This is a genomic window from Salinicoccus sp. CNSTN-B1 (assembly GCF_054792835.1).
In genome coordinates this window covers 2,017,128-2,074,798 of the sequence record NZ_JBTWMN010000004.1, presented here as the reverse complement: position 1 = coordinate 2,074,798, position 57,671 = coordinate 2,017,128, and the positions used below count along the sequence as shown (strand labels likewise).

Below are 57,671 nucleotides of genomic sequence, written 5' to 3'. Positions count from 1 at the left end.
GGACGACCCAAATATGGGAAATTGAAATCACCGATGAAGTAGATGAAATTGTCTGCCTATCAAGGTGTACGATGGCAGTCAAAAAGAAAAGATAAAAAAACGATGGATAATTTATCCATCGTTTTTTTATTGTGCGGATTCATCCTCCCGCATTTCATCTCGCTTCAATTCATTCAATACAGTCGATTCGGCAGGTTCCACATCCGCATGGAATGCGCTTCGGGAGAGCATATGCGCCGAAACCGGGCCAGTTATGAAGACGAACAATACTGCCAGGAACAGCTTGCTGTCCACGTGGCCTTCTATATACCAGAAGTACAGGAAAGTACCGGTCATCATCATCATCACTCCAAGAGTGGAATTCTTCGAGGCTGCGTGCAGCCTCGAGTACACATCAGGTAGGCGGATGACCCCAAGGGCGCTGACTGCTGCAAAGAAGGCGCCCCCTAGGATGAAGAAGGCGATGATGCTAGTCATTATCATGTCTATCATTTTCGAAGATCACGCCTTTCTCCAGATATTTCGCAAACGCGATTGTTGCAATGTAGGCGAGAATGCCGATCAGCAGTATGACAACGAGCAGATAAGTGGTGCGCAGCGTCATCGCCATCAGTGCAATCATCGCCATCAGCAAAATGCCAAGCGCATCGAGCGCCACCACTTTATCATGCAGCGATGGGCCTTTGACCATACGGTAGATCATACCGAGCATGGCGAAAGCCAGGATGATGATGCTGATAATTATGATGATGTCCAAAAAAGTTGTCATGCTTTCCTCACCTCTTCTATCGAATGCTCGAAGCTCTCTTTGATGGATTTGATCTCGGACTCGGTATCCTCAATGTCCAGGGCATGGATATAGAGGATGGAACGATCATCTGAAATTGCAACCACTAATGTACCCGGCGTCAAAGTGATGAGAGCCGTTAGCAGACTGACTGCCCACTCATCTTTTAAATCGCATGGATAGGCAAAAAATGCAGGCTTCACATCGATTTTTGGGCGCAGTACGATTTTAACGACTTCAATGTTCGACTTGATCAACTCGATGATGAAGATGAAGGTGAGACGGATTATCGCATATACCCGCTTCAGATAGAACGAACCCGGAAGGAATCCCCTCAGTATATAGACTGACAATAGACCAAGCAGATAGCCGGTCGTAAAGGCAGGGATGGTGAAATTCGAACCGATGAACATCCATAGGAAAGCAAGTACCAGGTTTATGAGTATCTGTAGAGCCATCTATTCCACCTCCGTCAAGTAGTTGGAGTAAGAGGCCGGATCATAGAAAGATTGCGCAGCCATATCAAAGAGTGGATAGAGGGCATCAGCAGCAAGTCCAAATACAACCGACAGTATGACCATTGCGAAGGATGCAAATAATATCTTATCGCTTTTAATCGGGCGCAGCTTCGAGAAATCCATGTCGCTCCCCAGAATACCCCGATGAAAATCTTGATTACAGAGTACAGTACGGCAAGACTCGAGAGGAGTACAATGATTCCAGAAATGTAATGGTCATTTTCAAAGGTCGACTGGACGATGAAAAGCTTGCCATAAAATCCGGATAACGGTGGGACCCCGGTAAGCCCCATCGCAGCGATGAAGAACATCCATCCAGTCCATGGATGCAGCTTGATCAGACCGCCAAGTTTCTGGATGCCGGTCTCACCCGTGCGGTAGATCAGATAACCCACCAGCATAAAGAGTGCCGCTTTTATGAGCATATCGTGGATGAGGTAGTAGAAGGCCCCGACAAGACCGGTCTGATCCATCATTGCCACGCCCACAAGGATGACGCCGACGGCAATAAGTATGTTATAGATGATGATGCGTTTCATATCAGTGTAGCTGAGGGCACCGATCGACCCCATTACAACCGTCGCCAAAGCAATTAGCAACAGTATCTGGTTTGTGAAATCTACATTGTCGATGAAGAATAGGCTGTATGTCCGTGCAATGGCATATACACCAACCTTGGTCAAAAGTGCCCCGAAAAGGACCAGGATTGGCATAGGTGGCGCATAATAGGAGCCAGGCAACCAGAAGTAGAGCGGAAATACACCGGCTTTTGTCGCAAATACGAAGATGAACAGGACGGCGACAAGCGTCATGATACTGTAGTTCCCTTCAAAAGCTGATAATTTATTATATATATCCGCCATATTCAATGAGCCGGTTACAGAATAGAGATACGCCAATCCAAGAACGAAGAAGTTCGAAGAAATCAGGTTGACCAGGATATATTTGAAGCCTTCCTGAAGTTGAATCTTCGTGCCGCCGAGAGTGATGAGTACATAAGATGCAAGAAGGAACACTTCAAAGAAGACGAACATGTTGAAGATGTCCCCGGTGGAAAATGCACCGTTCACTCCCGTGATCATGAACATTACCATGACATAATAATAGTACTTCTCCCGTTCAATGCCGATCGACTGGAATGAGTAGATGACAGTGAACATGGTGATGATAGCCGTCGTTAACAACAGCAGGGCGGCAGCCATATCGATGACGACGCTGATGCCGAACGGGGCGACCCAGCTGCCGAGGTAGGTGACGATCGTGCCGCTCTGGTAAACATGGATGGTAAGCCAGATGGTGGCGATGAGGGCAAGCAGGCTGCCTACTGCCGCCATTACTCTGTGTGCCAAAGGACGTCTGCCTGTAAACAGCATCACTATCCCGGTGAAGAAGGGAATGATGATGGGCAGCAATGGCAATATGTTAGTCGTCATGTGGAACTCCTTTCATTTCTTCAACATCATCTGTCCCCAACTCTCCGTAGGCTCTTAGGGCAAGGACCAGGAATGAATGCAGTCAGCGCGAAGGCGATGACTATCGCGGTCAATATAAGCGCCTGCGGCAGGGGATCGGTATAGTTTCCGACTGCCTCATCAAGCACAGGCACGTTGCCGCGCTTGAGTTTACCCATCGTCAACAGCATGAGGTGCACGCCGTGGCTCAACAAAGCTGTGCCGATGATGATGCGGATGACACTTCTTGATAGCATGAGGTAGACGGCAGAACCGATCAGTATGCCACTCAGTAGAATTGTTATCAGTTCCATCAGTTTTCCGCCTCCCCGACAAGTACTATGATCAAGAGCGCAGTCGCAGCCACTGTCAGGAACACCCCAAGGTCGAACAGGACGGCGGAGTGGAGGGCCACATCACCGAATACGGGTATTTCTATGTGAGTGTGCTGGTGCGTGAAAAACGGCGTGCCGAAAAGGAATGATAGCGTAGGCAAGCCGACTGCAAACGTCAGTCCGGATGTGATGATCAACCTGAAGTCGATCGGAACCATCCTTTGCAGTGTCTTTTTATCATATGCGATCAACAGCAATATCAATGCTGCAGCAGCAAGCAATCCTCCTACAAAACCGCCGCCTGGTGTATAGTGGCCGGCAAAGAAAAGGTTGAATGAGAACATGATGACGATGAGGAATACCAGTTTCGCAGTGAACTGCAAAAAGACGTCGTTCATCTGTCTATCCGCTTTATCATGCCCGGTTTTCTTCAGGGTCTGCTTCATCTGTCTCATCCTTTCTGTTTAGTCTTAGTTTCATCAGAGCATAGATGCCGATTCCGGCGATGCCGAATACCAATGTTTCAAATAAGGTATCGAAGCCACGGAAATCGACGAGTATGACGTTTACCATGTTGCCGCCGGCACCGAGTTCTTTAACATTATCGATATGGAACTGGCTGATGCGGTCGAACAGTTGATTGGAGTATGCAATCAGGCCGATCATGATGACGATGATGCCGACTCCGAGGGACACAAGGAAATTGGTGAACTTGAAGCGCATGCGTTCCGGATGCTTGCTTCTTGCCGGAAGATGGTAGAAGCATACGAGGAACAACGCCGTCGTTACCGTTTCGATGGCCAGCTGCGTCAGAGCAAGGTCAGGTGCCCTGAAGAACACGAAGAACAGGGCCATTACGAAACCGATTGCGCTGAGCATGATGATTGAAACGATACGGGATTTGGTGACGAGTATGACCGTAATCGATATCAGGACAATCATCACAAGAATCATTTCCTGAATGCCGACAGGTGCCATATCCGAAAAGTTGAGCTTTATACCCGTGTTCCACAGGGAGATGGCGCCCAACACGACGAAAAACATGAAGATATAGGCCAGGTAGGAACGGATGAAGCCTGTCATGTAGCTGTCGGTCACTTTCCTTGAAGCGAACCTGCTGTGCATGAGCCCTTGGTCATAGACATAGTTCAAGGTAAAGCGCTCTTTATGGTAATCATATATGAACATCCACTTGTCCCGGAAATAGAACAACAATGAACCGATGATGACGATGGCAATCGTCGCCCACAGAGCAGGATTCGCAAACCCGTGCCACATGGAGATGTGGGTGCCGAGCGGCGCATCAGTTGCCATTATGCTCATGGCGGCCGGATCGATTATTGAACTTGACAATACGTTCGGGAACAATCCGAATGTAATGACGAGCACAGCAAGTATCGCCGGGGATATCCACATCAGGGCAGGCGCTTCGTGGGGTTCCTTCGGTGTATCATGGGTACGTTTGCCGAAGAAGACGCCATAGATGATCTGTATGGAATAGATGAAAGTGAATATACTTCCGACTATTGCAAGCAGAGGGAATATGAAAGCGATATTCGCTAGTGAAGCGAAATCAGCCTCCGTCACATGGATCATCGCCTCAAGGAAAAGTTCCTTCGACAGGAACCCGTTGAATGGCGGCAGTCCTGCCATTGATAACGCTGTAATGAAAGTCAACGTAAACGAGATCGGCATAAGGGTCAAAAGGCCGCCAAGGCGCTTCAGACTTCTTGTGCCCGTCTCATGGTCGAGTATTCCAGTGACCATGAAGAGTGCACCTTTGAAGGTCGCATGGTTGATGAGGTGGAATACCGCCGCCACAACGGCAATCGAGAAATATGCCTCGCCGGCACCGGTGACCACGCTCAATGCACCAAGACCAAGCAGCGACATGATCATGCCGAGCTGGGAGACGGTGGAAAAGGCCAGTACTGCTTTCAGATCGTCTTTACGCACTGCATTGAAGGATGCCCAGGCAAGTGTAATCAACCCGCCGAGCAGAATGACCCATACCCATAATTCGGAGAATGCAAATAATGGCGTCAGGCGTGCAACGAGATATATGCCGGCTTTGACCATCGTGGCTGAGTGCAGATAGGCACTGACGGGCGTCGGTGCTTCCATGGCATCAGGCAGCCAGATGTAGAACGGGAATTGTGCGGACTTGGTGAAAGCACCGAGCAGGATGAGTACAATGGCGATCGGTGCCACCGGACTTTCCTGGATGAGCGTAACCTGTGCCAGCATCTCACGGATGCTGTAGGTGCCCGTAATCGTATGAAGTGCCAGGAACCCCCAAGCAGCATGAAGCCTCCGAACATAGTTATCAGCATGGATTTCTGGGCGCCATATAGTGAACGTTCCTTCATGAACCAGAAGGCGATCAGAAGAAAGCTTGAAATGGAAGTCAGTTCCCAGAACAGGTAGAGCATCAGAACATTATCATTCAGGACGACGCCGAGCATCGCACTCATGAACATGAGCAGGTAGACATAGAAATTGCCCAGATCTTCCCGGTGGGACAGATAGCCGATCGAATAGAGTACAACCAGCGCACCTATCCCGGATATGAGTATGGCGAACAGGAGGCCGAGGCCGTCTATGTAGACATCGAAATTCATCCCTATGCGGGGCATCACCTGCATAGTTTCAAGTATCGGACCGCTGCTCACCTTCGGGATGAATGTTGCCAGGTAGATGGCAATTATGACAGGGACCGGCAATACGAACCAGCCCAGATGAATGCGTTTATAATATTTATAGATGATGCCGATCGCCACAGCAGCGACCAGGGGCAGTAATATCGCCATATGTATCAGCGTCAAAGTATATCCTCCTTCATTTTTACAATATATATTGCAATTATACAGCAATGCGACACCTAAATAAATGTATAGGGTTTGAAAAAATATAGAATGTCTGTATAGTGTTAAATAGGAAAAAAGGCAATATTTTTCATAGAAAATTCATTTTATATTTTCATAATTTCAATGTTAAAATTGCAATAAATGAAATCAGGAGGCATATTATTCATGGCATTTACACAATTGACGACAGAGGTAGGCAATAACGAAACATCCGCAATCATCCGCACCAATCATGGGGACGTCAAAGTCAAGCTGTTCGGCGACATCGCCCCGAAGACGGTCGAGAATTTCACGACACATGCAAAGAACGGCTATTATGATGGTCAAATCTTCCACCGTGTAATCAAGGACTTCATGGTGCAGGGCGGAGACCCGACCGGCACAGGCATGGGTGGGGAGAGCATATTCGGCGGAACGTTCGAAGACGAGTTTTCAACAGAGGCATTCAACCTCTACGGCGCCCTATCCATGGCGAACGCAGGCCCTGGTACGAACGGCAGCCAGTTCTTCATTGTGCAGGCATCTGAAGTGCCGGCGCAGATGATCAACCAGCTTGAAGGTGCAGGGTATCCGGCCGAGATCATTGAAGCATATAAGGAAAAAGGCGGTACACCTTGGCTCGATCAGCGCCACACGGTTTTCGGCCATGTCATTGAAGGCATGGATGTAGTGGAGAAGATTGCAGATGTCGAGACAGGTGCACAAGATCGGCCGAAAGAAGATGTCAAGATAGAAACAATCGAAGTGGCAGACTAGGCTTAGGTTCCCATGAAGACGTTTATTATAAACGCTCACAAAATAGTCACTAAAAGGGTCTCGATTCATAATAGACCTTTGTTATACTGTATGGAGCAAAGGTGAGTGAATATTTATGATGCCATTTTTATATTTCCCTGAAGATAAAAGTGAATATATACCCGCCTTCATCACTTTGGCGATCTGCATGCTTCTGGCCTATCTGGCTTATCGCCTGATCAAGCGGTATTCCGAGAAACAGGAACAGAAGATGAAGGAGTTCGAAGAACAGGTGATGAAGCGGATGGAGCAGGAGAGCGATGAGCCCGGAAGCAGGTATTGAACTCTACAGACTTATTTCAGACTGGAACCCGCTTCAACTGGAAGCGGGTTTTGATTATGACCCGGAAATATATGACGCCATATCCGCCATATATGAAAGTGATGATGTACACGTTGTGAGCCGGGCGATCCAGGAAATCTTCAACCAGTCGTTCGAAACCGTGATACCCTTGGCGGAAATTGATCCGATAACTGAACGGGCCCTAGTGCTCAAACGACTCTATAATGATGCATGACCGCAGGTTCGATCCTGTGGTTTTTTCTTTGGGCAGTGTTTGATTCGATAAACACGGTTGCTTGTGATAAAATGGTTCATGCGTATGATAACTGAAAAGTTAGTGGGGTAATCCAATTGGCAAAGAAATATCGGAAAGGCCAGTTCATCAAAGTCAAAGTAACTGGTATCCAGCCATATGGTGCTTTTGTCAAAACCCCTGATAATCAAGAAGGACTCATCCATATTTCAGAAGTGATGAATGATTATGTGCACGATGTGAACCAATTTTTATCCAAGGGCCAGATCGTCAGGGCCAAAGTGCTCAGCGTGGACAAGAATGGGAAACTGAACCTTACATTGAAGGAAAATGAATACTTCAAAAACGAGGAGCGGAAACGGGATAGACGTTCCGTCCTGGATCAGATCAAGGACACGGAAGAATATGGCTTCGAGTCCATTAGACAAAAGATGCCGGAATGGATAGATACGGCGAAAAGACATTTGAAGGACAAATGATGGGCCTAGAAGAAGCATGTCCGGGCCACTGCAGCAGAAGTTGCAGTGGCCCGGACATTTTTTATGGAAACCTACATTTTAACCTGTATAATCTTTACATCCATATTTTGCTTGGACCAACAGCATCAAGCTATACTGGACCTTATCCGAGTATTTTTATACGTGGTGGTGAATACGTTTGCAGGCTATGTGTAAGCGCTTTTAAAATAGGCTCTAAAAGGGTTGAAAAAGTCCTGCTTTAAGTCCATTATTATGATAGGCATTTAATATTAAAGGAGGCATCTTTAGATGATACCGTACAAGCATGAACCTTTTATGGATTACTCGAAAGAAGAAAACCGTAAAAAACTGGAAGAAGGTCTGGCTACAGTCAAGGACTATCTCGGTCAGGATTATCCATTGATCATCGGCGGGGAACGCATCACTACCGAAGACAAGAAAGAATCTTACAACCCTGCTGATAAAGCGGAGACGATCGGCTATATGTACCAGGCCAATCAAGAGCATGCACAAAAAGCGATGGACACCGCATTGGAGACGTTCGAATCATGGAGGAAATATTCGTTCGAGTTCCGTTCCGACGTCCTGTTCAAAGCAGCGGCGATCGTCCGCAGGCGCAAGTATGAATTTACAGCCCTGCTTATAAAAGAAGCAGGAAAACCTTGGAAGGAAGCGGATGCGGATGTAGCGGAAGCCATCGACTTCCTGGAATACTACGGACGCAATCATCTTAAGATAAAAGATGGCGAACATGTGGAATCACGCCCTGGTGAGTACAACCAATTCCATTATATTCCGCTTGGTGTCGGCCTTGTCATCTCTCCTTGGAACTTCGCCTTCGCAATCATGGCGGGCACGACAGCTGCTGCGCTGGTGACAGGCAACACAGTGCTCCTCAAGCCATCTTCAAGAACGCCGATAGTGGCATACAAGTTCATTGAAGTGCTGGAAGAAGCAGGCATGCCTGAAGGCGTCGTGAACTTCATCCCAGGATCATCGAAGGATATCGGGGACTACCTTGTCGAACATAAGGATACGCGTTTCATCTCCTTCACGGGTTCCCGTGATGTAGGCACGAAAATCTACGAAAAGGCAGGCGTCGTCCAAAAGGGCCAAGACCCACTTGAAGCGCGTCATTGCAGAAATGGGCGGTAAGGATACGATAGTCGTCGATTCCGGCGTGGACCTTGAAGAGGCAGCAGAGGCAATCGTCTACTCTGCATTCGGTTTCAGCGGGCAGAAATGTTCCGCCTGCTCCCGTGTGGTTGCTCTTGAAGATATACATGATGAACTCCTTGAGAAGGTCGTAGCCAAAACGAAGGATCTGAAAGTGGGTAATCCGGAAGCAGATGTCAATGTCGGACCAGTCATCGATGATGCCTCCCTTGAAAAGATTTCGAACTACATCGAGATCGGTAAGAAAGAAGGGCAGTTGGAGATCGGCGGCAAAACTGAAAATGAAACGGGGCATTTCGTCCATCCAACGGTCTTCTCAAACCTTAAGCATGATGCGGTCATCATGCAGGAAGAAATATTCGGTCCAGTGGTCGGATTCACAAAAGCCAAGGATTTCGATCAAGCCATCGAATATGCCAATGCAACAGACTACGGCCTGACAGGAGCGGTATTCACAACGGACCGCCACCACATCGAACAGGCGCGTGAAGATTTCCATGTAGGGAACCTGTACTTCAACCGCGGATGTACTGCAGCCATCGTCGGCTACCAGCCTTTTGGTGGGTTCAAAATGTCTGGTACGGATTCCAAAGCGGGCGGTCCGGACTACCTGACGCTCCATATGCAAGGCAAAACGACTTCTGAAATGTTATAATGCAATTTGACAGCATGATCATAAAAATTACAAAAAGCGAGCGGGGCACTTACCCGCCTTTTAAGAAAGGGAGATAGAATGACAAGATCACAGGAAATCATCGAGCAGACACAACAATACGGAGCACCAAACTACAATCCTCTACCGATCGTACTCTCAGAAGCTGAAGGCGTATGGGTGAAGGACCCTGAAGGCAATGAATATCTGGACATGCTGAGTGCATACTCCGCAGTCAACCAGGGGCATAGGCACCCTAAGATAATCAAGGCCCTAAAAGATCAGGCGGATAAGTTGACGCTCACTTCCCGTGCGTTCCACTCAGATCGCCTCGGACCTTGGTATGAAAAAGTATGTAAGCTCGCTGACAAGGAAATGGCTTTGCCGATGAACACGGGTGCCGAAGCTGTGGAAACAGCAATCAAAGCAGTACGCCGCTGGGCATATGATGTAAAAGGTGTGGAAGATGATAAAGCGGAAATCATCGCCATGAAACAGAACTTCCATGGCCGTACATTGGCAGCAGTATCGCTTTCCTCTGAGCCGGAGTACCGTCGCGGTTACGGTCCGTTGCTTGACGGCATCAAACTCGTTGACTTCGGTGATATCGACCAGATCAAGGAAGCGGTCACTGAAAACACGGCAGCAATCCTGTTGGAGCCGATTCAAGGTGAAGCAGGCATCAACATACCACCTGAAGGCTTCCTGAAGGCAGTACGCGAAGTCTGCGATGAAAACAACATACTTTTTGTGGCAGATGAAATCCAGGCAGGCCTTGGCCGTTCCGGTAAACTTTTTGCAACACATTGGGACAATGTGGATGCGGATGTATATATCCTGGGGAAAGCACTCGGTGGCGGCGTCTTCCCGATTTCCTGCGTATTGGCTGACGAAGAAGTGCTTGGTGTGTTCAACCCAGGTTCCCACGGCTCCACATTCGGAGGAAACCCGCTTGCTTGTGCGGTATCGGAAGCGGCGCTTGATGTCATGAATGATGAAAACCTCGTTGAAAGATCACGTGAACTCGGAGAATATTTCAAAGCAGAACTAGAAAAGATCGATAACCCTGTAATCAAGGAAGTGCGCGGTCGCGGACTCTTCATCGGTGTCGAGCTGACTGAAGCAGCAAGACCATATTGTGAAGAACTGAAAGAACTCGGTCTGCTCTGCAAAGAAACTCACGAAACAGTCATCCGCTTTGCGCCTCCACTGATCATCTCCCAGGAAGATCTCGACTGGGCCATCGTTCAAATCAAAAAAGTGCTTGCAAAATAGTACTTGGAAATAACGCTTTTAAATAGTAACGAATATGATACAATGATTATGAAAACAGTTCCAAAAAAAGAGGCGGATAAAAATGTCAGAGAAATCAAATCTTATCACTTCCACACAGGCGATCATCCATGAAGCTTTGGATAGACTCGGTTTTGATGAGGGTATGTATGAACTGATCAAAGAGCCGATGCGTCTTTTGACAGTGCGCATCCCGGTGCGCATGGATGATGGTTCAGTTAAAGTATTTACCGGCTACCGTGCCCAGCACAACGATGCTGTTGGACCGACTAAGGGCGGAATACGCTTCCACCCGGATGTTAATGAAGAGGAAGTCGTGGCACTTTCAATGTGGATGACCTTGAAATCAGGCATCGTCGATCTACCTTATGGTGGCGGTAAAGGCGGAATTGTGTGTGATCCGCGTGAGATGAGCATCCAGGAAGTAGAGCGTTTAAGCCGTGGCTACGTCCGTGCAATCTCTCAGATTGTCGGGCCGACAAAAGACATTCCGGCACCTGATGTATTCACGAACTCGCAGATCATGGCGTGGATGATGGATGAATACAGCATGATTGACGAATTCAACTCTCCTGGTTTCATCACCGGTAAGCCAATCGTCCTCGGTGGTTCCCAAGGGCGTGACCGTGCGACTGCTATGGGGGTCATCATCTGTCTGGAACAGGCTTTGGAGAAACGCGACATGAAGATGAAAGATCTCCGCGTAGTCATCCAAGGCTTCGGTAATGCCGGAAGTTTCCTTTCAAAAATCCTGTTTGACAGGGGCGCTAAAATCGTCGGCATTTCGGATGCCAATGGTGCGCTGCACGATCCGGAGGGCCTTGACATCGATTATCTGCTCGACAGGCGCGACAGCTTTGGCCTAGTGACGAATCTGTTCGATGATGCATTGCCTGGTAAAGATCTCTTCAAAATCGATTGTGATGTCATCATACCTGCTGCAATCGCAAACCAGATCACAGAAGACAATGCAGACGATATCAAAGCGGAGATCATCTGTGAGGCGGCCAATGGCCCGACCACTAAAGAAGCGACGAAAATCTTGACTGATAACGGTAAGCTCATCGTGCCTGATGTATTGGCTTCAGCCGGTGGTGTTACGGTTTCCTACTTCGAGTGGGTCCAAAACAACCAAGGCTACTATTGGGATGAAGATGAAGTCAATGAAAAGCTTGAAATCAAGCTTAAAAAAGCATTCAATGATATCTATGACCTGCATGAAAACCGCCATATCGATATGAGACTTGCAGCTTATATCATAGGTCTGAAACGAACAGCCGAGGCTGCGCGCTACAGAGGTTGGGCATAGAATAGACACTAACAAAGGAGAGGCTGGACAGATAATCTGTCCGGCCTCTTTTGTATGGATATTCATAAACATGTTGATTTATTTAATTTTTTGTATTATTATGAATGTTCGAATATTCACCTGAAATATGTGTGTGCTGAGGGTCTAACCCAATTTGCCATAAAATAGGGTGGAAGAGAAAAAGGAGAACTGATCATGACAGAAACCTCGAATTTGATTACATCAACACAATCAGTCATCCATAAGGCATTGGATAATCTTGGATACGATGAAGGAATGTACGAATTGATTAAAGCACCACTCAGGATGCTCAAAGTGCGCATACCTGTAAAAATGGATGACGGTTCTGTAAAAGTGTTCACCGGATACCGTGCCCAACATAATGACGCCGCGGGCCCAACTAAAGGGGGCGTCCGTTTCCATCCTGATGTCACGGAAGAAGAAGTCATTGCCCTTGCGATGTGGATGACACTAAAAGCAGGAATTGTCGATATACCATACGGTGGTGGTAAAGGTGGGGTAGTCTGCGATCCGAGGAGTATGAGCAGTAGGGAAAAGAAGAAATCTCGCGTGGGTATGTCAGGGCAATCTCTCAGATTGCAGGGCCGACAAAGGACATTCCAGCTCCTGATGTCTATACCGATGCGCAGACGATGGCGTGGATGATGGATGAGTACAGTGTGAAGCACTCTGATGATCCATTCGAATTCATCACAGGTAAACCACTTGCAGTCGGAGGGTCGAAAGGACGCGAAACGGCGACCGCGATGGGAGCGGTGATGTGTGTCGAGCAGGCCATGGAGAAAGTGGGTATATCCATGAAGGGTGCACGCATCGTCATACAGGGATTTGGTAATGCGGGAGGTTACATATCAAAGATGTTGCATGATAAGGGTGCAAAGATCATCGGTATATCAAGATCTTCAGGCGCCCTCTATAATCCTGAAGGAATAGACATCGATTATGTACTGAGAAACCGGGGAAAGTTAATCTGGCGGAAAAACTACCTGCAGAATCCATTACAAATGAAGCACTGCTCGAAGTGGACTGCGATGTCCTCATTCCAGCAGCAATCGCAAATCAAATTACTGAAAGCAATGCCTGGGATATTAAGGCGGAAATCATATGTGAGGCGGCCAATGGCCCCACTACGGAGGAAGCAACGCGAATATTGACTGAAAAAGGTGTGCTGATCATTCCGGATGTCCTAGCTTCAGCCGGCGGTGTGACCGTATCATATTTTGAGTGGGTTCAGAATAAGCAAGGTTTCTATTGGGAAGAAGAAGAAATAAAAGAGCTGCTGGAAGGTAAGATGACAGCCGCTTTCGAAGCCATATACAAACTGCACCAATCACGTCAGATGGACATGAGACTCGCGGCCTACACGTTAGGCATAAGGCGTGTATCAGAGGCAGTAAGGTTCAGGGGATGGGCCTGAGCATCATCACTAAAAAAAACGATTGCCTGTTTTGAGGTGCTACCTCCTAAGTTTACAGATGAAAGAAAAAATCTGTAGCTTAGGAGGTTTTTTAATGGCCAGACATCGCAGTTTCAAAGAAAAGATGGCAATTATAGAGCATTATTTAACACATGGTGATATGAAGACGACCAGCAGACGATTTGAGGTTAGTAAAACAACCATTCATCGATGGGTGTTAACGCATCAAGAGAAAGGGCCTGAGTCACTGGCAGTCAGAAGACGGCATCATACCTATTCAACCGATTTCAAAGAAAGAGTCATCCTTGAGTATTTAGAGCAGGGCATTGGGTATCTCCCACTCGCAAGGAAATACGATATTGCTTCTGATACTACAGTCAAACAATGGGTCATCGAGTATACTGAAGGTAAAAGATTAAAATCGACCTTTGGGGGTGCGCGCTCTATGACGAAAAGCAGAAAGCCGACATATGAAGAACGATTGGAAATCGCACAGTATCACGCAACCCATGATGTCAGTATCCGTGAGCTCTCAGAACGATTCGATGTCTCCTATCAACAAGCGTATCAATATGTGAAGAAGTACGAGAGAGCGGGGCAGATGGCCTCGAAGACCGACGGGGCCGCCCTAAACCGGAAGCAGCGTTGACTGAAGTCGACAAACTGAAGCGTGAGCTGGAAATCGAACGGAATAAGCTTAAAAAAGTGGAAGTGGAGAATGCATTCTTAAAAAAGTTGGAAGAACTCGAGAGGAGACGCAAGTAAGCCGGGTTCGGGGTCAACGGATTCATGAAGCGATCACAGAACTGCACAGCGCAGGCTACTCCATCTCTGAACTGTGCGCAGTCGCAAACATCAGCCGCCAAGCGTATTATCAGTACCAAAAGCGCCAAAAAACGAAGAATGAAATTGAAAACGAAACAATTGCCGCATGCATCGCGGACTTCTACATCAAGTACCAGGGGGTGCCGGGTATCGCATGATGCGTCACCTTGTGAACCGTCATTTGAACACGGCCTACAGTCGTAACCGTATCCTGCGCATCATGCGGCTGATGGGCATTCAGTCCGTCACACGGAAGAAGAAGATGGTCCGCACCATGAAATCCGGCGACTTCACGGCAAAGAATGGCCTGGGCCGACAGTTCATCTCGGAATTTAAGAACGAAAAGTGGTTGACCGATGTGACCGAGTTCAAGTTGAAGACTGGCCGGCGGGTCTTCATGTGTGCGATTCTCGATCTGTTTGATAACAGTATCGTCGCTTACCGATTCGGTCTCAGTAATAATAACCGGCTGGTGTTTGATACACTCAAGGCAGCGCTCGCAGCCAATCCAGGCGCCTCCCCCATGATCCACAGTGATCGCGGCTTCCAGTTCACATCATATGGTTTCAGAAAGATTTTAAAGGCGCATGGCATGACGCAAAGCATGTCCCGTGTTGGCAAGTGCATTGATAACGGGCCGATGGAGTCGTTCTTTGGCAAACTGAAATCGGAACGGTACAATCTGGTGCGGAAAGATACTGGATATGGGACGTATCAGCAACTCATAGATGATCTGGATGTCTACATCCATTTTTACAATCACGAACGCCCGCAAGAGGTACTCTACGGCCTTACGCCTGTCGAATTACGCAAGATTGCCGCATAAAAAAACTGAGATTCTAATCGATTAGAATCTCAGCAAAAATTATTTTATTCATCTGTAAACTTTAGTGGTACCAGATCATTTAGGGCAATCGTTTTTTCGTATGCTTATTTTCTTCTGTCATTTTTCATCCTGTTGATGAGCGACTCCATCTCTTTGATGTAGTCCCTATCATTTCCGGATGTATCCTGTGGTGGGGTGTCTTCCTGGACGTTCGGCGCTTCATCGTCGTCTTCTGGAACATCGTCATCAGAAGTATAGCCATATTCATCCTCTGGTGAAGCAGCTTCTTCTTTACGTTTTTGTGCGTCAATCTCTCTTTGGGTGATGATTTCACCATCCGGTGTCATGTACTTTTTATTCATCTTGCGTGTTTCAGAATCAAAGTAGCTGTAGATGATCGGAATGATGAACAGCGTCAGGAACGTACTGCTGATCAGACCACCTATTACTACGATGCCCATCGGTGCAATGAGTTCTGCACCTTCACCAATCGCAAGTGCAAGCGGCAACATGCCGAGTGCGGTCGTCAGCGCGGTGATGACTATCGGGCGGAAGCGGTCCTGGACACTCTTTTCGATCGCTTCGAGCGTAGTCATGCCTTTGGCTTTCTGCTGATTGATGTAGTCGACCAGCAGTATGGCGTTGTTGACCACGATACCAAGCAGCAGGATGACGCCGACTACAGCGATGACGCTCAGTGGATTATTTGTGATGATCAATGAGAACATCACTCCGATGATGCTGAGCGGCAGTGAAAATATGACCACGAATGGGTGCTTGAAGGATTCGAACTGGGCGACCATCACGAGATAGATGAAGATGATGCCGAGTGTTATCGCAAGCAATAGTTGAGGAATTGCGTCACTGAGCATTTCCAGATCGCCACCAATCGACGTTTCCGTTTCATCTGCGAATTCCGTATCTTCAATGATGCTCTCAACATGACTGCCCGCTTCATTGAGGCTCATTTCAGGTTTATATGAAATAGTGAGTTCCGTCGTTTCCTTCTGGTCATCGCGGTTGATGAGCGAAAGCATTTCGGCTTCTTCCAGTTCAGCGACATCTTCAACTGCGACATATTCGCCTTGGCCATTGGCGATCTGGATGTTCTTGAAGGCCTCGACGCTGCCTGTGACATCATCCGGATATTTGACATTAATCGTCAGGAACTCAGACCCTTCGTCGACGGTGGATGCCGGGACCCCGTTAGTCGCCTCGTAGATTGCTGAGCCTATCTCTGCAGGCTGCAGATCATTTTCCCTGGCTGCTGCCCGGTCTACACGCACCTGGAGTTCCTGGGTCATGTCTTCGCGGCTTGAAGTGACGTTGTCTATATCTGCATCATCTTCCAATGCCTTTATGATGGTTTCTTCGGATTCGACGAGCCTCTCAGGGTCTTCGTCTGCAATATTCAGCGCAAGTGTGTTCGGGTCGGAACCTGTGCCTGCCTGGGACATCGGGTTGACGCTGATTTCAGCAGAAGGTTCCACACCTTCAATTTCATTTTCGATATCTTCAATGAATTCATTGGTCGTCACGCTGCGTTCACCCGGGCCGACCAATGTCGCCATGATGTTGCCGACATTGCTCTCGTCGACTGGGCTCATCGTGGAGGTGGAACCGATGGTGCTCATGTAGGTATCGATTTCCGGATAATCTTCAAATTTCTCTTCTATGCGGGCAACGGTCGCTTCGGTTTCGGAAAGGATCGCATCCTGCGGCATTTCCACTTCAACAGTCAGCGTACCTTCATCGCTCTCAGGCAAGAGATCCAAGCCTTGGATATAGATGCCTACGCCACCGGCTATGAGGATTAGGGCGGTCAATATAAGGACAGTCAGGCGATGTGTGAGTGTCCAGTGCGACAGTTTCCTGAGCCCCTTCATATAACGGCGGTCCCGTCGCTTCTCTTCTTCGTTGTCATCCGGTGCTTCCAGAATGCGGCTGGCTAGCATGGGCACCACAGTCAGGGCGACGAAGAGGGAAGCCAACAGACTGAACACTACGGCTATAGCGAATGGCGTGAACAGTTGGCCGACCAGACCGCTGACGAAGACGACAGGCAGGAAGACTGCTGCTGTAGTCATTGAAGAAGCGGTGATGGCACCCGCCACTTCCTTTGTTCCTACACTTGCAGCCTGCTTCGGTGTTTTGCCCATCGACAGGTGGCGGTATATATTTTCGATGACGACGACGGCGTTATCGACGAGCATACCGATGCCGAGTGCCAGGCCACCAAGCGTCATCAAGTTTATGCTGATGTCCGTAAAGAACAGCAGGGCAAATGTAGTGATGACGGAAAACGGTATGGCGATACCGATTATGAGTGGTGATTTCAAGTTGCGTAGGAATGCGAAGAGGACGACCATTGCGAGTATCGCACCGCTTATCAATGATAGGTAGACACTGTTGATGGCGAGGTCTATATACTCTCCTTCATCGTACAGCGTTTCAACATTGAGGTCCTCAAATTCCTCCTTATCGAGTTGTTCGTCAAGGACAGATTGGAATTCTCCATTGACGGTCGATGCGTTCGCATCGGACGCGAGACTCATTTCAATCTGCATGGCGTCTTCCTGGTTCAGACGGGTGATGACAGCGTCATCCTGCTCCGTTATGGCAACATCTGCCACATCATCAAGAGTGAGTGTGCCGGCACCTTCAGGCAGATCCGCCAAGACCAGTTCCTCGAGCGATTCCACTCCGTCGATTTCACTGACCGTTCGGGTTGTGATGGATTCCTTTTCTTCTTCATCGACGATTGTGGCGTTTGGTATGGAGATGTTATTGGCTTCAATGATGTTGGCGACATCGCTTTGGCTCAGCTGATACTCTTCGAGTGCCTCGGTATCAAGTGTCACGGAAATTTCTTCTGTGATGCTTCCGGTCTCACTGATCGAGGCCACACCATTGATGTTTTCGAGTTCATTGATGAGATCTTCGACCTGCCCCTGGAATTCGCCGACCGATTTGTTTTCGGAAGATACGGCAAGCGTCAGACTCGGAAGCATCGTGATGTCGAACTCGAGGAAGGATGGATCCCCTGCCTCTTCTGGCAGACTTGTGTTTTCTATCGTACGGACGATTTCATTTTCGACTTCATCAATCGTCATGTCATATCCGAATTCAAGAAGGATCACCGAGGAACTTTCTTGGGATTGGGAGGATATGTTGGTTAAACCGCTGACGGTGGACAGCTCGGCCTCGAGTGGCTTCGTCACATCTTTCATGACCTCTTCAGGTCCAGCCCCCTGGTAGCTGGTCGCCACCGCAGCGATTGGCGGCTGGACATTCGGCAGCAGCTGCAGCGGCAGCCTGGTCAGGGAAACGGCCCCGAGGAGGATGAGTATAATCATGATGACGATGGTGAATTTTGGTCTTTTTATTGAAAAATCGGCTAGCTTCAAATGGCTTCACTCCTGTATAATATGAGATGTATATTGTAACCCGACAACGTGTTGTACTATGACAATATTAGTTAAATTATATCTATGATTCAACCTACAATCCAATGGGGAGTGTTGGAAAGGAGGAAAGATTATGTCCAAAATAAGTCGCAAGGAGGAAACCCGTCATAATTTCGTTGAAGCATTCTGGACCTTGTACGTCTCGAAGCCTCTAGATAAGATTACCGTCAAGGAAATTACGGACCTCGCTGGATACAACCGTGGCACATTCTACACTTATTTTGCAGACGTCTACGAAGTGCTGGAGACGGAGAAGAAATTGCTCCTGCCAAGTGAGGAAACCATCATCGAACGTCTGAAGATGCTCAGTGATGATCACCCTCCGCTTGAGAGGTCGTTCGAGGATGTTTCCCATTGCATCAGGGAGCACAGGACGCGCATCGCCATATTGCTGGGGCCGAGGGGGACCCTGGCTTCCAGTATGAACTGAAGGCGCGCTTCAGGCGGGTGATATTGGATTTTGCAGACGGTATCGGCATCCAGGAGCTATCAGACTATGAATACATCATTGAATACCATGTGTCGGGGATGATCGGCATGTATCAGCGCTGGGTCGAAAATGAAGAGGACATCACTGAAGAGCGGCTCGGCATGATATATGAACGTGTCGTCAATGAAGGCGTGATGAGAATTACAAACGAGATGTTCAGAGCAGCGAAAAAAGGCGGTTAGGTGTTTTCATCCAGGGCATGAAAGGGTATAACAACGGAGAATTGGAATCTGGAAAGTGAGGTTATTATTATGTTCCATTATACCAAAGAAACCGATAAATCTGTAGAACAGGCGGTTACTTCGCTGGAGGACAGACTGAAAGAAGCCAAGTTTGGTGTATTATGGGACTTTGATATCGAGCAGACTTTGAAGGATAAAGGATTCGAATTTGACCAGTCATACCGTGTGCTTGAAGTATGCAACCCCAATGCAGCAAAGGAAGCACTTGAGAAGAATGTGATGGTGGGCTATTTCCTGCCGTGTAAAATGGTTGTCTACGATGATCAGGGAACAACTAAATTAGGGTTCCCGAAACCGACGGCCCTCATCAGTATGCTCGATGACGATTCATTGGAGGATTTTGCCCGGGATGTGGAGAATCAGTTGATCAAGGCAGTCGACGAATCAGTTTGATTGCAACCCGCCCTTCAGGTGGTAAACCTGAGGGGTTTTTCAGTTCAATTGTTTCAAATCGATCATTTGTACCGCTATAATTGTAGGATGAGCGATAACAGAATTATGACAAGGAGCGATTTTGATGAAGTACGATTTTGATACACCTATAAATAGAAGAGAAACATATGCCATAAAATGGGATGGGGAGAACTGCTCAAGGAAATGGGGCTCACGGACCACTATGATGAAAATACCATCCCGCTATTTACAGCTGATATGGATTTTCAGGTGGCTGAGCCGATCATCGAGGCGTTGCACAGGACCGTCGACCATAAAATATTCGGCTATACCCTGGCGCCGGATGCCTATTATGAAGCGATACAAAAATGGTTTTCAGATAGGTATGACTGGACTATAGACAAAGGGGAAATCATCTATGCCCCAGGCACGGTCCATGCGTTGAATGTCGCCGTCAAAGCCTATTCGGAACCGGGGGACGGCATCATCATACAGCGGCCTGTCTATCCACCATTCACCGCGGCTGTTGAAGGCAATGGACGGGTCGTGGAGAACAATGCGCTTATCAGGGATGAAGCGAGGCATTATCATATCGACTTCGATGGTTTCGAAGCCCTTGCCAAAAAGAGTGAGGTCAGCATGTTCATCCTATGCAGTCCGCATAACCCTACGGGCAACATATTCAGTCCAAAAGATCTGAAGCGGCTATCTGAAATCTGCCGGGAGAATGGCGTCATCATCATCGCCGACGAAATCCATGGGGATCTGATACGCATCGGTGAAACATTCACGCCGATTGCGAAGGCGTCCGATCATACAGACCATATCATTTCCATGACTGCGATAAACAAGACATTCAATCTGGCCGGCCTGCACTGCACCAATGTCGTCATCACGGATGAGGCGAAGCGGCAGCAGTTCAAGGAGGCGCAAGGGTCGAGCATGCCGAGTCCATTCACCGTGTCTGCCTTGATTGCAGCATATAATGAGGGGGATGAATGGCTGGCGCAGGTGAGGGAATATATCGATGGCAATATAGATTTCGTCATCAATTTCCTGAAAGAGGAAATGCCGACCGTTAAAGTGGAACGGCCTGCCGGCACTTATGTGCTGTGGATGGATTTCAGCGGCTATGGCCTGTCGGATGAAGAAGTGCATGACCGCATCTACAACAAGGCCAACGTCCTGCTGCAGGATGGCAGCAAGTTCGGCAAGGAGGGGAAGGGTTCCAGAGGATCTGCGTCCCTTCTCCGAGATCTGTCCTTGAGGAAGCGATGAACCGCATCAAAGATGAGTTCAAAGATGTGGAGAAATAATCGGACTCATAAAATAATTCAGAAACAGGGTTGCAATCATAATGTGTTTGTAGTAACATGATTTTCAATTAAATGAATCACTTTGATTGATGAAGACAAGTAGCAATTGCCGAATTGCAAAAGAGAGCCGGTGGGTGGTGTGAACCGGTGCAATGGCAGTGTGAATGGACTTCTGTGCAACCGGCGGACGATTAAATCCCCGGCGTATCTCCAACGTTACATGGATGATGCAGCGTCATGCTGCATCTTGAGCGGATCGGCTTGGCCGATCAATAAAGGTGGCACCACGGCTCCCCGTCCTTTTTACAGCGACAGGGGAGCTTTTTGTATTTAAAAATTGAATAAGATGCATATCAGAACAAGTAGTGGCGTACTGCATGGTACAGAGAACCGGGGAGCTGGAAACCGGTCCGTGCAACGTCGATGAATGGGCCTGATCAGCATGCATCCGTCTGCCGTACGTTACACGGCAAAAGCAGGGGCGGCGAGTCCGCCCAATGCGAGGTGGCACCGCGGTGAATCGTCCTCCATAGACCTATAGGTCTATGGAGTTTTTTATTTTAAGGAGGGGAAAATATGACGGCAGAAGTACTGGCAAGATCAGATTATGGCAGCATGAAGCCACACTTGGCAAAATTATCGAAACGTACCGATTTGACCGGCAGGGAGATGACGGAGGCAGTTTCCATACTGCTGACGGACGAAGTGAGCGACAGCGAAATAGCCGCCTTTCTGATGGGCTTGAAAGCCAAAGGGGAGACCGTGGTCGAGATCACAGCGCTGGTGGAGGTGTTGAGGCAGCATGCGATGCCCATACTGCGCGATGTTCCAGGTGTCATGGATAACTGCGGAACAGGCGGGGATGGTTCCAACAGTTTCAACATTTCGACGACCTCCGCTTTCGTCCTTGCAGGAGCAGGCGTAAAAGTTGCAAAGCACGGCAACAGGAGCGTCACAAGCAGGACAGGGAGCTCGGATGTGCTGGCGGAACTTGGCGTATCGCTGTCTTTTCAGCCGAGTGATATCGATCATCTGTTGGAGGACAACGGCATCACTTTTCTCTTTGCCCCTCACGTCCACCCAAAGATCAAGCGCATCATGAAAGTGCGCAACGACCTTAAAGTGCCGACGATATTCAATCTGATAGGGCCGCTCATCAACCCGGTGGCACTCGATTACCAGTTTCTCGGTGTCTATCGGCAGGATAAGGTGAGGACGATGGCAGAAGTGTTGAAAAGGCTCGGAAGGAGCCGGGCGGTGGTCATCAATGGAGCGGGCGGAATGGACGAAGCCTCGCTGCTCGGTGAAAATCATATGATCATACTCGATGATGGAAAAATCGAAGATATGACCTTCACTCCGGAGTCGGTCGGCCTGCCCTCCTATACACGGAAGAAATCAACGGGGCAGCAGTGCAGAGAACGCGCAGATTTTAAAGAACGTATTGACTGGCGAAGCGACACCGGCCCAGCGCGACACGATATTGCTGAATGCCGGCATTGGGCTGTACTGCGCCAAACAGGCCCACTCCGTGCAGGCAGGCGTCGAAATGGCGCAGGAAAGCATTTCATCTGGACAAGCCCTGGCCAAACTCGAGCGACTCGTCGCATATTCAAAAGAGGAGGGTTTTGAATGACTACGATATTAGATGACATCATTGCATATAAACGGCAGGAAGTGACACAGCTCCCCGCCGAGGAAGAGAGGCCGGACAGAACACCCATTTCCTTGAAGGATCGGCTTGACGCCGCCGGGACGATGGGCATCATCGGGGAAGTGAAGCGGGCCTCTCCGTCGAAGGGGACATCAATATCGGAATGGAACCTGATCAACAGGCAGAGAAATATGCAGCAGGCGGTGCTGACGCCATTTCAGTATTGACCGATGACAAATATTTCAAAGGGTCAATGGCCGATCTTGAAGCGGTCCGGAAAGTAGTCGGGCTGCCTGTACTGAACAAGGATTTCATCATAGACGAGCGGCAGATCGATCGGGCATGCCGGCATGGAGCGGATGTCATCCTTCTGATCGTGGCAGCGTTGGATGACGAAGCGCTGGCGCGACTGTTCGCATATGCCTCCAGCTATGGGCTTGAATGCATAGTGGAAGTGCATACTGCAGATGAAATGGAGCGCGCACTGAAGATTCATCCCGCACTTATCGGCATCAACAGCCGCAACCTGAAGACATTTGAAGTGGATTTGGGCAATACAGAAAAACTGCTTGAAGCATATGGCCATCATCCGGTGCACTTCATTGCCGAGAGCGGCATCCGTACAACAGAAGACGGCAGGCGGATGCAGGTGGCCGGTGCCGCAGCACTGCTCGTTGGGGAGACGTTGATGGCCGCAGAAGACCCGACCACAACGATCCGCTCCCTAAAAGGGGTGCTGTAGATGAAGATCAAGATATGCGGCATCCAGACGGTCGAAGCAGCCAGATGGGCTGCAGAAGCAGGGGCCGATATGATCGGGTTCGTATTTGCGACAAGTACTCGGAAGGTCGACATTAACACGGCCAAAAGAATGGCGGAAGCAGTTAGAGGGAAAGTCGAATGTGTGGGGTCTTTGTCAATGCACCGGCTGAAGATGTCGAACATGTCCATAAGGCGGTCGGCCTCGATTATGTACAGTTGCATGGGGATGAGTCGCGCGCATATACGGCAGGCTTGAAAATGCCGGTGATCAAAGCGTTTTCCATCGGCAGCATGCCCATTGCGGAAATGTTCCGGTACGATGCCCGTCACATACTCATCGACAGTCCACCGGCGGAATACCGCGGTGGCAGCGGACGGCGGTTTGACTGGTCGGCACTCGAGGATAAGGCACTCGACCATTCCCGTCTGGTGCTGGCCGGTGGCATCAATGCAGGCAACATTAGGGAAGCAAAACATCTGGTTGCACCTGCAGCTGTCGATGTGTCGAGTGGCGTCGAGGCACATGGCGTGAAGGACAAAGATAAGATATTTGAATTGATCAGAACAATGAAAGGTGGAGAGGAAAGTGGAAAAAATCTATACTCAGCCCGATGCTGACGGCCACTACGGAGAATACGGCGGCCGCTATGTGCCGGAGACCCTTATGCACGCGCTCAAAGAATTGGCGGAAGCCTATGAGGATGCGCAACATGATGAAGCATTCCGTGAAGAACTGAATCATTACCTGGAAAACTATGTAGGGCGGGAATCGCCGCTCTATCATGCCGCAAGGCTATCGGAATATGCGGGCGGGGCGAAGATCTACCTTAAACGCGAAGACCTCAACCACACCGGGGCACACAAGATCAACAACACGATCGGCCAGGCATTGCTTGCCAGAAGGATGGGCAAAAAGAAGGTGGTTGCAGAAACGGGCGCTGGCCAGCACGGTGTCGCCACGGCGACTGTCTGTGCACTACTTGATCTGGATTGTGTCATTTTCATGGGCAAAGAAGATATACGGCGCCAGGAACCGAACGTCTTCCGCATGGAACTGCTCGGTGCCCGGGTCGTCAGTGTCGATCAGGGCAGGGGAACGCTTAAAGATGCGGTCAACGAAGCGCTCAGATACTGGGTCGCCAATGTAGAGGATACCCATTACGTCTTAGGTTCAGCGATGGGGCCGCACCATTCCCGATGATCGTGCGTGACCTGCAGTCTGTAATCGGCAAGGAGACGAAGCGTCAGATGCTGGATAAGGAAGCGCGCCTGCCTGATGCCATAGTGGCGTGCATCGGTGGGGGAGCAACGCAATCGGCATGTTCCATCCATTCATAGACGATGAAGGCGTCCGCCTTGTTGGTGTGGAAGCATCCGGTGACGGCATAGAGACGGACCGCCATGCGGCTTCCCTGAACGAAGGCAGTGTCGGCATCCTGCATGGTGCCAAGATGCACCTGCTCCAGAATGAGGCGGGTCAGGTGCAGGAGGCCTATTCCATTTCAGCAGGCCTCGACTATCCCGGCATCGGACCCGAGCATAGCCATCTGAAGGAGATCGGCCGTGCAGAATATGCACATATCACGGACAGGGAAGCACTGGAGGCGTTCAAGATACTATCCCATAAAGAAGGGATCATACCGGCACTTGAGAGTGCCCATGCGGTCGCACATGCAATCAAGATGGCCGGTCAGATGACCGGTGATGAAATCCTCGTCATCTGCCTATCCGGGCGTGGCGACAAGGATGTAGCGGAAATCAAAGCACGTCAGGAGGGTGAAGCCTAATGGGCAGAAAAAGCATCGCACAACAATTCGAAAATCTGGAAGCGGCCGGGGATAAGGCGTTCATCGCGTATATCATGGCTGGAGACGGTGGGCTGCTGAATCTTAAAGATCAGATACTGCAGCTCGAATCGGCTGGTGTATCCATCGTTGAGCTCGGCATCCCCTTCTCCGACCCGGTGGCGGACGGTCCGGCGATACAGGAAGCCGGAAAGCGGGCATTGGCCGAAGGTGTCACGTTGAAGGAAGTGCTTACGGCAGTTGCAGGCTTCAAGGATGAGATAAACATTCCAATCGTCATCATGACCTATGCGAATCCGGTATTGCGGCTTGGGGTCGGGAATTTCGCCGTGCTGTGTAAAGAAGCGAGCATCTCAGGAGTGATCATTCCGGACGTGCCCTATGAGGAATCGGCAGAATTCGAAGTTCCATTGAAGGATGTGGACATTGCACTGATCCGCTTCGTCACGCTGACCAGTTCAAAAGCACGCATGGAAGAGGTGCTCAAGACGGCGGAAGGCTTCGTCTATGCCGTTACGGTCAATGGTACAACCGGTGTCAGGGACGGCTTCGATGACTCATTGGGTGCGCATCTGGAGGCTGTGCGGCAGGTGAGTCCGGTCCCTGTGTGTGCCGGCTTCGGCATCAAGACGCGGGAGCAGGCTAGAGAGATCGGTGCGCATTGCGATGGTGTCATAGTCGGCAGCCGGATCGTCGAACTCCTGCATGCCGGGCAGGCCGAAAAGATAGCCGACCTGATCCCTGAAAGTGCCGGAATCGAAAAGGTGCGACAAATTGATTGAAAAGCGCGCTGTGTTTTATCTACAATAGTAGCGAAGGATAAAATATTCTGGAGGCTACTATGACACATATCAAATTTGACTATTCCAATGCTGCAGGGTTCATGAACCAGGAAGAAATTGAGAATCTTTCCCCTTTCGTCTCAAAAGCGCATGAGATGATCCATGACAAGACGGGGCGGGCAGTGACTTCCTCGGCTGGGTCGGGCTGCCGAAAGACTACGACAAGGAAGAATTTTCACGCATCAAAGCGTCTGCCGAGAAGATCCGGAAGGATTCCGACGTTCTGCTCGTAATCGGCATCGGCGGCTCATACTTGGGTTCCAAAGCTGCAATTGAAATGTTGAAACCGACATTCTCACATGAAGGGACGGAAATTATATTTGCCGGCCACCACTTGTCCAGCCACTACATGAATGAATTGAAGACCTATCTCGAAGACAAGGATTTCTCGATCAACGTCATCAGCAAATCAGGCACGACGACGGAACCGGCAATCGCCTTCCGCATCTTCAAGCAGCTCCTTGAGGAAAAACATGATGACGCAAAGGGCCGCATCTATGTCACTACGGATAAGGAGAAGGGCGCCTTGAATACACTCGCCCGTGAAGAAGGCTATGAAATGTTCGTCGTCCCGGATGATGTCGGTGGCAGATACTCGGTATTGTCTGCAGTCGGACTGCTGCCGATCGCCGCTTCAGGCATAGACATCGATGTCATGATGCAGGGCGCTGCCGATGCCATGGAGGAACTGGCTGAACCGGCGCTTGAAAAGAACCCTGCATACCAATATGCTGTGGTCAGGAATGCCCTCTACGACAAAGGCTACATTGTGGAGATGCTGATCAACTATGATGAGCGGCTCAAGTATTTTGCGGAATGGTGGAAGCAGCTGTTCGGTGAAAGTGAAGGGAAGGACAACAAAGGCATATTGCCGCACAGTGCCAACTTCACCACTGATCTGCACTCATTGGGACAATATATCCAGGAAGGCCGGCGCACGCTCATGGAGACCGTCATAAGCATCGGGACTCCCCTCAGCGAACTGACCATCGAAGAAGAATCCCAGGACCTTGATGGCCTGAACTATCTCGCAGGCATGACCGTCGATGAAGTCAATCGTCAGGCGATGCGCGGGACCATCCTGGCCCACGTCGACGGCGGCGTGCCGAATATGATGGTGGAAGTGCCTCGTCTTGATGCCTATACGTTCGGCAGCATGGTGTACTTCTTCGAGATGGCATGTGCGATGAGCGGCTACCTTCTTGGGGTCAACCCGTTCAACCAACCAGGTGTTGAAGCATACAAGCAGAACATGTTCGCGCTACTCGGCAAATCAGGTTATGATTCATTGAGAGAACAATTGAATGACAGACTCCGATAAAAACTATATAATCAAGGGAAGATCAGGCTATATTACAAAGTAATATAGCCTTTATTAAATGTGCGAGGTTATGCGTATTGGAACTCGAAGCCCTACTCAAGAATTTGACCACACAGGAAGGTCTGGAATCCCTGTTTGCTGAAGTGGAAGCACTCGGACCGCTAGTCGGGTTCGTTCTGACACTGATCGAATCGTTCCTGCCGTTCCTGCCGCTTTTTGCGATTGTCATCATAAACATCAATTCCTACGGTTTCATAATCGGCTTCCTCCTCAGCTACTCGGGGACGGTCGGTGGCAGTTACCTTGTCTTTCTGACGATCCGTTATTTTCTCCGTGCGCCTGCCCAGAAGTATATCCACAGGCATAAACGGTTGGAGGGGATGCTTGAATTCATCGACCTGAAGGGGTTCTCCTTTTTGCTGATCCTCCTGTCCCTGCCTTTTACGCCAAGTTCAGTCATCAATCTTATAGCCGCTTTATCGAACATAAGAAAAGTCGTATACTTATATATATTGCTAGTGTCCAAGGCGATTATGATACTGCTGATGTCCATCGTCGGATATGATATTACATCATTCTTCACTTCGCCGCTGCAGTTGACGCTGTCAATCATTTTCCTTGTGGTGCTGTATTTCTTTTCAAAATGGTACCAGAGGTATATCAATAGTAAATTGGAGAAATAGGAGGGAAGCGGATGAAGAAGGAAGTTGGAGAATGGCTGATGGCCATCCTCGTATCAGTCGTCCTGATTGTTCTGATCCGATCCTTTCTTTTCGTATCCTACTCGGTCGACGGCCTGAGCATGGATCCGACATTCGAAGATGGAGATAGGGTCGTAGCCAATAAAATCGTGGAATACTTCGGTGGATATGAAACTGGGGATGTGGTCGTCTTCAATTCTGAGGCGGGGCCAGCCTATGTCAAAAGGGTCATCGGAACACCGGGGATACGGTGAAGATGGAAGACAAGCAGGTATATGTAAATGGGGAGCCTCTTGAAGAGGACTATGTGGTGAATACCGGGGATTCCTATATGGATAATTTTACACTTTCCGATCTTGGAGTTGAAGATGGAGAGATTCCGGAAGATCAATTCCTTGTACTCGGGGATAATCGTCCCATCAGCCGTGACAGCCGGGACTTCGGCATGGTGGATAGGGAACAGATTATAGGTGAAGTGCAGTTGCGTTTTTGGCCACTGAACAGGTTTGGTACCAATTTCGATTGATGGGCACCCTTATTCGGGTGTCTTTTGTCTACTTGAAGGAGTGAATATATGGGAATCAATATTTGGACTGGAGTGAGCGGTACAGGGAAGACCAGGCAGATGTTCGATGAAATCGGCCAGATTACGGAGAAGGCGCCTCTTGGCTCCAGCATATATATAGTGACACCGACCCAGAACACATTGCGGTATGAGAACATCATCACCAATCCGACAGCGGAGAATCCAGGCGTCGGCAGCCTGCGTACAGCTGTCTTCAGCTTCAACCGGCTCATGTGGCATGTGTTTAATGAAACGGGGCATTCGACGCGTGATGCGCTATCGGCAGGCGGGCACATCATGCTGCTGCACAAGATGATGAATGAGATGAAGCAGACGCTCCGCTTCTATAAAAACAGCGCACAGTACATAAAGTTTTCGGATAAGGTTTTGGATATGCTGAGTGAATTGCGGGCCTACCGGGTGGTGCCTGATGATTTCGAGCGGATAGATGCGCCGGCCGGCCGTGTCGCCGATAAGATGCACGACTTGGAGATGATCTACCGCAGATGGGAAGACCGCATCACCGAACTCCAGATAGAGGATATCAACATAGCGGATCAATTCATCGAGTTGTTGTATTCAGATGTGCCGATCCGGTCACTTGAAGATGCCGTCATCTATATAGATGGCTTCCATAACTTTACGGAGAGTGAGTTTGCGCTGATCCAGGCGCTTGAGACAAGGGTGCGGACGATCAATCTGCTGCTTACACACGAAGGCGCGAACAAACAGCTTTTCCGGAAAACTGATGCGGTGATCGAGCGCCTACGCTACTACATGGGGGATGACAAGCTTGATTTTACGCACTTCGGTGAAGCGTTCAGGCGCTCGGATAAGGCCGGACTGATCCAGATGGAACGCTACTTCGATCAGGATCAGAAGATGTTCGACTATGACGGTGTCATCTTTACCGAAGCACCGACGGTGATTGAAGAAGTCAATGATGTGGCGCGTGAAATAGAGGATCTCGTCTTTCAGGGAAAGCGGCCTATAGCGATATAGGTGTGCTCCACCGGGATCCTAACTACGAACCAATCATCCAGTCTGTGTTCAGGCGCTACGATATCGCCTACCATATAGACCGCAAGATACCAATGTATAAGCATCCATTCATCCAGTTTGTGATGGGGCTGCTCGAGTGCTACACGAAGCACTATGAAGCGTCTGCCTTCATGAACGTGCTGAAGGCCGGATATTTGCATGAAGATGCTGAGCGCGGTTATGTTGACTTGCTTGAGAACTTTATATTGGAACGCGGCATCGAAGGGACCCAACTGTTTGATGACGACCATTTCCGCTATCAGACTGAAGTCACCGATTTTGGAGTGCGGCGCGTCGATAGAGGGGAAGAACATGCTGGCATGATCGACTTCAAGAACCGTATGCTGACACGGCTTGAAACGCTGTATCAGGCATTCAGGGAAGCGGATACAGTGCGTGGTTATATCGGCATCATCTATGATTTCGTCGTTGATGAAGGAATCGCGGACAGGCTGATTGATGAGATGGAACAGCTTGACGCGGCAGGTGAAGTCGGAAGGCGCGATGAGACGGAACAGGCCTACAATATGTTCATCCGCCTACTCGATGACGCCTACGTCGTCTTTGATGATGAAGAAGTCTCCTTCACCATCTTCTATGAAACTTTCATCGATGGCCTAAAGAATGCCGAGTTCAGTCTATTGCCTTCAACCATCGACCAGGTGATGGTGGGGTCACTCGACCTCTCCAAGGTGGAGAACAAAAAGTACATCTTCATGATCGGATTGAACCGTGACGTCATGCCACGTGAGACGACAAGCACGGACATCATTACAGATGAAGAAAAAATGGTGTTTGAGCATGCCGATATCGAACTGTCCCCGAGCTCCCGAACTTTGGCGCAGGATGAGCGCTTCGTCTTCTACCTGGGCGTGACACGGGCGACTGAAGGGCTGTATTTGAGCTGGTCGAGTACTTTGCCGTCAGGGACAGCACCAAGATAAGCCCTTTCATGGCTGAACTGCTGCCGGGAGAAACAGGTGTCAGGCACTATGAATACCGGAAGACCAATGAATACGACCGCTTCGCACCAAGCCGCCTGATCACTTCGATCGACAGCATGGAACCCTTACTGCATCTTAAGATGCGTGAGATGATGACCGCTCCGGTCGATGGGCCACAAGCATTCCTTTCGCTGCCGGAGTACGGGGGTGGATTGAAGCCTACCAATAGTGGCCGAGGAACGTTGGCATGATGTCTATCCCCGCCTCAGGCGTAACCTCACCCATGACAACCGGGCAGAACCGCTGGCACGTGAGACGGCAGAAGCGCTCTACTCCACTGAGATGAAAGCCAGTGTGTCGAGGTTCGAATCGTATTTCAGATGCCCATTCCAACATTTCAGCCGCTATGGACTGAAGCTCCGGATACGTAAGCCGTATGAAGTGGCGCCACTTGAGCTCGGCAACTTGTACCACGAGGTGCTGTATGACGTCGTGAAGCAGCTGGACTATACGCTGCTGCATGAAGAAGAGACTATAGAACGCGCCGTGGACCACGGGATAGAACGGTTCTCCAAAGCGATCCAATACGGCATCTTCGAGCGTACGGGCTATTACCAGTCCTTAAAAAAGCGCGCCGGGGATGCGATCATGCGCCTACTGCTCTTCATGAAGGATATGGAGGCGCATGGGTCATACGATATAAAGGATGCGGAGCTGTCGTTCGGCTTCAGGGACAGTGAAATGGAAGCGGTGACGCTGACGTCGGATGACGGTTACAGCATCCTCCTGCGCGGCAAGATCGACCGCGTCGACATGTATGACATCGGGGACGCTGCATACGTCAATCTGATCGACTATAAGTCGAGTACGAGGAGCATATCCCGTGCAGGCATATTGAACGGGCTTGAACTTCAGATGATCACCTATATGTACGTGCTGATGAAGCATGGCCCTGAGCATTTCGGCAAGGAAAAGATAATGCCGAACAGCATGTTGTTCTTCCCAGTGCGGGACCCGCTCATTGCGCTTGATGATGAGGCATCACTCGAGACGGTCGAAACGGAACGCCGAAGGCGCATGCGCCCGGACGGCGTATTCATCAACGAGCACCCGGAATATGATGGCATCATCGACGAGCACTCCATCGGCATCCAGGGCATGCTGTCTGAGTTTGAGGATTTCAAGGCGTACGGCCGCTATCTCCCTGTATCAGTTACGAAGAACGGGAAGATCAATGGGCGGACCCGGCACCGGTATATGAGTCCCCATCTGTTCACCCATTATGCGACGCATGTATTGGGGATGTACCGGGAGGCCACCGACAGAATCTACAGCGGTGACGTCCGCGTCTCCCCGATGGAGATGGAAGGCGGGCGGCTGCCTTGTGAGATGTGCGACTTCAAGTCGGCATGCCATATCGATGCCCTGATGAACCGTGAAGATATAAGAGTCAGCGCCTATGATGAAGAGTCAATAGGTGAATTTGAAAGCGAGGTGGCCGTAGATGGTCCAGTGGACGGATAGACAGCTCGAGGCAATTGAATATGAGGGGTCTGATGTATTGGTGGCGGCGGCAGCCGGAAGCGGTAAGACGACCGTCCTCGTCGAACGCATCATCCGTAAGGTGCTCAGCGGGAAATACAGCATTGATGAAGTGTTCGTGGCGACATTCACCAATATGAGCGCCCGTGACATGAAAGATAAAATTGAGGCGGCACTGCAGGCAGCCTACCAGGATAAGCGCGACCCAGCCATATATGCAGAAATCCTGAAGCTCAAAGAAGCCCATATCAAGACGCTCCACAGCTTCTGCCTGCACCTTATCCAGATGCACTACAATGCAATCGGACTGCCGCCTGATATGCGCACATTGGGTGACGTCGAAATGAAGATCAGGCTTGAGCAGGCCATTTCGAATGTTTTGGAAACCTATTATAAAAAAGCGAATCCGGATTTCAACCAGCTGGCCATGATGCTGTCATCCGACAAGAGCAATGATGGGCTCCAGAACACGATACGGGACCTCTACCACACCGCTGTGGCGAGTCCAGGATCCGAGAGGGTATCTGGAGGAGAACCTCGATCAGTATCAGGATGAAGGTTATCTCGGGGGCATATTGGCCTCCCACAACCATGATGTCAGCCTGAAGCTCGCTGCATTGTACCCGGATATCGAACGGCTTTTTGAGCATTATAGGACAGCAGTACACACATCCATAAAAGAAACGCAGGTACGGGATGCCTTTGACGGCCTGGAAACACTTGAGAAAAGCGTGCGCCAAGCGATGGAGACCAACCGCAACGGTGATCCGGTCGAGCTTCCGCCCTATATGCTCAAAGACGGCCGCTCGGCGTTCATCCGCAATATCGAAGATGAAGATGAGAAAAAACGACTGCTCGACGTCCAGAACCGGGTCAAGAAACGGTATCAGGAAATACGTGAACTACCCGCCTATACCTTCTCCCTCGTCAAGGAGGAGTTGTCGCCCCTCAATGGCATAAGGAACACATTGATTGAAATCGCACTGGAAGTACTCGAACGGTTCCAGAGCGAAAAGAGGGCACGCAATGAAATGGACTTTTCGGACTATGAACATTATGCCCTGGCCATATTGGGTGCTGAAGATGGTGACATCAGACGCCGCTACCGTGCACAGTTCAAGGAAGTCATGATCGATGAATATCAGGATGTCAACCGTGTGCAGGAAGCGATTATACAATCGCTGAAGTCGGGGATGAACAGGACGGCAACTTATTTATGGTAGGGGATGTGAAACAGTCCATCTATAAATTCAGGCAGGCAGACCCTTCACTATTCATTGAGAAGGCGGAACGCTTCAAAAATCCTGGAAGCGGCAGGCTGATCAGTCTGAACCATAACTTCCGTTCACGGGGGGAGTCATTGATGTGACGAATGATGTGTTCGGACGTATTATGGACAAGGAAGTCGGGGAAGTCGATTACGACGAAACCCATCGGCTTGTTCAAGGGAACTATCTGGATGCCCCACCGCTGGCATCGGAATGCCACATTATAGAAAATGCGGAAGGGACGGGGAGTGATGCGGAGATCCTCCATATTGCAGAAATCGTCCGCAAGCTCAGGAAGAAAGGCGTCGACTATCAGGATATCGTGATTCTGACCCGCAATACGCGGGATAATGAAGCGTACCGCAAACTGCTGTCTGCAGCTGAGCTGCCTGTTTTTGTCAACAACCGTTCGGGTTACTTGGATACTCTTGAAATCCGCACGATGATCAGCCTGCTGTCGATCATCGACAATCCGCTGCAGGACGACCATCTCGTCGGTGTAATGAGGCTCCCCATGTTCGACTTTTCGGAAGATGATATTGCTGAAATCCGGGCACGTTCGGACGAGGATTACTTGTATGAGGCAGTGTTGACATATGAAGGCTCTGCAGTCGTCATGAAAAAGATAGGAATCCTGAGCGAGGCGCTTGAAATGTTCCGTTCCCACGCACGGTATATGAGCGTGCCGGAACTCATCGATGAAATCTATGCCGAACTGAATATACTGGAATATTTCGCAGGCATGCGTGGCGGTCTGACCCGGCGGGCGAACCTGAACGGCTTCATCGAAAAAGCCATGGAGTTTGAAAAGATGTCGCATCTGTCACTTTATGACTTTATTGCGTACATTCACCGCATGATCCAAGATGGTCAGGATTTCGGGAGGAGAATACAGTCTCAGATGGAGATGACACATTGCGCGTCATGACCATCCATGCATCGAAAGGTCTGGAGTTCGGCTATGTCATCTATGCGGGTCTCCATCGCCAACTGAATATGATGGATCTGTCAAGGAAGGCGGCAGTGCACCCTGATGCGGGCATCGCATTCAAACGCTATATGCCGAAGCATCAGGCAGTACTTCCAAGCATCCACTCGGAAGTCCTTAGGCGGATGGTCCGCCGTGAGCGGATCAGTGAGGAGATGCGTCTCGTCTATGTGGCGCTGACCCGGGCAGTCCACCAGCTCATCATTCCACTTGTCTATAAAGATGAACGGAAGGATAAGTTCAGCTATGAAGGCGGCATGGTCCATGCAGATGACCGTCTGGCCATCCAGACATCAGGGACCTGCTGGCCCCCGTACTGGATCAGATCCCAAGCCAGACACTTGAAATGGCGGAGATCGGAGAAATCAAGGAAGTCAGGCAATCGAAGGAGCATATTACGCTTGATGACATCGAACAGTTGAAGACAAGCGGAAACCAACTGCTTAAGGAACGCATCCTTTACCGTTATCCGGATCAGGCGGCGACGCGCACCGTATATAAGGAATCGGTAACGGAAATAAAAAGGCGGAATGAAACGCCGCCAGATGATAGTGCGGTTATCCGGCATGACCGCACGCCGAATTTGAGGGCCCCCAATTTCAGGAGCAGCTCGATGGAAGCGCCTGTGTTTGGTACCATGATGCACGAATTGATGATGCATCTTCTGAACCGGTACGATGAAATAAGCGGTATGGATAAAATAGAAGAGGGGCCGCTTGAGGATTTCATGCTCGATATGATCAGAGTGCATACTGAAGAAGACCCTCTGATTACGGATGCCCACCGCGACAAGATGATGATCAACATGAAGCGCTTCATGTCTGATGACGATATGCGCCAGCTCTTGGATGACAGCCTGGAGATATATACGGAGACGCCTTTCATCATGAACCAGGCAGCAATCGGATATTCGGACTTCAGCAGCCAGATGGTCCAGGGGATCGTCGATGTATTGCTTGAGATGGAGGAGGGCTATGTCATCATCGACTATAAGACAGACCGGCTGCGTCCGGGGATGAAGTGGATGATCTGATCGATCGTTACCGTACACAGATGGACATATACAGGCGATCCATCATGCAGGCCCTCAATAAAAATGTTACTGTATACCTATATTTCTTTGAGTATGGAGCGGTTAAAATTGATGACTGATAATATGAGGGCCAGAAGTATACTTGGCTTTGCCTTGTTCCTTGCCCTCCTGATGAACGGATTATATTTCATGATGCCCTACGATGCAGTGAACCCATACGAATACTTGCACGGAATCAATCTCAGCACTTTCCTAGCGCTTGATATCTTCATCGGAGGAGCAGTCGTCCCCTGATTGCACTTGTGGGCGGCTATCTCCTCCATTCCTATAGGGGGATTGGCGTCGGGAACCTGGCTAAGGTGCTCGGATTTCTATTGGCTCTGGGAATAGTGCATACATTTTTCGTCCACGCATTCGATTTCCTTCCCGGACTGGCGCTGATGGGCCTGGTGACGGTGTTATTCGTGAGGGCGCACTGGAGCGCACCGCTGTTTAGCGGCTTAGCCTTGTTTGCTGTGCATCTGACAGCGAATGTACTTGTCGGTTTCTTTACAAACATAGGGTCTCCGACAGACATCATCTATACGGCCATGCAGGATGTGACGGAGTACACTTCCGTCTTCCGCGATACGGACTATTTTGCGATTGTCGCGATGAATATTGAAATATTTTCACAGAATGCATTGAGCAGCTTGTATGGTCTCATATTCACCGTCCTGCCCTGGCTGCTCATCGGACTTTCCTTCGGCAAGCTGGATGTTGTCCGGATGATTGCTGCCGGGCCCGTGATGGCCATCGTACTTTTCGTCGTGCTGGCAGGTGGTGGAATCGCAATGAAGATGGCCCAAGTACTGACGCTTGGAAGTTACAGTGGACGACTGCTTGCCGAAAACTTTGGTGGCCCTGTCCTCGCCTTGGGCTATTTCTTCCTGTTGGCGTATGCCACTATAGTCCTGCCAGGGAGGATCATCGGCGTATTCAGCCGTGCCGGTAGATACATCGTCACGCTTTATGTGTTATCGAATATCATGTTCATGCTTGTCTTCTATGGTATTGGCATGCGCTTGTATGGAGAAATGGAGATTTCTTCCATGATATGGCTTGCTTCAGCAGTCTACATCTTTCTCCTCGTGCTCTCTGCTGTCATGGAAAAGTATAATGTGAAAGGAATCGAGCATTTGTTTGCGAATAATTCTGAAAATGACATGAAAAACAAGAGAGACATGTTATAATATAATAAATACACATAATAAGAGGAGCGTATTCCATGAAATTTCTAACATTCTATTACCAGGACCATACGTATTACGGCGTCAAAGTAAAGCGTGAAGAGAGTGCGTGGATCCTGCCAAGATTGTTTGAGGCATTCGGCTCGGAGGAAGCATATCCAAAACACTTCTGGAAGGCATCTCAAAGTATCACACACTCGACTTCCAGGAATTAGTACGTAAACTTGTGGAGAAAGCAGAAGCTTCCGAAAATCCGGACCAATATAAAGCGCCTTTCGATGAAATTACATTCAAAGCGCCTGTAACCCCTCCGAATAATGTGATTGCTTTCGGACGAAACTACCAGTCCCATGCCGACGAAATGAACAATGAGGTGCAAAGCCTCTATGTCTTCACCAAAGCGGCGACGAGTCTGGTGGAGATGGGGAAACGATACCGAACCATCAGGATATCACTAGCCAACTCGACTATGAGGGGAACTCGGTGTAGTCATCGGAAAACGTGCCGAGAAGGTTCCGAGTTCAATGGCGCTTGACTATATATATGGCTATACAATCATCAATGATATTACTGCACGCGACCTTCAAAAGGAGCATAAGCAGGCCTTCTTGTCGAAGAGCTTGAAGGGTGGCTGTCCGATGGGGCCATTCATCGTAACTAAAGATGAACTTCCGAACCCGGAAGAGACATCCATCGTGACTAAAGTGAACGATGAAATCCGCCAGGACGGCAGCACGAAGGAGATGGTCCTCAAATTGGACGAACTCATTGCGGAAATCTCCAAATTTGTCGTGCTGGAGCCGGGTGATGTCATCGCAACGGGTACCCCGGGAGGAGTCGGTGCCGGCATGGATCCCCAGAAATTCCTGCAGCCGGGTGACGAGGTGCGCATCGCAATCAATGGCATCGGTACCCTCACTACGCATATTGGGAAGTAATTTCCTCTTAAATATGATAGAATATTGATGATTCATATTTGAAAGGAAGATTTATGTGATACATCTGCACTTAACGGCACTGGTCCTCGCGATCATCCTGTTTTTCATCACTTATAATTCAATCGATTATCCGGATGGCGAATCGAAATACTCGAAACCGCTGCACATGGTGTTGAGGCTGGTCTATCTGATCATCCTATTCAGTGGCCTTATGCTGTTCCTCGATTTCGGCAGCGGCAACCAGATGCTCTATGGCATCAAATTCCTTCTTGGATTGGTGACGATCGGCCTGATGGAAATGGCCATCATCAAGCAGCGTAAAAAAGGCACAGGCCGCAATCTTATGATTGGACTCATCGTATTCCTGGTCATCACGATTGCACTCGGCATCTACTTGCCGATGGGTCCTTTGAGCGCAATGTTCCAGTAATGGCAGAGGCACTCCTTTAGGAGTGTCTTTTTTCATGGAAATTTGTGAACGTTTATTGAAATGAACCTTTTTTAAAACGTTATCTAGTATACTGAACCTATAAAAGCAGAAGGTAGGATCGCAATGAAGAAAACTATGATATATATGGCGATGCTGTTGATGGCATTCGGTTTGACCTATGACACAGCATCTGCAGAAACAACCAATAACAGAATCTATACCATCGTTGTCGACCGGTTCATGAGTGGAGATGACGGAAATGACATCAATGTAACTGATGAGAAAGAAACACCGTTGCCATTCGGCGGTGATTTCCAAGGTATCGAAAGCAATCTGGACTACATAAAGGATATGGGGTTCAACGCCTTGATGCTGTCTCCTGTATTCGACCGGGCCGAAGATGATTATCTGGGCTATGACGTTAAAGAATATGGTGAGATTGAAGAAGCTTTCGGGGGGCCGGAAGCGTTTCAAAGCCTGATAGATGCCGCGCATGAGCGGGGGATGGATGTCATCGTCGATATGCCGGCCACTTTGACCGAAGGTTATACCGCTTTTGATGCGCCCGTATTGAATGATATCCAACAGGACTATTACGACATGATTGAGGCAGAATTCATAGACCTCCAAAACGCTGAAAACCAGAAACGATACAAGGAAATGGCACGTGAGTTCACTGAGGCATACAATATCGATGGACTCAGCATGACGGTAATCCAGGATGGCATCGACGCCAAAGAATTTCTGCCTGAAGATGTCACGACCTATGGAATAAGTGGCGCCGATGATATTTCACTGGAAGGCTTCGACCATGCTGCTTCAAATGATCTGCAGGAAGCCTTATCATATGGCTTCAGTAAGCCTGACCGTGAAATCCCTGCCTACCCGACAGACGGTACCCTGCTTCTTGCAGACCACTGGTTCAGTGAGCGCTTCACCCATGATGTAGTGGAGGCAGATATGTTCCCCGGCACGCGCATCAATCAACTGACCACTTACTTGTATGCCTATCAGGGGCCTATCGCGTTTCAGTATGGTACTGAAATTGCATTGAACGGCGATGAAATCCCGATTGTCCACAGACAGATGGATCTATGGACAGACCAGGAGCTGGTGGATGAAATTGAAGCCATCAATGAAGTGACGCAAAAGCATCCCCAGATCTACCAAGGCGAGACTGAAGTCATCAAAAATGAGGATGGTCACTTCGTGCAGCGCTATTATACATCAGACGTGGATTTTGTATTGAACATAAACAGTACCTCAGCCACTGAAAATGTAAAAGTGCCGTTTGAGGGTGAAGATGAAAGCAAGATGCTCAGCGGCATGCTCATAGGCGACCTGATCCGCGGCAGTGACATGGAAGATGATGCGTTCCTTGCGGTATTGGACCGTGAAGAGAGCGAACTCTATGCCATCATTGAAGAAACCGGAATGAACAATGGCTATATATATGCAGGCCTGCTCATTTTCGGGGGCTTCGGCCTCTTCGTCTGGCTGGTCGCAAAGAGGCGCCGACCGAAGGACGAGAAGTGATTGGATTAGGAAATAGAAGATGACTTGATCAACAAAGGACCAGCTGGGCTCCATAATGGAGCCCAGCTGGTCCTTTATCTTTAGCGGTATTCATTCATTTTTTCGATGGCTTTATATCCCACCATGTTCAAGACGCTTTTAGGGCTTGAGTATGGGGGGAATAGGCGACTTCGATATTGGTGAGATCAGTGACGGATCCACCAAGCCTGATGTGGGTGGCAAGGATGTCGATGCGTTTATCGACACCTTCAGTGCCGACGACTGAGGCGCGTAGTATACTGCCGTCTTCTTTATGGGCGTATACCCTGACTCGTATTGGACTACTGTCTGCCATATATCCTGCTTTGTTTTTCTGGGTGTGATCGACGACGAAGTAAGGGTAGTCTTCCAGTTCTTCTTCAGACAAACCAAGACCTGCAATATCATAATCGAAGAAGCGCATGATGTTGGTGCCGAGTAGCCCTTCAAAGCGCACCGCTTCATTTCCGCTGATCTGATGGCTGATGACGAACGCAAGGCGATGCGCCCCCACGCCAGGGCGACGTTGACGCGCCGGTCTTTCACATGCTGATAGAACGTCTCGATTGAATCCCCGAGCGCATAGACGGCATCCTTATTTGTCCGTCCGCGGTCATCTGTGCATATGTGACCGGAATCATTCAATGTGATGCCTGACCCTTCCAGGAATCCAGTTGATGGATTGATGCCGATGCCTGCAATGATCATTGGAGCAGAAATCTCCTCGCCAGTCGATAACGTGGCAGTATCGCCTTCGACCTTTTCAATTTCCGCCTCGAGTTTTACTTCCACGTCGTGCTTGTGAAGTGCTTCCAGGAAGAAGTCGCTCATGTCGCTCTCAAGGGGGGCGTATATTTCCTTACGTCGGTGCACCAGCGTAACATGGATGCCACGTTGGACGAGGTTTTCGACCATTTCAAGGCTGATGTACCCGGCGCCCACGACGACCACATGATCAATATCATGTTCTTCGATATACGATTTTATGGCGTCCATATGGTGAAGGGCATGAAGGACAAATGCCTGAGGGACATTCTCCAAGGCCGGGATGATCCGTGGACTGGCCCCAGGTGATAGCACCAAGTGGTCATACGCTGCTTTAAAGACATTGCCGTCCTCAAGATTTTTGACATTTACTGTCTTGCCATCCGGATCGACGCCGACTACTTCATGGCGTGTTTTGACGATGACATCACGCTCCTTGAAGGATTCAGGAGTAGCGGCGATGAGTTGGTCGCGCCTTTCTACTTCCCCTCCTACATGATAGGGCATCCCGCAGTTTCCATAACTGATGTGCGGGCCTTTTTCATAGATGGTAATATCGATTTCCGGATCGAGCCTACGGAGTTGGGCGGCAGTTGTGGCGCCGCCAGCGACTCCCCCGACGATGATGACTTGTGTCATTTTTACACTCCTTCGTTGAAATAGAACATTGCCACAGTACCGTTCCCGGTATGGCTGCTTATGGTGGGTCCGATGGTTGAAATCTTCACATCGGGAACATTTGTATCTTCGAGTATCTTCTTTTTCAGCTGTTCTGCCTGGGCTTCCGCATTTGAATGGGTCAGGTGCACTTCATGTGTGACGTTGTCGGCAAGGAGATGCTTGGTCATGCTTGAGAACACCTTTTTTATGCCGCGATGCTTTTCAAGGGGCACAAGTTTCCCATCTTCGACATGGAGGAGTGGTTTGATGTTGAGCAGTCCGCCGAGGAATGCCTGACCTTTCGACAGGCGACCGCCCTTAGCAAGATAGTCAAGATCGTTTACTGTGAAGAAATGGCGGATGTTCTTCACATCCTGTTCTATCTGTTCAATCATGACGTCTTTTTCCATACCTTCCTTCAAGTATCCATGGGCGCGCTCTATTATCATGCCGAGACCATAGCTCGCGGACTTGGTATCGATGATTGTGATATCCGCTTCAGGAAGCTCCTCGATGACTGTATCACGGGCTATCAGGGCACTCTGATAAGTGCCTGACAACTCACTTGAAAATGCAATATATAGGATGGATTCTTCTTTTTTTGCATATTTCCTGAAGATATTGGTGAAATCTTCAGGGTTTGCCTGACTCGTCAATGGGCGCTTACCTTCTGTGATGGCTTCCAACACTTCCAAGCTCGAAATCTCATACTGATCATGGTAATCGTTGTCGTCGATGGTGATGCGCAACGGGATCATCTCGATGTCCATCTCCTTAAGCTGCTGTAGGGGAATGTCTGAACAGCTGTCCACTAGCAATTTCATATTAACCGCTCCTTCCTTTTATAGACGCAATTTGAAAAAATCGTTCAGGAATTGTCCGATGCCGTCATTGTTGTTTGTGTCTGTCGTATAATCTGCTGCATCCTGTATTTCTTTTATCGCGTTGCCCATAGCCACGCCATGTTCGGCATATTTGATCATTTCGGTATCATTGTCCTCATCGCCGAATGCAATGATATTCTTCTGATCGATGCCCATGTAGCCACGGACGTAATTGATGCCGACTGCTTTGTTGATGCCTTTTTTGACGATTTCTATTACAGGGTAGGGTGCGCCCCAGCGCCGATGTTCGATGGCGTCCGCAAAAAGGTCATCCAGTGCTTGTCTGATGTTCGGCACTTCAGGCTCCTCTGCCTGAATCAGGATTGTGGTCGGGCCTGATTCGATGGTCTGAGTCAGGTCACCGATCCTTATCTCGGGGTTACCCATGCTGAAGGCTTCAAAGAGAACCTCATCATGATAGTGGAGATAGACGTTGTCCTTGACTTCAGCAATTATATTTTGGATGTTGAGGTCAGGCACCCGGCGCACGATCTCCTGGGCGACTCCCAGATCAAGTTCCTCGTGGACGGTCCGGAAGTAGAGGTCGCTTGGATGATGGACGAACGCCCCGTTGAAATTGACTATCGGAGTATCCATGTCCAGTTCCCTGTAATAGGGTTCGCTCGCCCTGTAGGGACGGCCGGTCGATATCATCAGTTCATGCCCCATCTCCTTGAGTTCGAGCAGGACCTTTTTAGTGAACGGGCTGATCTCCTTTTCGTCTGTCAGCAACGTCCCATCAAGGTCGAGACATATAAGATGTTTTTCCATTATGCAAAATCTCCTTGTTAATATTCATAAAACTATCATATCATTTATGTTTATCTAGTGTGGTTTTTTTGATATATTAATAGTATATACTCTGGAAGGAGTGAGATAAATGGATAAAATGATGGAAGAAAGTATGATGGGCGCACTCGAGAACGTGATCGACCCGGAACTTGGCATCGATATAGTCAACCTTGGACTGGTCTACGGCGTACATCTCGATGAAGATGGCAATGCTGGTGTCGAGATGACATTGACTTCAATGGGTTGTCCGATGGGGCCGCAGATTGTCGATTCAGTCAAACAGGCGCTTTCGGAATTGCCGGAAGTGGAAGAGACTGAAGTCAACATCGTCTGGAACCCACCATGGGATAAAGATAAAATGAGCCGCTACGCGAAGATTGCGCTTGGCGTCAGCTAAAGGCATGAAAAAAGCACTCATCAGAGTAGACTAACCTAATTATTTGAGACAATATAAAACACCTTCGAAATGGTACAATGTTCATCAAGTACTGAATCGGAGGTGTTTTTGCATGGGCAAAAACGTATATTCAAGTGAGACCAAGTGGGCAGTGGTCAAAGCGAAAATGGCGGGTGAATTGACTACAAATGAAATTATGGAGAAATACGGCATCAAGAATAAATCTCAAATTTCCACATGGGTCAGATGGTATAAGCAAGGGGAACTTTATCGATTTGATCAACCGATTGGAAAGCAGTATACCTATGGACATGGTCCTGAAGCGCGCTCAGCTGATGAACGAAAAGATCGTCAGATTGAACATTTGAAGATGGAGAACGATATTTTAAAAAAGTATATGGCGATCGAAAAGGAGTTGAAAAAGAAATAGTTCTGACACTTGTTGAAAGAATGCAGACCAAATACACGATTACTGCCATTTTAAGTGCATTGCTTGTGCCGCGTTCAACCTACTACCGATGGCGATCGGAAGCCACTGATTCATCGTTGACCGATGTCGAGCGGACAATCATTGATATATGTGAGTCGACGAAGTATCGATACGGCCATCGCAAGGTGAGAGCGTTGTTGCAGCGAGACTACAATATCAAAAGGAATCGGAACACTGTGCAGCGCATCATGCAGAAATATCATCTACAATGCCGGATTAAGCCGAAAAAGAAATGGCAGTCACAAGGGGAAACCATTATTATCGCACCCGATCGAATCAAGCGTGACTTTCAGGCTGCCGCGCCCAACCAAAAATGGGTCACGGACATTACTTACATCCAATACGGGCGCACTGTGCAGTACCTGTCAACGATTATAGATCTTTACAACAATGAGATTGTCGCAGCCAAATTGTATAATCATCAGCAGACGCCATTAGTGCTGGATACACTGAAAGAAGCTTTGGAGAAACGGGCACATCCTAAAGGCGTGATCATTCATTCGGACCAAGGGAGTGTGTATACATCATATGCCTATCAGTCATATGTAATGGAAAATAATCTGGTGAGCAGCATGTCCAGACGCGGGAACTGTTGGGATAATGCGGTCATCGAATCGTTCCATTCTAACCTGAAGTCTGAAGCGTTTATATACACCAGATTCAATTCACTCAGTAATGTTGAGACGATTTCACGTGTGAATCAATACTTAAAGTACTATAACGAAGAAAGAATACAAGAAAAATTAGGCTACCTTCCTCCAATTCATTTTGGAGGAAGGTAGCCTAATGAAGGTGTTTTATATGTGTCTCATACTGCTAGGTCAGTCTAAGAGTGCTTTTTTTTATGCAACAAGATGGTAGATGATGGCAAACGCACCGATTGCGAAACAATAGTAGCTGAAAAGTGCAAGATTGCCTTTTTCCATGATGTTCTGAAGCCATTTCAGGGCAATATAAGTGGCTATCAGACTGGCGATGAAAGCCAACAGGTAAGGCACCGATAATGCGGACAGATTCGGATCGTTGACGAGGTCATCGACCGATATCAGCGCTGTACCGAGGGAGACGGGGATATAGAGCAGGAAGACAAAACGCAGAGCGTTCTTCTGGTTCATACCGACCGCCATGGCACCGACAAGTGTTGCGCCGCTGCGGCTGATGCCGGGCATGAGTGCCACGCACTGTGCCGCCCCGACGATGATGGCATCCCGGAAGCGGATATCCCCATCCTTCTTCTGTCCACGCTTATTTTTGATGAACCAGAGGGCAAGACCTGTGACAAGCAGCATGAAGCCGACTGTCAGCATGGAGACGTTATCCCCTATGATATCCTTCAGGAGAATGCCCAAAATGCCGACCGGAATGGTGGCGATGATAAGATATATGACATAGCGGAAATCTTCTGCCGCCTCTTCATCACGCGCCCCTTTAAAAATGAAGCGCGACAAATTGACGATGATTTCAGTGATGTCCGCCCTGTATATGTAGAGGACTGCGATAAGGGAAGCTGTATTAAGTAATATTTCAAAGGAAAGTCCCTTGGCTTCGACTCCGAGCAGTTCACGTGCAATGACAAGATGGCCACTCGATGAAACGGGTATCGGCTCGGTGAAACCCTGAAGCAGACCAAGAAAAATATAGCGTATAAGTTCAATGATATCCAAAACTGTCCCTCCTAAAATTCCTATACTATAATATAGAATAAATTTGCTTTAAAAGCCATCAATTGCTTGAAAAATGACTGCATAGGTGTATAATATAGTTAAGGTCAAAAAAGGTCAAACATATTTATGGCACAGCATCACTGCACATTCATTATTAAAGAGGTGAACAATATGGATATCAACAGAATGACTTATACCGTGCAGACGGTTATAGAACGGGCGCAATCCATTTCGGTCGATCTGAAGCTGCAGTCGATTGAAACGGAAGCACTGATGAAGGCTATGCTCACAGTGGATGAAAGCATGGCCAAGGATGTATTGGAGCGGGCGTCCATCAATACCGGTGAAATCATTGCACAGTATGATGAAAAATTGAAGAAGTACAATGTCGTCAAAGGCGACAATGTGCAGTACGGACAATATATGTCGAATGGCTTTACCCAAGTGATGGACCGCGCCGAAAAAATCATGACGGAAATGAAGGATGAGTACGTCTCCATCGAACACGTCCTGCTCGCAGGCATGGAAAAGGAACAGATACTAAAAGAAGCGGTCGACAATAAGACGGAAGTGATCAAGGAAATCATCAATAAAGCAAGAGGGGGAAACCATGTGACCACACAAAACCCGGAAGTGCAGTACGAAGCGCTTGAAAAATACGGTCGTGACCTTGTCGAAGCAGTCAGGAGCGGGAATGTAGACCCCGTAATTGGCCGGGATGAGGAAATCCGCAACTCCATACGCATACTGAGCCGCAAGCGCAAAAACAACCCGGTGCTCATCGGAGAACCGGGAGTCGGTAAGACAGCCATCGTTGAAGGCCTGGCTCAGCGCATCGTACGCAAGGATGTGCCGGACAGCCTGCTCGACAAGACGATCTTCGAACTCGATTTATCAGCATTGGTGGCAGGCGCCAAATACCGCGGTGAATTTGAAGAACGCCTTAAAGCGGTCCTGAAGGAAGTGAAGGAATCAGAAGGGCGCATCATCCTGTTCATAGATGAAATCCATATGCTCGTCGGCGCAGGCAAGACCGAAGGGGCGATGGATGCCGGCAATATGCTCAAGCCTATGCTTGCACGCGGCGAACTGCACTGCATCGGTGCGACCACGCTGAATGAATACCGTGAGTACATCGAGAAGGATTCGGCCCTGGAACGCCGGTTCCAGAAAGTACAGGTGCCGGAACCTGATGTGGAGGATACCATCTCCATACTGAGGGGCCTTAAGGAACGCTACGAAGTGCATCATGGCGTCAGGATCACAGACCGTGCCCTGGTAGCTGCAGCAGAACTGTCAGATCGCTATATTACAGATCGTTTCCTGCCGGACAAAGCGATTGACCTGATGGATCAGGCAAGTGCCACAATCAGGACTGAAATGGGTTCCAATCCGACGGAACTCGATCAGATCAACCGTCGTGTAATGCAGCTTGAAATTGAGGAACAGGCACTTAAATCCGAAGATGATGCGGTTTCCAAAAACCGTCTGGCAGAGCTCCAGAAGGAACTGTCGGAAGTGCGCGAGGAGCAGCAGACATTGGCTCAACGCGTCCAACGTGAAAAAGACCAGATCCAAAAAGTGAACGACAAGCGTGAGGAAGTCGACAGGGTCCGCCAGGAACTTGAAGAAGCAGAAAATAATTACGAGCTTGAGAAAGCGGCAGAACTCCGCCACGGCAGACTGCCGCAACTCGAGAAGGAACTGGATAGATTGGCAGAAGCGCTGCAGGAAGAAAGTGCCGGCGAAAACCGTATCATCCGCGAGGTCGTCACCGAAGACGAGATAGGATATATCGTCAGCCAATGGACCGGTATTCCAGTATCGAAGCTTGTTGAAACCGAGAAGGACAAGCTGCTGAAACTTGCAGACATACTGCATGAGCGGGTCGTCGGCCAAGATGAAGCGGTCGACCTCGTATCGGATGCAGTCATCCGTGCCCGGGCAGGCATCAAAGACCCGAACCGCCCGATCGGCAGCTTCCTCTTCCTCGGACCGACAGGTGTGGGCAAGACCGAGCTTGCAAAAACCCTTGCCGCAACGATGTTCGATTCGGAAAAGCACATGATACGGATCGATATGAGTGAATATATGGAAAAACACGCCGTCTCCAGATTGATCGGTGCCCCGCCTGGCTATATCGGACACGAAGAGGGTGGACAATTGACCGAGGCAATAAGGCGTCAACCCTATTCCGTAATATTGCTCGATGAAGTCGAGAAAGCCCACAGTGATGTATTCAACATCCTGCTCCAGCTGCTTGATGAAGGCCGACTCACAGATTCCAAAGGCCGTTCCGTTGATTTCAGGAATACAATCATCATCATGACTTCAAATATCGGCTCGAACCATCTGCTTGATACGGTGGTTGAAGAAGGCGAGATTTCAGAGGATACGAAGCAGATCGTCATGCGTGAAGTGCATCAATACTTCAAGCCTGAGATAATCAACCGCATGGATGATATCGTCATCTTTACACCACTATCCCGGGAGATATGAAGCTGATTACACAGAAATTGCTTGACGATCTGAACCGGCGTCTTGATGATCAGCATATGACCATCGAAGTCACCGAAGCCGTCAAAGACTGGATTTCCGAGGAAGCCTACGAACCGCAATTCGGTGCAAGGCCGCTCAAACGCTTCATCCAGAGGCATATCGAGACACCGCTTGCACGAAAACTCATTGCAGCCGACTTGAGTGAAGGGCTCCATGTCAAGATCGATTACGATGATGATGGACTTAAATTTGATATGTAACTGAACGCACCCTCCGGGTGCTTTTTTTATGGGAATTTTTCAACCATGGGTCTATAGCTTGAAAACTAGGAATGACAGGTGTTACGGGAGGCAATCGTTCCTTGCGGAAGCATCTATTGAATTTGACAGGCAAACTCAGTTCTGTATACTAAAAATGTACAAGTCACGTGGCAGAATAATCCAAATAATTATTAGGAGGAAATTCATTGAAAAAAATTCCACTACTACTCGCACTTGGATTTATATTTATATTGGGCGCATGCGGCAACGGCGATTCAGAAGAATCCGATTCTGGTTCAAGTAAATTGGATGAACTGAAAGAAAGCGGCACGGTAAATATCGGGTTTGCAAATGAACCCCCATATGCCTACGAAAACTCGGAGAGCGGAGAACTTGAAGGTGCAGCCATAGAAATCGCCAAGGCTGTATTCGCTGAAATGGGCATCGACAACGTCGAAGGTCATCTAACTGACTGGGGCGAGTTGATACCAGGTGTGCAGGCCGGCCAGTATGATGTCATTACTGCTGGTATGGCGATATTGCCGGATAGATGTGAGAACGCTCTGTTTGCAGAACCTGAAATGCAATACGGAGAGGGGCTGGTCGTAGCGGCGGGCAACCCGAAAAATATTAAAAGCTATGCTGATATAGCAGATAATCCAGATGTGAAGGTTGCTTTGATGGAGGGCACGACGCAATTTGATTTCCTTGATCAAGAGGGCGTCGATCCAAGCCAGATCATGTCGGTAGGCGACATTCCAGGGCAACTATCCGCTGTACAATCAGGCAATGCTGATGTTACTGCAGCGACTGAAGCAACTCTAAGAGCAGCCTATGAATCGTTGGATAGTGAAGACGTAGAGATTGTCGATGATTTCGAACAGCCAGATATCGAAGGTATTCCAAGTTTCGGTGCTGCGGCGTTCAACCTCGATGATGAAGAGTTGCGTGATGCTTACAATGAAGCGCTGAAGACACTTAAAGAAGATGGCGCGATTGATCAGATCCTTGATGATGCCGAAGGTTTTGAAGCAGAAAGCAACAGGGTTGAAGTCGGTGGGATGACGACTGAAGAACTCTGTGAAGCTGAATAATCTTTCCAGGCCCAGTGGGGATGCCCCTCTGGGCTTTTATTTTAATAGAGGAGTGGGGAAATATGTTTGAAAACTGGGTGAATATACTGACCTACCTGTCTCAGGGAGCATGGACGACCATCAGCATATTTCTAGTGGCAGCCTTATTTTCTTTTATAATGGCTTTCATCGCTGGACTTTCACGTCTATCGACGAATCTGCTGCTCAGAGGGTTTACAGCTTTCTATGTGGAAATATTTAGAGGTACATCGCTGATTGTGCAGTTATTCTGGCTATACTATGCCGTACCGATGCTTTTCAATATCGATCTTGGCAGCAATTGGTGGGTCGGTGTCATTGCGATCGGGTTGAACTATGGTGCATATATGTCTGAGGTGGTACGCAGCTCGATCCTATCGATCAATAAGGGTCAGACAGAGGCCTCAATCGCATTAAACCTTTCGAGGTTCCAAAGGATGAGGCAAGTCATCCTGCCTCAGGCTCTAAGGCTGATGCTGCCTGAGTTTGGAAACTATTCGATCCAGATACTTAAAGGGACAGCGCTTGTTTCACTGATTGGTCTGAGTGACATCCTCTACTACGGGGATATCTATAGGTCTTCCAACCTCTCAGAAGGACCAATCGCCTATTTCATGGTGCTTATCATGTATTTCATCATTGCACTGCCATTGATCTGGCTATCTAAAAAAGGTGAGAAAATCGCCAGGAAAGGAGTGGCGAGCTGATGAATTCACAATATTGGAGTTGGGAAACATTTCTGGAAGCATTTCCGATCATCTTGGAGGGGCTTAAGATAACGCTTGGCCTGACTGTTGTAAGTTATCTGTTGGCAATGCTTGCCGGTTTCATCTGGCTTGTGCTGGAAGCGACGCCGTGGCGGCCATTCAACCTCATCATCTACTGGGTCAGGGAATTCATAAGATCCACGCCTCCCATAGTCCAGATATTCTTTCTATATTTTGCGTGGCCGATGGTCCCTTATGTAGGGATGTCATTTACACCATTTGTAGCCGCCATGTTGGCTTTGGGAATCCATTTCTCGACTTATATCAGTGAAGTATACCGCTCAGGCATCGACAGCGTGGAAAAAGGTCAGCGGGAAGCTTCTACTGCACTTAACCTTTCAACGAAGGACAGATGGTTGAATGTCATCCTGCCCAGGCCTTGCCACCGACGATTCCGATGCTTGGCAACTACTTGATAATACTGTTTAAGGAAGTGCCGCTCGCTGCAACGATAGGGGTAGTCGGTATACTCAGCATCGCAAGAAGCTACGGCGCACAGACTTGGTCCTACATTGAACCATTGACCATCGTGGCACTTCTGTTCCTATTGCTCAGCTATCCATCAGCATTGCTGATCAACAAACTTGAGGGCAAGATGAACAGACGATTTGATAAGAAGCAGAAGAAAGTGGGAGTGAGTGAGTAATGGAACCAATTGTAAAGTACGATGATGTCCATAAATCATTTGGAGATACACATGTTTTAAAGGGTATCAATCTGGATATTTATCCTTCTGAAAAAATTGCGATAATCGGGCCAAGTGGTTCCGGGAAAACGACGATCATAAGATTGCTGATGACTCTGGAAGAGCCGACGGACGGAGATATCATCGTAGCAGGTGAGAACCTTTGGAAGATGGAAGTTGGCGGAAAAAGAAGAGAGCCAATGAAAAACATCTGCGTTCAGTCAGGAAAGACATCGGCATGGTGTTTCAGCATTTTAATCTTTTCCCCATAAGACAATCTTGGACAATTGTGTAATGCCTCTTGTAAAAGTGAAGAAATACAAGAAGAAGGAAGCAGAAGAAGAGGCCAGGAGGATGCTTGATCGCGTAGGGCTTGGAGATAAATATGATGCTTATCCGGCGAACTTGTCAGGCGGACAGAAGCAGCGTGTGGCCATGGCACGAGCATTGGTGATGAAACCGAAAATCATGCTGTTTGATGAAGTGACGTCAGCCTTGGACCCTGAGCTCGTCGGAGAAGTGCTCGAAGTGATCAGGGATCTGGCCGAGCATGATGAGATGGCCATGGTGCTGGTCACGCACGAAATGGATTTTGCGCTTGAGATTGCAGATCGTGTACTTTTTTTGGATGACGGGGTCATTGCAGAATCAGGCACGGCAGAAGAAGTCATCAACCAATCTGAAAATCCAAGACTGCAGGACTTCCTAAAACGCTTCAGGAATTCTTCAAGTTAAGTGGAATTGAAGCATCAGACGTAAATAGGGCCCGCCTTCAAAAGGCGGGCCCTATTTATGTTATGCCATTCCTACTGAAGTCTCGCCCCGTACTTCGCGGCAAGCCTGTTCCAGATCTTCAGTATATTGTTTCTTTGTATCTTCATCATAATCCAGTATATCAGCCATCAGTTCGATGACACCATCTTTACATTTATCGACGTGTGCAATCTCGAAGTACAAGTCACCTGTACGTCTGACAAAATAGTCGAGAGGGGTGTTTGCCATCTCATGCTGTATGCTGTAGATGACTTGGGCGTGCACATCTTTTGGCAGTTTATAATGTTCGGATGCTTCGCCAAGGCCACCGGCAATTTCAAAGAGGTGCTCTGTATTGCTACCGTAATGGCGGGCGAGGCGCTGTCCATTCGTTATAGAGAGGCCATAGGAAGGGGCACGTTCTGCAATTCGAGCGACGTAATCATCAAAACCTGCACTGCCGCCGACGTCTCCCCTGACATTGGCTGGTTTTTGGTAGCGGCCTTGTTGAACTTCAGCCCATATTCCTTCGATAGGCGCTTGGCGACAAGGTCGACTATTTCCTCAGCCATATGCCTGTATCCAGTGAGTTTTCCGCCTGCAATTGTAATCAGGTCGCTCTCTGATTCCCATATTTCATCTTTACGAGAAATTTCTGAAGGGTCTTTCCCTTCTTCGAGGATGAGCGGACGGATGCCAGCCCAAGTGGATTCGATGTTCGACTCATCGAGGTCAAGTCCCGGGAACATATAGTTTGCAGCATCCAGAACATATTTCCGGTCATCTTCATCTGCAACCGGGTTCTGCTTATCGCCTTCATAATGGGTGTCGGTCGTGCCGACGTATGTCTTGCCATCGCGTGGAATCGCGAATATCATACGACCATCTGATTTTGCATCGAAATAGACTGCCTGGCGGAGCGGGAAATCTTCCTGATCGAAAACCAGGTGGACGCCTTTAGAAAGATAGAGCTGCTTTTTGCCCTTTTCGGAAACCGTGTCCATCGATCTGACTTCGTCAACCCAAGGCCCGCCGGCGTTAATCACACGACGGCCGAGAATCTGATAGGTGCCGCCGCCGATGTTGTCTTCAGCATGGATGCCGACTACTTTACCCTTATCATAGACAAAGCCCGTCGCTTTGACATGGTTGATCGGGTCGGCACCGAATTCTGCCGCCTTCTTCATGACCTCAAGTGTCATGCGTGCATCATCGGTCTTATATTCGACGTAATAGCCACCACCGAGAAGATCTTCCCGTTTGACAAGGGGTTCTTTTCCAGAACTTCCTCGACGCTGAGCATTTGACGCTGTTCGCTTTTTTTAACTTCTGCAAGCATATCGTAGACACGCAGGCCGATGCTTGTAGTCGTCTTGCCGAAAGTACCGCCTTTATGGAAAGGGAGTAACATCCATTCCGGTGTGGTGACATGCGGCCCATTCTCATAGACGATGGCACGCTCAAGACCCGTTTCGCGCACGACGCCGACCTGGAACTGCTTCAAGTAGCGCAATCCGCCATGTACAAGTTTCGTACTGCGGCTGCTTGTCCCTTCTGCAAAGTCCTGCATCTCGACAAGTGCGACCTTCATGCCCCGTTTGGCAGCATCCAGAGCGATGCCTGCCCCTGTGATGCCACCGCCGATTACGACGATGTCATAATCGACTTTTTCCATATGCTGAAGCTGATCTTTACGCGTTAAAGTATTTAACATTGATTTACCTCCTATATTGATTGAAGTAAAGGCTGGTGACTGCTCTACTCTGTGTCCTCTTCTGCTGTACTTTGTTTAGGTTTGAATGCCTGGGTGGCAGTGACAGCATGCTGCCAGCCATCATACAGTGAGTCACGCTCGTCCTGATTCATATCAGGTTCAAATACGCTGTCGGTATCAGAAACCGATTTGATCTCGTCGGTGGAATCCCAATATCCGACTGCGAGGCCAGCAAGATATGCAGAGCCAAGTGCAGTGGTCTCGAGCACTTCCGGGCGTTCTACGGGAGTGCCCAGAATATCAGATTGGAATTGCATGAGGAAATCATTTGCTGCCGCGCCACCATCGACGCGCAATGTTTCGAGATCGATGCCCGAATCTTTCTGCATCGCGTCCAGGACATCCTTCGTCTGGTAGGCGAGGGATTCGAGTGTGGCACGTACAAGATGTTCTTTCTCTGTACCACGGCTGAGTCCGAATACAGCACCTCGTGCTTCTGAGTCCCAATACGGTGCCCCGAGACCTGTGAAGCCCGGAACGAGGTACACACCGCCGTTGGAGTCTACTGCATTTGCATAGGATTCGGACTGTTTGGAGTCACTGAACATGCGTAGTCCGTCCCTCAGCCATTGGATCGCTGAGCCGGCAACGAATATGGAACCTTCCAATGCGTATTTGACTTCTCCGTCATATCCGTATGCAATGGTGGTCAATAATCCGTTGTCACTCTGTATCGCTTCGGTACCCGTGTTCATGAGCAGGAAACATCCTGTGCCGTAGGTGTTTTTGGCATCTCCCTTATTGAAGCATGTCTGACCGAACAATGCGGCCTGCTGGTCACCTGCGACACCGGCAATCGGTACGTTCTGACCGAAGAAATGGTTTTTGGTGGTCTTGCCGTATACTTCACTGGAAGACTTCACTTCCGGAAGCATGCTTTCAGGCACTTCCAGGATATCAAGCAGCTCCTTGTCCCATTCAAGCTCATGTATGTTGTAGAGCAGTGTACGGCTGGCGTTCGTATAATCAGTTACGTGCGTCTCGCCTTCTGTAAAACGCCAGATGAGCCATGTATCAATCGTGCCGAAGAGCAGATCGCCATTTTCAGCCTTTTCACGGGCGCCATCGACATTATCCAATATCCATTTTATTTTGGTTCCTGAGAAGTAGGGATCGAGCAGCAATCCGGTTTTACGGTTGAACACCTCTTCATGGCCCTGTTCCTTCAATTCTTCGCATATATCAGCGGTCTGGCGAGATTGCCAGACAATTGCATTGTAGATCGGGCGCCCGTATTCCTATCCCATACGACTGTGGTTTCACGCTGGTTGGTGATGCCTATCGCTTCGACCTGTTCTGCTTTGATATCATTTTCTGACAGGACACCTGCTACAACCGAAAGTACGGAACTCCATATTTCGTTTGCATTGTGCTCCACCCAGCCGGACTGCGGGAAATACTGCTTGAATTCCTTCTGGCTTGTAGCGACAACTTCACCTTCCTTATTAAAAAGGATGGCTCGTGAGCTTGTCGTCCCCTGATCAAGTGACATAATATACTTTTCCATTATAAAACCCCTTTATATGAGTATATATTGCGTACTACTACATCATCTTCGCTGCATCATCCTTAAGGATGCTCTTATTAAGAAATACCCCTGAAACGAGAACCAAAACAACGGCAATAATGGCTAAGAAAAGAAAAATATCGGATTTTCCTAAGAAAACACTATTATAGACCGCGGCCCCGAGTGCACCGCCAGCCAATGGCCCAACAACCGGAACGGCTGCATAGCGGAAATTGGAATCGCGTTTACCGGGTATCGGCAACAGCAGGTGGGCAAGACGCGGGCCAAGGTCACGCGCCGGGTTGATTGCGTAGCCTGTTGTTCCGCCGAGGCTCAGCCCGATTGCGGTGATGAGGAAACCGACGATCAGTGGATTCAGACCTTCTGTAAAATCGTTGGCTCCAATGAAGAGCAGCCCCATGACCAGTATGAAAGTGCCGATGATTTCACTGGCAAAGTTTGCGACATAGTTCGGTAGGGCCGGGACGTAGAGAATACATCCAATTTCGTCATGGCATCGTCCTCTGCCTTGAAGTGCGGCATGAAATGCAGCCGACGATGATGCCCCCGAGCAGTCCGCCGAGTACTTGGGCGATCATGTAAGGGATGACTTGGTCCCATGGGAATGCGCCGGCGACGGCGAAGCCAAGGGTTACTGCCGGATTGATGTGACCTCCCGAAAACTGTCCGATGGCATAGACGGCGAATGTGACGGCAAAGCCCCATCCGAATGCTATGACCGCCCAATCGGCGCCATTTGATTTCGTCCCTTTCAAAGTGACGTTGGCGACAACACCTCCCCGAAAATGATCAATATGGCTGTACCTACAAATTCCGCAACGAGTTCATTCATTGCTTCCACTCCTTTGTTTGTCAATTCATTAATAGAACATAAAAAATCCCACACTGGTAGCTATGTGGAAAGCTACAAATGCGGGCTCTTTTTCTCCGTGTCATATTAACTTACTTCTAAAATTACCCTAATGAACATGAACTGTCAACTTATTTGTTGGTACCGTATTCATATATTATCGAACCACAGGGACGTTTTGCTTGTTGTGACATAACTGGCACCTGCCATAATCGCATCATCCACTTCGGATTGCGTTTCAATCAGCCCGCCGGCGATGACATCGGCCGCAACCTCCTGCTTGAAGAGGTGGATGACTTTTGGTACAACACCGGGCAGCACTTCTATCAGATGAGGGTGACATTGATCGATGAGCTCGATGCTCTTTTCTATGGCCGAAGAATCGATGGCAAAGACACGCAGGATGGTCTTCATGCCAAGTTGCCGTGCTTTTTTGACGATCCTTCCCCGCGTAGTGACGATGCCAGTCGGTTTATATTTCTGATGGATATATTCAAGGGAAGCAGTGTCGACTGCCAACCCCTTTATAAGATCCAGATGAAGATAGACCTCGAAGCCATGGCTTTTGACGGTGCGGATATGGCTGTCGAGATGACCGATGTGGATATCCAATATGACGCATGATCGATAGGGACTGCCGATCAGTTTTTCAAAATCTTTTAAGGAGCGGATTGCTGGAAGAATCTTCATATTTTCCCCTTCAATAAAAAATTGGTATTGCGTTAATGATAAAGTATTGGTCCACTATTGTATAGTGGATAGGAAAACGGGGTATAGACATTCAAAGTATGACGGCAAGACATTTCAGGGAACTGCCAGGAGGGCTGATAAATGATTGATACACGTGATAATGCAATGCTTAAGGAGATGCTTGGCATCAAACATGCGATAATCCAAGCCCCGATGGCCGGAGGCATCACAACAGCGGAGCTGGTGGCCGGGGTGTCCGATGCAGGCGGACTCGGCATGATTGGCGGCGGTAGCCTGGAAGCACCGGCACTCAGCAAGCTGATCCGGCAAGTTAAAAAGAAGACTTCGCATTCGTTCGGGGTGAACCTTTTTGTGCCATGGCATTTCGAAGTGACGACCGCAGACATGGCGCGCGCCTTTGACACGCTGAAGCCAGTCTACGATAAATTGGGGATTGAACAGCAGCCGGTCGACCCTGTGACACCTGAGACGGTGGAGTTACGGTTCGAGCAGCAGATTGACGCTGTGATTGAAGAGCGGGTCCCGGTCTGCTCATTTATATTCGGCATCCCGGATAACCGTCATATCGAACGGTTGAAGGAAGCAGGCGTCGTCCTGCTCGCTACCGCCACCACCGTCAATGAAGCAGAGGCAATCGAACGGGCAGGGTTTGATGCGGTTGTCATGCAAGGGGCTGAAGCGGGTGGGCACCGTGGCTCTTTCCTGAAGGATGTTGAAGATAGCCTGAACGGTCTGATGACCTTGATTCCAGAGACCCGGGATCACACAAATCTTCCGCTTATTGCGGCAGGTGGTATAATGGATGGCCGGGGGATAGCGGCTGCACGCATTCTTGGAGCTTCAGGCGTCCAGCTTGGTACAGCATTTCTCTCTGCAGAAGAAAGTGGTGCCCATACAGTACATAAGCAGGCGCTTTCAACAGAGCGTGATGCGCCGTCTGTTTTGACGCGCCTGTTTACAGGGCGTGCCGCGCGGGCAGTCAAGAACCGCTTTATACAGGAGATGGCCGGACACGATGGATACATGGTGGAGTATCCGGTGCAGAGGAAATTGACCCAGCCCATTCAAGATGCATCAAAGACAGCAGGATCCACAGAGTATGCCATGCTGCTCGCTGGTCAGGGTAAAAATATGGCGCGCCAGTTGCCGGTAAAGTCACTGGTCGCAAAACTGATTGAGGAGACGGAAGCACTCCGCCTCGAAATTTGATTTGGAGGATAAAAAAATGACCTGCCACATGCGGCAGGTCATTTTTTGATGTCTAATGG

48 protein-coding genes, 18 pseudogenes and 1 other annotated feature (2 of these 67 cut by a window edge) are annotated in these 57,671 nt (G+C 49.0%); of the genes and pseudogenes, 47 read left to right on the top strand and 19 right to left on the bottom strand.

All coding sequences use genetic code 11. The features are described 5' to 3' along the window. A protein-coding gene (locus tag ACYF68_RS12180) for a hotdog fold thioesterase (protein ID WP_461047146.1) crosses the window boundary here: on the top strand, positions 1-95 show its end. It extends 280 nt beyond the left edge of the window; only the last 95 of its 375 coding nucleotides appear in the window; the start codon falls outside the window, past its left edge; its stop codon occupies positions 93-95. 31 nt (positions 96-126) lie between these two features. Here ACYF68_RS12180 and mnhG read toward each other — a convergent pair whose 3' ends face one another. The 7 genes and pseudogenes from mnhG to ACYF68_RS12145 form a co-directional block, all read right to left on the bottom strand. Then, the gene (gene mnhG / locus ACYF68_RS12175; protein ID WP_461047145.1) at positions 127-492 is read right to left on the bottom strand and encodes a monovalent cation/H(+) antiporter subunit G; all 366 of its coding nucleotides are present in this window, start codon (positions 490-492) and stop codon (positions 127-129) included. Continuing rightward, positions 470-769, bottom strand: coding sequence for a Na(+)/H(+) antiporter subunit F1 (locus ACYF68_RS12170; RefSeq protein WP_380569928.1), 300 nt, complete (start codon positions 767-769; stop codon positions 470-472). Before ACYF68_RS12170 ends, mnhG begins: the two co-directional genes overlap by 23 nt. Beyond that, positions 766-1,245, bottom strand: coding sequence for a Na+/H+ antiporter subunit E (locus ACYF68_RS12165; RefSeq protein WP_461047142.1), 480 nt, complete (start codon positions 1,243-1,245; stop codon positions 766-768). The genes ACYF68_RS12170 and ACYF68_RS12165 overlap by 4 nt, the downstream gene beginning before the upstream one ends. Beyond that, positions 1,246-2,738 (bottom strand): annotated as a pseudogene (locus ACYF68_RS12160) (Na+/H+ antiporter subunit D). Further along, positions 2,728-3,070 (bottom strand): annotated as a pseudogene (locus tag ACYF68_RS12155) (Na(+)/H(+) antiporter subunit C). Before ACYF68_RS12155 ends, ACYF68_RS12160 begins: the two co-directional pseudogenes overlap by 11 nt. After that, positions 3,070-3,537 carry a Na(+)/H(+) antiporter subunit B gene (locus ACYF68_RS12150; protein WP_461047140.1) on the bottom strand — a complete coding sequence of 156 codons (468 nt, stop codon included), beginning with the start codon at positions 3,535-3,537 and terminating at the stop codon, positions 3,070-3,072. The pseudogene ACYF68_RS12155 and the gene ACYF68_RS12150 overlap by 1 nt, the downstream one beginning before the upstream one ends. Then, a pseudogene (locus tag ACYF68_RS12145) lies at positions 3,506-5,916 on the bottom strand (Na+/H+ antiporter subunit A). Before ACYF68_RS12145 ends, ACYF68_RS12150 begins: the two are co-directional and overlap by 32 nt. 207 nt (positions 5,917-6,123) lie before the next feature. Here ACYF68_RS12145 and ACYF68_RS12140 point away from each other — a divergent pair. The 10 genes and pseudogenes from ACYF68_RS12140 (at position 6,124) to ACYF68_RS12095 (ending at position 15,287) form a co-directional block, all read left to right on the top strand. Next, positions 6,124-6,714 carry a peptidylprolyl isomerase gene (locus ACYF68_RS12140; RefSeq protein ID WP_461047138.1) on the top strand — a complete coding sequence of 197 codons (591 nt, stop codon included), beginning with the start codon at positions 6,124-6,126 and terminating at the stop codon, positions 6,712-6,714. Positions 6,715-6,829: 115 nt separating this feature from the next. Then, positions 6,830-7,036: a hypothetical protein gene (locus tag ACYF68_RS12135; protein ID WP_380569921.1), complete on the top strand. Its 207-nt coding sequence runs from the start codon at positions 6,830-6,832 to the stop codon at positions 7,034-7,036. Then, positions 7,014-7,271: a DUF1871 family protein gene (locus ACYF68_RS12130; protein ID WP_461047136.1), complete on the top strand. Its 258-nt coding sequence runs from the start codon at positions 7,014-7,016 to the stop codon at positions 7,269-7,271. Before ACYF68_RS12135 ends, ACYF68_RS12130 begins: the two co-directional genes overlap by 23 nt. Positions 7,272-7,387: 116 nt before the next feature. After that, positions 7,388-7,768, top strand: a complete 381-nt coding sequence (ygs, locus tag ACYF68_RS12125; protein ID WP_344703191.1) for a S1 domain-containing post-transcriptional regulator Ygs — start codon at positions 7,388-7,390, stop codon at positions 7,766-7,768. A gap of 288 nt (positions 7,769-8,056) precedes the next feature. Next, positions 8,057-9,599, top strand: a pseudogene (gene pruA / locus ACYF68_RS12120) (L-glutamate gamma-semialdehyde dehydrogenase). Between the two features lie 78 nt (positions 9,600-9,677). Next, positions 9,678-10,871, top strand: coding sequence for an ornithine--oxo-acid transaminase (locus tag ACYF68_RS12115; protein ID WP_461047134.1), 1,194 nt, complete (start codon positions 9,678-9,680; stop codon positions 10,869-10,871). A gap of 82 nt (positions 10,872-10,953) precedes the next feature. Then, positions 10,954-12,198, top strand: coding sequence for a Glu/Leu/Phe/Val family dehydrogenase (locus ACYF68_RS12110; RefSeq protein ID WP_461047132.1), 1,245 nt, complete (start codon positions 10,954-10,956; stop codon positions 12,196-12,198). 195 nt (positions 12,199-12,393) lie between these two features. Then, positions 12,394-13,636 (top strand): annotated as a pseudogene (locus ACYF68_RS12105) (Glu/Leu/Phe/Val family dehydrogenase). Positions 13,637-13,730: 94 nt separating this feature from the next. Beyond that, positions 13,731-14,285, top strand: coding sequence for a transposase (locus ACYF68_RS12100; protein ID WP_461046286.1), 555 nt, complete (start codon positions 13,731-13,733; stop codon positions 14,283-14,285). 282 nt (positions 14,286-14,567) lie between these two features. After that, positions 14,568-15,287 (top strand): IS3 family transposase, encoded by a 720-nt coding sequence (locus tag ACYF68_RS12095; protein ID WP_461047130.1) that lies wholly within the window; start codon positions 14,568-14,570, stop codon positions 15,285-15,287. 104 nt (positions 15,288-15,391) lie between these two features. On the opposite strand, the gene ACYF68_RS12090 is transcribed toward ACYF68_RS12095, so the two are convergent. Further along, positions 15,392-18,694: an efflux RND transporter permease subunit gene (locus ACYF68_RS12090; RefSeq protein WP_461047129.1), complete on the bottom strand. Its 3,303-nt coding sequence runs from the start codon at positions 18,692-18,694 to the stop codon at positions 15,392-15,394. Between the two features lie 133 nt (positions 18,695-18,827). Here ACYF68_RS12090 and ACYF68_RS12085 point away from each other — a divergent pair, with 133 nt between their 5' ends. The 27 genes and pseudogenes from ACYF68_RS12085 (at position 18,828) to ACYF68_RS11955 (ending at position 39,794) form a co-directional block, all read left to right on the top strand. Further along, positions 18,828-19,184: a TetR/AcrR family transcriptional regulator gene (locus tag ACYF68_RS12085; protein WP_461047128.1), complete on the top strand. Its 357-nt coding sequence runs from the start codon at positions 18,828-18,830 to the stop codon at positions 19,182-19,184. Next, positions 19,109-19,426 carry a TetR-like C-terminal domain-containing protein gene (locus tag ACYF68_RS12080; protein WP_461047126.1) on the top strand — a complete coding sequence of 106 codons (318 nt, stop codon included), beginning with the start codon at positions 19,109-19,111 and terminating at the stop codon, positions 19,424-19,426. Before ACYF68_RS12085 ends, ACYF68_RS12080 begins: the two co-directional genes overlap by 76 nt. Positions 19,427-19,495: 69 nt before the next feature. Continuing rightward, entirely contained in the window at positions 19,496-19,879 is a 384-nt protein-coding gene (locus ACYF68_RS12075; RefSeq protein WP_461047124.1) for a DUF302 domain-containing protein, read from the top strand. A 204-nt stretch (positions 19,880-20,083) separates the two neighbouring features. Beyond that, on the top strand, positions 20,084-21,157 hold the full coding sequence (locus tag ACYF68_RS12070) for a MalY/PatB family protein (RefSeq protein WP_461047122.1): 1,074 nt from the start codon (positions 20,084-20,086) through the stop codon (positions 21,155-21,157). A gap of 115 nt (positions 21,158-21,272) precedes the next feature. Next, positions 21,273-21,500, top strand: a binding site (T-box leader). Positions 21,501-21,810: 310 nt separating this feature from the next. Beyond that, positions 21,811-22,831, top strand: a pseudogene (gene trpD, locus ACYF68_RS12065) (anthranilate phosphoribosyltransferase). Further along, a pseudogene (locus ACYF68_RS12060) lies at positions 22,828-23,591 on the top strand (indole-3-glycerol phosphate synthase TrpC). Before trpD ends, ACYF68_RS12060 begins: the two co-directional pseudogenes overlap by 4 nt. A gap of 158 nt (positions 23,592-23,749) precedes the next feature. Further along, the gene (locus tag ACYF68_RS12055; protein WP_461047120.1) at positions 23,750-24,229 is read left to right on the top strand and encodes a phosphoribosylanthranilate isomerase; all 480 of its coding nucleotides are present in this window, start codon (positions 23,750-23,752) and stop codon (positions 24,227-24,229) included. Positions 24,230-24,275: 46 nt separating this feature from the next. Continuing rightward, positions 24,276-25,398: pseudogene (trpB, locus tag ACYF68_RS12050) on the top strand (tryptophan synthase subunit beta). Then, a complete protein-coding gene (gene trpA / locus ACYF68_RS12045; protein WP_461047118.1) occupies positions 25,398-26,198 on the top strand; it encodes a tryptophan synthase subunit alpha in 801 nt (266 codons plus the stop codon). The pseudogene trpB and the gene trpA overlap by 1 nt, the downstream one beginning before the upstream one ends. A 59-nt stretch (positions 26,199-26,257) precedes the next feature. Next, positions 26,258-27,579 (top strand): annotated as a pseudogene (locus ACYF68_RS12040) (glucose-6-phosphate isomerase). 77 nt (positions 27,580-27,656) lie between these two features. Further along, positions 27,657-28,262, top strand: coding sequence for a TVP38/TMEM64 family protein (locus tag ACYF68_RS12035; protein WP_461047117.1), 606 nt, complete (start codon positions 27,657-27,659; stop codon positions 28,260-28,262). Positions 28,263-28,273: 11 nt separating this feature from the next. Beyond that, positions 28,274-28,806 (top strand): annotated as a pseudogene (lepB, locus tag ACYF68_RS12030) (signal peptidase I). 48 nt (positions 28,807-28,854) lie between these two features. Continuing rightward, positions 28,855-29,847 carry a PD-(D/E)XK nuclease family protein gene (locus tag ACYF68_RS12025; RefSeq protein WP_461047115.1) on the top strand — a complete coding sequence of 331 codons (993 nt, stop codon included), beginning with the start codon at positions 28,855-28,857 and terminating at the stop codon, positions 29,845-29,847. Between the two features lie 2 nt (positions 29,848-29,849). Beyond that, positions 29,850-30,830: a PD-(D/E)XK nuclease family protein gene (locus ACYF68_RS12020; RefSeq protein ID WP_461047113.1), complete on the top strand. Its 981-nt coding sequence runs from the start codon at positions 29,850-29,852 to the stop codon at positions 30,828-30,830. A gap of 8 nt (positions 30,831-30,838) precedes the next feature. Beyond that, positions 30,839-31,081 carry a hypothetical protein gene (locus ACYF68_RS12015; protein ID WP_461047111.1) on the top strand — a complete coding sequence of 81 codons (243 nt, stop codon included), beginning with the start codon at positions 30,839-30,841 and terminating at the stop codon, positions 31,079-31,081. Beyond that, positions 31,059-32,354 (top strand): PD-(D/E)XK nuclease family protein, encoded by a 1,296-nt coding sequence (locus tag ACYF68_RS12010; protein ID WP_461047110.1) that lies wholly within the window; start codon positions 31,059-31,061, stop codon positions 32,352-32,354. Before ACYF68_RS12015 ends, ACYF68_RS12010 begins: the two co-directional genes overlap by 23 nt. After that, on the top strand, positions 32,335-32,928 hold the full coding sequence (locus ACYF68_RS12005) for a UvrD-helicase domain-containing protein (protein WP_461047108.1): 594 nt from the start codon (positions 32,335-32,337) through the stop codon (positions 32,926-32,928). The genes ACYF68_RS12010 and ACYF68_RS12005 overlap by 20 nt, the downstream gene beginning before the upstream one ends. Beyond that, a complete protein-coding gene (locus tag ACYF68_RS12000; RefSeq protein ID WP_461047106.1) occupies positions 32,825-33,595 on the top strand; it encodes a UvrD-helicase domain-containing protein in 771 nt (256 codons plus the stop codon). Before ACYF68_RS12005 ends, ACYF68_RS12000 begins: the two co-directional genes overlap by 104 nt. Further along, complete coding sequence (locus ACYF68_RS11995; protein WP_461047104.1) at positions 33,589-33,741, top strand: UvrD-helicase domain-containing protein; 153 nt, start codon at positions 33,589-33,591, stop codon at positions 33,739-33,741. Before ACYF68_RS12000 ends, ACYF68_RS11995 begins: the two co-directional genes overlap by 7 nt. Next, a complete protein-coding gene (locus tag ACYF68_RS11990) occupies positions 33,738-34,568 on the top strand; it encodes a 3'-5' exonuclease (protein WP_461047102.1) in 831 nt (276 codons plus the stop codon). Before ACYF68_RS11995 ends, ACYF68_RS11990 begins: the two co-directional genes overlap by 4 nt. Beyond that, the gene (locus tag ACYF68_RS11985) at positions 34,565-35,050 is read left to right on the top strand and encodes a 3'-5' exonuclease (protein ID WP_461047630.1); all 486 of its coding nucleotides are present in this window, start codon (positions 34,565-34,567) and stop codon (positions 35,048-35,050) included. The genes ACYF68_RS11990 and ACYF68_RS11985 overlap by 4 nt, the downstream gene beginning before the upstream one ends. Further along, positions 34,975-35,661 (top strand): PD-(D/E)XK nuclease family protein, encoded by a 687-nt coding sequence (locus ACYF68_RS11980; protein WP_461047100.1) that lies wholly within the window; start codon positions 34,975-34,977, stop codon positions 35,659-35,661. The genes ACYF68_RS11985 and ACYF68_RS11980 overlap by 76 nt, the downstream gene beginning before the upstream one ends. 111 nt (positions 35,662-35,772) lie before the next feature. Next, positions 35,773-35,955, top strand: a complete 183-nt coding sequence (locus ACYF68_RS11975; RefSeq protein WP_461047098.1) for a hypothetical protein — start codon at positions 35,773-35,775, stop codon at positions 35,953-35,955. An 8-nt stretch (positions 35,956-35,963) separates the two neighbouring features. Next, positions 35,964-36,893 (top strand): DUF418 domain-containing protein, encoded by a 930-nt coding sequence (locus tag ACYF68_RS11970; protein ID WP_461047096.1) that lies wholly within the window; start codon positions 35,964-35,966, stop codon positions 36,891-36,893. 35 nt (positions 36,894-36,928) lie between these two features. Further along, positions 36,929-37,828: pseudogene (locus ACYF68_RS11965) on the top strand (fumarylacetoacetate hydrolase family protein). A gap of 55 nt (positions 37,829-37,883) precedes the next feature. Beyond that, positions 37,884-38,258 carry a YisL family protein gene (locus tag ACYF68_RS11960; protein WP_461047094.1) on the top strand — a complete coding sequence of 125 codons (375 nt, stop codon included), beginning with the start codon at positions 37,884-37,886 and terminating at the stop codon, positions 38,256-38,258. A gap of 123 nt (positions 38,259-38,381) precedes the next feature. Then, entirely contained in the window at positions 38,382-39,794 is a 1,413-nt protein-coding gene (locus ACYF68_RS11955) for an alpha-amylase family glycosyl hydrolase (protein ID WP_461047092.1), read from the top strand. A 127-nt stretch (positions 39,795-39,921) separates the two neighbouring features. Here ACYF68_RS11955 and ACYF68_RS11950 read toward each other — a convergent pair whose 3' ends face one another. The 4 genes and pseudogenes from ACYF68_RS11950 to ACYF68_RS11935 all read right to left on the bottom strand — a co-directional run bounded on the left by ACYF68_RS11950 (position 39,922) and on the right by ACYF68_RS11935 (position 42,892). Next, positions 39,922-40,236: a hypothetical protein gene (locus ACYF68_RS11950; protein ID WP_461047628.1), complete on the bottom strand. Its 315-nt coding sequence runs from the start codon at positions 40,234-40,236 to the stop codon at positions 39,922-39,924. Between the two features lie 197 nt (positions 40,237-40,433). Further along, positions 40,434-41,216: pseudogene (locus ACYF68_RS11945) on the bottom strand (FAD-dependent oxidoreductase); the annotation flags it as partial. A 2-nt stretch (positions 41,217-41,218) separates the two neighbouring features. Next, positions 41,219-42,061, bottom strand: a complete 843-nt coding sequence (locus tag ACYF68_RS11940; protein WP_461047090.1) for a DegV family protein — start codon at positions 42,059-42,061, stop codon at positions 41,219-41,221. A gap of 18 nt (positions 42,062-42,079) precedes the next feature. Then, on the bottom strand, positions 42,080-42,892 hold the full coding sequence (locus ACYF68_RS11935; protein ID WP_461047088.1) for a Cof-type HAD-IIB family hydrolase: 813 nt from the start codon (positions 42,890-42,892) through the stop codon (positions 42,080-42,082). A 109-nt stretch (positions 42,893-43,001) separates the two neighbouring features. Here ACYF68_RS11935 and ACYF68_RS11930 point away from each other — a divergent pair, with 109 nt between their 5' ends. The 3 genes from ACYF68_RS11930 (at position 43,002) to ACYF68_RS11920 (ending at position 44,582) form a co-directional block, all read left to right on the top strand. Continuing rightward, the gene (locus ACYF68_RS11930; protein WP_344704190.1) at positions 43,002-43,310 is read left to right on the top strand and encodes a metal-sulfur cluster assembly factor; all 309 of its coding nucleotides are present in this window, start codon (positions 43,002-43,004) and stop codon (positions 43,308-43,310) included. A gap of 112 nt (positions 43,311-43,422) precedes the next feature. Continuing rightward, the gene (locus ACYF68_RS11925) at positions 43,423-43,740 is read left to right on the top strand and encodes a transposase (RefSeq protein WP_461046725.1); all 318 of its coding nucleotides are present in this window, start codon (positions 43,423-43,425) and stop codon (positions 43,738-43,740) included. Next, complete coding sequence (locus ACYF68_RS11920) at positions 43,737-44,582, top strand: IS3 family transposase (protein WP_461047626.1); 846 nt, start codon at positions 43,737-43,739, stop codon at positions 44,580-44,582. Before ACYF68_RS11925 ends, ACYF68_RS11920 begins: the two co-directional genes overlap by 4 nt. 60 nt (positions 44,583-44,642) lie before the next feature. Here the strand turns inward: ACYF68_RS11920 and ACYF68_RS11915 are convergent, their stop codons facing one another. Continuing rightward, a complete protein-coding gene (locus tag ACYF68_RS11915; RefSeq protein WP_461047086.1) occupies positions 44,643-45,464 on the bottom strand; it encodes an undecaprenyl-diphosphate phosphatase in 822 nt (273 codons plus the stop codon). Between the two features lie 171 nt (positions 45,465-45,635). Here ACYF68_RS11915 and clpB point away from each other — a divergent pair. The 5 genes and pseudogenes from clpB (at position 45,636) to ACYF68_RS11890 (ending at position 51,522) form a co-directional block, all read left to right on the top strand. Then, positions 45,636-48,223, top strand: a pseudogene (gene clpB / locus ACYF68_RS11910) (ATP-dependent chaperone ClpB). Positions 48,224-48,429: 206 nt separating this feature from the next. Then, positions 48,430-49,317, top strand: coding sequence for an ectoine/hydroxyectoine ABC transporter substrate-binding protein EhuB (gene ehuB, locus ACYF68_RS11905; RefSeq protein ID WP_461047085.1), 888 nt, complete (start codon positions 48,430-48,432; stop codon positions 49,315-49,317). Positions 49,318-49,379: 62 nt separating this feature from the next. Then, positions 49,380-50,042 carry an ectoine/hydroxyectoine ABC transporter permease subunit EhuC gene (gene ehuC / locus ACYF68_RS11900; protein ID WP_461047084.1) on the top strand — a complete coding sequence of 221 codons (663 nt, stop codon included), beginning with the start codon at positions 49,380-49,382 and terminating at the stop codon, positions 50,040-50,042. Then, positions 50,042-50,748: pseudogene (locus ACYF68_RS11895) on the top strand (amino acid ABC transporter permease). Before ehuC ends, ACYF68_RS11895 begins: the two are co-directional and overlap by 1 nt. Further along, positions 50,748-51,522, top strand: a pseudogene (locus tag ACYF68_RS11890) (amino acid ABC transporter ATP-binding protein). Before ACYF68_RS11895 ends, ACYF68_RS11890 begins: the two co-directional pseudogenes overlap by 1 nt. 60 nt (positions 51,523-51,582) lie before the next feature. Here ACYF68_RS11890 and ACYF68_RS11885 read toward each other — a convergent pair. The 5 genes and pseudogenes from ACYF68_RS11885 to ACYF68_RS11865 all read right to left on the bottom strand — a co-directional run bounded on the left by ACYF68_RS11885 (position 51,583) and on the right by ACYF68_RS11865 (position 56,382). After that, positions 51,583-53,254, bottom strand: a pseudogene (locus ACYF68_RS11885) (glycerol-3-phosphate dehydrogenase/oxidase). Between the two features lie 44 nt (positions 53,255-53,298). Then, positions 53,299-54,821 (bottom strand): annotated as a pseudogene (gene glpK, locus ACYF68_RS11880) (glycerol kinase GlpK). Positions 54,822-54,858: 37 nt separating this feature from the next. Then, positions 54,859-55,338: pseudogene (locus ACYF68_RS11875) on the bottom strand (MIP/aquaporin family protein); the annotation flags it as partial. Then, on the bottom strand, positions 55,331-55,597 hold the full coding sequence (locus ACYF68_RS11870; protein WP_461047082.1) for an aquaporin: 267 nt from the start codon (positions 55,595-55,597) through the stop codon (positions 55,331-55,333). The gene ACYF68_RS11870 and the pseudogene ACYF68_RS11875, both read right to left, overlap by 8 nt. A 245-nt stretch (positions 55,598-55,842) precedes the next feature. Continuing rightward, positions 55,843-56,382: a glycerol-3-phosphate responsive antiterminator gene (locus ACYF68_RS11865; RefSeq protein ID WP_461047081.1), complete on the bottom strand. Its 540-nt coding sequence runs from the start codon at positions 56,380-56,382 to the stop codon at positions 55,843-55,845. A gap of 141 nt (positions 56,383-56,523) precedes the next feature. On the opposite strand from ACYF68_RS11865, the gene ACYF68_RS11860 reads away from it, so the two are divergent. Next, a complete protein-coding gene (locus tag ACYF68_RS11860) occupies positions 56,524-57,612 on the top strand; it encodes an NAD(P)H-dependent flavin oxidoreductase (protein WP_461047079.1) in 1,089 nt (362 codons plus the stop codon). 52 nt (positions 57,613-57,664) lie between these two features. On the opposite strand, the gene ACYF68_RS11855 is transcribed toward ACYF68_RS11860, so the two are convergent. Beyond that, on the bottom strand, positions 57,665-57,671 hold the 3' end of the coding sequence (locus ACYF68_RS11855) for a DUF2929 family protein (RefSeq protein ID WP_344704168.1). The gene runs 191 nt beyond the window's last position; the window shows 7 of its 198 coding nt (coding positions 192-198); its start codon lies beyond the right edge, outside the window — the gene reads right to left on this strand; the stop codon is at positions 57,665-57,667.

Coding starts and splice junctions, on each gene's coding strand:
- ACYF68_RS12135 (WP_380569921.1), top strand. CDS start 6,830: ATGATGCCATTTTTATATTTCCCTGAAGATAAAAGTGAATATATACCC.
- ACYF68_RS11985 (WP_461047630.1), top strand. CDS start 34,565: ATGACCATCCATGCATCGAAAGGTCTGGAGTTCGGCTATGTCATCTAT.
- ACYF68_RS12165 (WP_461047142.1), bottom strand. CDS start 1,245: ATGGCTCTACAGATACTCATAAACCTGGTACTTGCTTTCCTATGGATG.
- trpA (WP_461047118.1), top strand. CDS start 25,398: ATGGGCAGAAAAAGCATCGCACAACAATTCGAAAATCTGGAAGCGGCC.
- ACYF68_RS11930 (WP_344704190.1), top strand. CDS start 43,002: ATGGATAAAATGATGGAAGAAAGTATGATGGGCGCACTCGAGAACGTG.
- ACYF68_RS12150 (WP_461047140.1), bottom strand. CDS start 3,537: ATGAAGCAGACCCTGAAGAAAACCGGGCATGATAAAGCGGATAGACAG.
- ACYF68_RS11860 (WP_461047079.1), top strand. CDS start 56,524: ATGATTGATACACGTGATAATGCAATGCTTAAGGAGATGCTTGGCATC.
- ACYF68_RS11980 (WP_461047100.1), top strand. CDS start 34,975: ATGGCGGAGATCGGAGAAATCAAGGAAGTCAGGCAATCGAAGGAGCAT.
- ACYF68_RS12070 (WP_461047122.1), top strand. CDS start 20,084: ATGGGGCTCACGGACCACTATGATGAAAATACCATCCCGCTATTTACA.
- ACYF68_RS12025 (WP_461047115.1), top strand. CDS start 28,855: ATGGGAATCAATATTTGGACTGGAGTGAGCGGTACAGGGAAGACCAGG.
- ACYF68_RS12075 (WP_461047124.1), top strand. CDS start 19,496: ATGTTCCATTATACCAAAGAAACCGATAAATCTGTAGAACAGGCGGTT.
- ACYF68_RS12085 (WP_461047128.1), top strand. CDS start 18,828: ATGTCCAAAATAAGTCGCAAGGAGGAAACCCGTCATAATTTCGTTGAA.
- ACYF68_RS11935 (WP_461047088.1), bottom strand. CDS start 42,892: ATGGAAAAACATCTTATATGTCTCGACCTTGATGGGACGTTGCTGACA.
- ACYF68_RS11940 (WP_461047090.1), bottom strand. CDS start 42,061: ATGAAATTGCTAGTGGACAGCTGTTCAGACATTCCCCTACAGCAGCTT.
- mnhG (WP_461047145.1), bottom strand. CDS start 492: ATGATAGACATGATAATGACTAGCATCATCGCCTTCTTCATCCTAGGG.
- ACYF68_RS12140 (WP_461047138.1), top strand. CDS start 6,124: ATGGCATTTACACAATTGACGACAGAGGTAGGCAATAACGAAACATCC.
- ACYF68_RS11955 (WP_461047092.1), top strand. CDS start 38,382: ATGAAGAAAACTATGATATATATGGCGATGCTGTTGATGGCATTCGGT.
- ACYF68_RS11950 (WP_461047628.1), bottom strand. CDS start 40,236: ATGCGCTTCTTCGATTATGATATTGCAGGTCTTGGTTTGTCTGAAGAA.
- ehuC (WP_461047084.1), top strand. CDS start 49,380: ATGTTTGAAAACTGGGTGAATATACTGACCTACCTGTCTCAGGGAGCA.
- ACYF68_RS12015 (WP_461047111.1), top strand. CDS start 30,839: ATGGCTGAACTGCTGCCGGGAGAAACAGGTGTCAGGCACTATGAATAC.
- ACYF68_RS11925 (WP_461046725.1), top strand. CDS start 43,423: ATGGGCAAAAACGTATATTCAAGTGAGACCAAGTGGGCAGTGGTCAAA.
- ACYF68_RS11995 (WP_461047104.1), top strand. CDS start 33,589: ATGGTAGGGGATGTGAAACAGTCCATCTATAAATTCAGGCAGGCAGAC.
- ACYF68_RS12055 (WP_461047120.1), top strand. CDS start 23,750: ATGTGTGGGGTCTTTGTCAATGCACCGGCTGAAGATGTCGAACATGTC.
- ACYF68_RS11865 (WP_461047081.1), bottom strand. CDS start 56,382: ATGAAGATTCTTCCAGCAATCCGCTCCTTAAAAGATTTTGAAAAACTG.
- ACYF68_RS12095 (WP_461047130.1), top strand. CDS start 14,568: ATGCATCGCGGACTTCTACATCAAGTACCAGGGGGTGCCGGGTATCGC.
- ACYF68_RS12115 (WP_461047134.1), top strand. CDS start 9,678: ATGACAAGATCACAGGAAATCATCGAGCAGACACAACAATACGGAGCA.
- ACYF68_RS12005 (WP_461047108.1), top strand. CDS start 32,335: ATGGTCCAGTGGACGGATAGACAGCTCGAGGCAATTGAATATGAGGGG.
- ACYF68_RS12000 (WP_461047106.1), top strand. CDS start 32,825: ATGATGGGCTCCAGAACACGATACGGGACCTCTACCACACCGCTGTGG.
- ACYF68_RS11975 (WP_461047098.1), top strand. CDS start 35,773: ATGACTGATAATATGAGGGCCAGAAGTATACTTGGCTTTGCCTTGTTC.
- ACYF68_RS12110 (WP_461047132.1), top strand. CDS start 10,954: ATGTCAGAGAAATCAAATCTTATCACTTCCACACAGGCGATCATCCAT.
- ACYF68_RS12130 (WP_461047136.1), top strand. CDS start 7,014: ATGAGCCCGGAAGCAGGTATTGAACTCTACAGACTTATTTCAGACTGG.
- ACYF68_RS12170 (WP_380569928.1), bottom strand. CDS start 769: ATGACAACTTTTTTGGACATCATCATAATTATCAGCATCATCATCCTG.
- ACYF68_RS12100 (WP_461046286.1), top strand. CDS start 13,731: ATGGCCAGACATCGCAGTTTCAAAGAAAAGATGGCAATTATAGAGCAT.